The sequence below is a fragment of the Treponema sp. OMZ 840 genome (assembly GCF_050937815.1).
Lineage (GTDB): Bacteria > Spirochaetota > Spirochaetia > Treponematales > Treponemataceae > Treponema_C.
In genome coordinates this window covers 1-56,708 of record NZ_JACDIJ010000010.1, presented here as the reverse complement: position 1 = coordinate 56,708, position 56,708 = coordinate 1, and the positions used below count along the sequence as shown (strand labels likewise).

66 protein-coding genes (1 of these 66 running past the window's edge) are annotated in these 56,708 nt (G+C 42.7%); 41 read left to right on the top strand and 25 right to left on the bottom strand.

Annotated features, from left to right (window positions below; translation table 11 throughout):
* The 5 genes from H0R92_RS11355 to H0R92_RS11335 form a co-directional block, all read left to right on the top strand.
* Positions 1–28, top strand: partial view of an RraA family protein gene (locus tag H0R92_RS11355; protein ID WP_432964786.1) — the end only. 677 nt of this gene lie to the left of the window's left edge; 28 of the gene's 705 nt are visible here — the last part of the coding sequence; the start codon falls outside the window, past its left edge; its stop codon occupies positions 26–28.
* Between the two features lie 80 nt (positions 29–108).
* Entirely contained in the window at positions 109–900 is a 792-nt protein-coding gene (locus H0R92_RS11350) for an HpcH/HpaI aldolase family protein (protein WP_432964783.1), read from the top strand.
* Between the two features lie 112 nt (positions 901–1,012).
* Complete coding sequence (locus H0R92_RS11345) at positions 1,013–1,972, top strand: D-2-hydroxyacid dehydrogenase (protein ID WP_432964780.1); 960 nt, start codon at positions 1,013–1,015, stop codon at positions 1,970–1,972.
* An 81-nt stretch (positions 1,973–2,053) separates the two neighbouring features.
* Positions 2,054–2,926, top strand: coding sequence for an NAD(P)-dependent oxidoreductase (locus H0R92_RS11340; RefSeq protein WP_432964777.1), 873 nt, complete (start codon positions 2,054–2,056; stop codon positions 2,924–2,926).
* Positions 2,927–2,949: 23 nt separating this feature from the next.
* Positions 2,950–3,630, top strand: coding sequence for a non-canonical purine NTP pyrophosphatase (locus tag H0R92_RS11335; protein ID WP_432964774.1), 681 nt, complete (start codon positions 2,950–2,952; stop codon positions 3,628–3,630).
* Here the strand turns inward: H0R92_RS11335 and H0R92_RS11330 are convergent.
* Positions 3,588–4,358 (bottom strand): class I SAM-dependent methyltransferase, encoded by a 771-nt coding sequence (locus H0R92_RS11330; protein ID WP_432964771.1) that lies wholly within the window; start codon positions 4,356–4,358, stop codon positions 3,588–3,590. The genes H0R92_RS11335 and H0R92_RS11330 overlap by 43 nt on opposite strands.
* 225 nt (positions 4,359–4,583) lie before the next feature.
* On the opposite strand from H0R92_RS11330, the gene H0R92_RS11325 reads away from it, so the two are divergent.
* The 9 genes from H0R92_RS11325 to tsaB all read left to right on the top strand — a co-directional run bounded on the left by H0R92_RS11325 (position 4,584) and on the right by tsaB (position 12,370).
* Positions 4,584–5,444: a flagellin gene (locus H0R92_RS11325; protein ID WP_432964768.1), complete on the top strand. Its 861-nt coding sequence runs from the start codon at positions 4,584–4,586 to the stop codon at positions 5,442–5,444.
* Positions 5,445–5,818: 374 nt separating this feature from the next.
* The gene (locus tag H0R92_RS11320; RefSeq protein WP_432964765.1) at positions 5,819–6,676 is read left to right on the top strand and encodes a flagellin; all 858 of its coding nucleotides are present in this window, start codon (positions 5,819–5,821) and stop codon (positions 6,674–6,676) included.
* A gap of 152 nt (positions 6,677–6,828) precedes the next feature.
* A complete protein-coding gene (locus tag H0R92_RS11315) occupies positions 6,829–7,167 on the top strand; it encodes a flagellar protein FlaG (RefSeq protein ID WP_432964762.1) in 339 nt (112 codons plus the stop codon).
* 27 nt (positions 7,168–7,194) lie between these two features.
* Positions 7,195–9,210 carry a flagellar filament capping protein FliD gene (gene fliD, locus H0R92_RS11310; RefSeq protein WP_432964759.1) on the top strand — a complete coding sequence of 672 codons (2,016 nt, stop codon included), beginning with the start codon at positions 7,195–7,197 and terminating at the stop codon, positions 9,208–9,210.
* An 11-nt stretch (positions 9,211–9,221) separates the two neighbouring features.
* Positions 9,222–9,827: a hypothetical protein gene (locus H0R92_RS11305; protein ID WP_432964756.1), complete on the top strand. Its 606-nt coding sequence runs from the start codon at positions 9,222–9,224 to the stop codon at positions 9,825–9,827.
* A complete protein-coding gene (locus H0R92_RS11300; protein ID WP_432964753.1) occupies positions 9,821–10,924 on the top strand; it encodes a PilZ domain-containing protein in 1,104 nt (367 codons plus the stop codon). The genes H0R92_RS11305 and H0R92_RS11300 overlap by 7 nt, the downstream gene beginning before the upstream one ends.
* A 35-nt stretch (positions 10,925–10,959) precedes the next feature.
* Positions 10,960–11,223, top strand: coding sequence for a hypothetical protein (locus H0R92_RS11295; RefSeq protein ID WP_432964750.1), 264 nt, complete (start codon positions 10,960–10,962; stop codon positions 11,221–11,223).
* Positions 11,217–11,648 (top strand): tRNA (adenosine(37)-N6)-threonylcarbamoyltransferase complex ATPase subunit type 1 TsaE, encoded by a 432-nt coding sequence (gene tsaE / locus H0R92_RS11290; protein WP_432964867.1) that lies wholly within the window; start codon positions 11,217–11,219, stop codon positions 11,646–11,648. Before H0R92_RS11295 ends, tsaE begins: the two co-directional genes overlap by 7 nt.
* Positions 11,648–12,370, top strand: a complete 723-nt coding sequence (gene tsaB / locus H0R92_RS11285; protein ID WP_432964747.1) for a tRNA (adenosine(37)-N6)-threonylcarbamoyltransferase complex dimerization subunit type 1 TsaB — start codon at positions 11,648–11,650, stop codon at positions 12,368–12,370. The genes tsaE and tsaB overlap by 1 nt, the downstream gene beginning before the upstream one ends.
* On the opposite strand, the gene csrA is transcribed toward tsaB, so the two are convergent.
* From csrA to H0R92_RS11215, 14 genes are all read right to left on the bottom strand, one after another.
* A complete protein-coding gene (csrA, locus tag H0R92_RS11280; protein ID WP_432964745.1) occupies positions 12,338–12,574 on the bottom strand; it encodes a carbon storage regulator CsrA in 237 nt (78 codons plus the stop codon). The genes tsaB and csrA overlap by 33 nt on opposite strands.
* Positions 12,568–13,014, bottom strand: coding sequence for a flagellar assembly protein FliW (gene fliW, locus H0R92_RS11275; RefSeq protein WP_432964743.1), 447 nt, complete (start codon positions 13,012–13,014; stop codon positions 12,568–12,570). The genes csrA and fliW overlap by 7 nt, the downstream gene beginning before the upstream one ends.
* 8 nt (positions 13,015–13,022) lie before the next feature.
* On the bottom strand, positions 13,023–14,267 hold the full coding sequence (locus tag H0R92_RS11270) for a flagellar hook-associated protein 3 (protein ID WP_432964740.1): 1,245 nt from the start codon (positions 14,265–14,267) through the stop codon (positions 13,023–13,025).
* A gap of 12 nt (positions 14,268–14,279) precedes the next feature.
* The gene (gene flgK, locus H0R92_RS11265; protein WP_432964737.1) at positions 14,280–16,199 is read right to left on the bottom strand and encodes a flagellar hook-associated protein FlgK; all 1,920 of its coding nucleotides are present in this window, start codon (positions 16,197–16,199) and stop codon (positions 14,280–14,282) included.
* Between the two features lie 16 nt (positions 16,200–16,215).
* Entirely contained in the window at positions 16,216–16,710 is a 495-nt protein-coding gene (locus tag H0R92_RS11260; RefSeq protein WP_432964734.1) for a hypothetical protein, read from the bottom strand.
* A gap of 80 nt (positions 16,711–16,790) precedes the next feature.
* The gene (locus tag H0R92_RS11255) at positions 16,791–17,723 is read right to left on the bottom strand and encodes a 1-phosphofructokinase family hexose kinase (RefSeq protein WP_432964731.1); all 933 of its coding nucleotides are present in this window, start codon (positions 17,721–17,723) and stop codon (positions 16,791–16,793) included.
* 78 nt (positions 17,724–17,801) lie between these two features.
* Positions 17,802–18,659, bottom strand: coding sequence for a class II fructose-bisphosphate aldolase (locus H0R92_RS11250; RefSeq protein ID WP_432964728.1), 858 nt, complete (start codon positions 18,657–18,659; stop codon positions 17,802–17,804).
* Between the two features lie 51 nt (positions 18,660–18,710).
* Positions 18,711–19,280 carry an AAA family ATPase gene (locus tag H0R92_RS11245; protein ID WP_432964725.1) on the bottom strand — a complete coding sequence of 190 codons (570 nt, stop codon included), beginning with the start codon at positions 19,278–19,280 and terminating at the stop codon, positions 18,711–18,713.
* The gene (locus H0R92_RS11240) at positions 19,277–20,215 is read right to left on the bottom strand and encodes a 1-phosphofructokinase family hexose kinase (RefSeq protein ID WP_432964722.1); all 939 of its coding nucleotides are present in this window, start codon (positions 20,213–20,215) and stop codon (positions 19,277–19,279) included. Before H0R92_RS11240 ends, H0R92_RS11245 begins: the two co-directional genes overlap by 4 nt.
* 8 nt (positions 20,216–20,223) lie before the next feature.
* The gene (locus H0R92_RS11235; RefSeq protein ID WP_432964719.1) at positions 20,224–21,162 is read right to left on the bottom strand and encodes a sugar-binding domain-containing protein; all 939 of its coding nucleotides are present in this window, start codon (positions 21,160–21,162) and stop codon (positions 20,224–20,226) included.
* Positions 21,159–21,998: a carbohydrate ABC transporter permease gene (locus H0R92_RS11230; protein ID WP_432964716.1), complete on the bottom strand. Its 840-nt coding sequence runs from the start codon at positions 21,996–21,998 to the stop codon at positions 21,159–21,161. The genes H0R92_RS11235 and H0R92_RS11230 overlap by 4 nt, the downstream gene beginning before the upstream one ends.
* Positions 21,995–22,879: a carbohydrate ABC transporter permease gene (locus H0R92_RS11225; protein ID WP_432964713.1), complete on the bottom strand. Its 885-nt coding sequence runs from the start codon at positions 22,877–22,879 to the stop codon at positions 21,995–21,997. The genes H0R92_RS11230 and H0R92_RS11225 overlap by 4 nt, the downstream gene beginning before the upstream one ends.
* A 63-nt stretch (positions 22,880–22,942) precedes the next feature.
* Entirely contained in the window at positions 22,943–24,208 is a 1,266-nt protein-coding gene (locus tag H0R92_RS11220) for an ABC transporter substrate-binding protein (RefSeq protein WP_432964710.1), read from the bottom strand.
* A 123-nt stretch (positions 24,209–24,331) separates the two neighbouring features.
* Entirely contained in the window at positions 24,332–26,473 is a 2,142-nt protein-coding gene (locus H0R92_RS11215) for a DUF4954 family protein (RefSeq protein WP_432964707.1), read from the bottom strand.
* A 93-nt stretch (positions 26,474–26,566) separates the two neighbouring features.
* On the opposite strand from H0R92_RS11215, the gene H0R92_RS11210 reads away from it, so the two are divergent.
* Positions 26,567–27,211 (top strand): MarC family protein, encoded by a 645-nt coding sequence (locus H0R92_RS11210; RefSeq protein WP_432964704.1) that lies wholly within the window; start codon positions 26,567–26,569, stop codon positions 27,209–27,211.
* A 1-nt stretch (position 27,212) separates the two neighbouring features.
* Here H0R92_RS11210 and H0R92_RS11205 read toward each other — a convergent pair whose 3' ends face one another.
* Both H0R92_RS11205 and H0R92_RS11200 read right to left on the bottom strand, forming a co-directional pair.
* Entirely contained in the window at positions 27,213–28,049 is an 837-nt protein-coding gene (locus H0R92_RS11205; RefSeq protein ID WP_432964701.1) for an inositol monophosphatase family protein, read from the bottom strand.
* 101 nt (positions 28,050–28,150) lie between these two features.
* Positions 28,151–28,669: an AAA family ATPase gene (locus tag H0R92_RS11200; RefSeq protein ID WP_432964698.1), complete on the bottom strand. Its 519-nt coding sequence runs from the start codon at positions 28,667–28,669 to the stop codon at positions 28,151–28,153.
* Between the two features lie 235 nt (positions 28,670–28,904).
* Between H0R92_RS11200 and H0R92_RS11195 the strand changes: the two genes are divergently transcribed.
* From H0R92_RS11195 to H0R92_RS11185, 3 genes are all read left to right on the top strand, one after another.
* Positions 28,905–30,329 carry a hypothetical protein gene (locus tag H0R92_RS11195; RefSeq protein WP_432964695.1) on the top strand — a complete coding sequence of 475 codons (1,425 nt, stop codon included), beginning with the start codon at positions 28,905–28,907 and terminating at the stop codon, positions 30,327–30,329.
* A gap of 163 nt (positions 30,330–30,492) precedes the next feature.
* Positions 30,493–32,367 (top strand): ABC transporter permease, encoded by a 1,875-nt coding sequence (locus H0R92_RS11190; protein WP_432964693.1) that lies wholly within the window; start codon positions 30,493–30,495, stop codon positions 32,365–32,367.
* Between the two features lie 2 nt (positions 32,368–32,369).
* Positions 32,370–33,482, top strand: a complete 1,113-nt coding sequence (locus H0R92_RS11185; protein ID WP_432964690.1) for an ABC transporter ATP-binding protein — start codon at positions 32,370–32,372, stop codon at positions 33,480–33,482.
* Between the two features lie 26 nt (positions 33,483–33,508).
* Here H0R92_RS11185 and H0R92_RS11180 read toward each other — a convergent pair whose 3' ends face one another.
* The 5 genes from H0R92_RS11180 to H0R92_RS11160 all read right to left on the bottom strand — a co-directional run bounded on the left by H0R92_RS11180 (position 33,509) and on the right by H0R92_RS11160 (position 37,871).
* Complete coding sequence (locus tag H0R92_RS11180) at positions 33,509–34,363, bottom strand: DUF4300 family protein (protein ID WP_432964687.1); 855 nt, start codon at positions 34,361–34,363, stop codon at positions 33,509–33,511.
* 58 nt (positions 34,364–34,421) lie between these two features.
* Positions 34,422–35,777, bottom strand: a complete 1,356-nt coding sequence (locus H0R92_RS11175; RefSeq protein WP_432964684.1) for an ATP-binding protein — start codon at positions 35,775–35,777, stop codon at positions 34,422–34,424.
* Positions 35,778–35,988: 211 nt separating this feature from the next.
* Positions 35,989–36,858 (bottom strand): DUF4097 family beta strand repeat-containing protein, encoded by an 870-nt coding sequence (locus H0R92_RS11170; protein ID WP_432964681.1) that lies wholly within the window; start codon positions 36,856–36,858, stop codon positions 35,989–35,991.
* 15 nt (positions 36,859–36,873) lie between these two features.
* Positions 36,874–37,542 carry a permease prefix domain 1-containing protein gene (locus H0R92_RS11165; RefSeq protein ID WP_432964678.1) on the bottom strand — a complete coding sequence of 223 codons (669 nt, stop codon included), beginning with the start codon at positions 37,540–37,542 and terminating at the stop codon, positions 36,874–36,876.
* Complete coding sequence (locus H0R92_RS11160; RefSeq protein WP_428769846.1) at positions 37,539–37,871, bottom strand: PadR family transcriptional regulator; 333 nt, start codon at positions 37,869–37,871, stop codon at positions 37,539–37,541. The genes H0R92_RS11165 and H0R92_RS11160 overlap by 4 nt, the downstream gene beginning before the upstream one ends.
* Positions 37,872–38,069: 198 nt before the next feature.
* Between H0R92_RS11160 and H0R92_RS11155 the strand changes: the two genes are divergently transcribed.
* The 5 genes from H0R92_RS11155 (at position 38,070) to H0R92_RS11135 (ending at position 41,127) form a co-directional block, all read left to right on the top strand.
* Entirely contained in the window at positions 38,070–39,023 is a 954-nt protein-coding gene (locus H0R92_RS11155) for a hypothetical protein (RefSeq protein WP_432964675.1), read from the top strand.
* 193 nt (positions 39,024–39,216) lie between these two features.
* Positions 39,217–39,447 carry an antitoxin gene (locus H0R92_RS11150; protein ID WP_432964672.1) on the top strand — a complete coding sequence of 77 codons (231 nt, stop codon included), beginning with the start codon at positions 39,217–39,219 and terminating at the stop codon, positions 39,445–39,447.
* 163 nt (positions 39,448–39,610) lie between these two features.
* Positions 39,611–40,387, top strand: coding sequence for an alpha/beta fold hydrolase (locus tag H0R92_RS11145; RefSeq protein ID WP_432964669.1), 777 nt, complete (start codon positions 39,611–39,613; stop codon positions 40,385–40,387).
* 132 nt (positions 40,388–40,519) lie between these two features.
* A complete protein-coding gene (locus tag H0R92_RS11140) occupies positions 40,520–40,732 on the top strand; it encodes a hypothetical protein (protein ID WP_432964666.1) in 213 nt (70 codons plus the stop codon).
* On the top strand, positions 40,729–41,127 hold the full coding sequence (locus H0R92_RS11135; protein ID WP_432964663.1) for a PIN domain-containing protein: 399 nt from the start codon (positions 40,729–40,731) through the stop codon (positions 41,125–41,127). Before H0R92_RS11140 ends, H0R92_RS11135 begins: the two co-directional genes overlap by 4 nt.
* A gap of 17 nt (positions 41,128–41,144) precedes the next feature.
* On the opposite strand, the gene H0R92_RS11130 is transcribed toward H0R92_RS11135, so the two are convergent.
* Positions 41,145–41,639, bottom strand: coding sequence for a hypothetical protein (locus H0R92_RS11130; protein WP_432964660.1), 495 nt, complete (start codon positions 41,637–41,639; stop codon positions 41,145–41,147).
* A 90-nt stretch (positions 41,640–41,729) separates the two neighbouring features.
* On the opposite strand from H0R92_RS11130, the gene H0R92_RS11125 reads away from it, so the two are divergent.
* From H0R92_RS11125 to H0R92_RS11040, 18 genes are all read left to right on the top strand, one after another.
* Positions 41,730–41,900 carry a type II toxin-antitoxin system HicA family toxin gene (locus H0R92_RS11125; RefSeq protein ID WP_432964657.1) on the top strand — a complete coding sequence of 57 codons (171 nt, stop codon included), beginning with the start codon at positions 41,730–41,732 and terminating at the stop codon, positions 41,898–41,900.
* Between the two features lie 41 nt (positions 41,901–41,941).
* Entirely contained in the window at positions 41,942–42,352 is a 411-nt protein-coding gene (locus H0R92_RS11120; RefSeq protein ID WP_432964654.1) for a type II toxin-antitoxin system HicB family antitoxin, read from the top strand.
* Between the two features lie 107 nt (positions 42,353–42,459).
* Positions 42,460–42,840, top strand: a complete 381-nt coding sequence (gene secG / locus H0R92_RS11115; RefSeq protein WP_432964651.1) for a preprotein translocase subunit SecG — start codon at positions 42,460–42,462, stop codon at positions 42,838–42,840.
* Positions 42,840–43,304: a PTS sugar transporter subunit IIA gene (locus H0R92_RS11110; protein ID WP_432964648.1), complete on the top strand. Its 465-nt coding sequence runs from the start codon at positions 42,840–42,842 to the stop codon at positions 43,302–43,304. The genes secG and H0R92_RS11110 overlap by 1 nt, the downstream gene beginning before the upstream one ends.
* 5 nt (positions 43,305–43,309) lie before the next feature.
* Complete coding sequence (locus tag H0R92_RS11105) at positions 43,310–43,612, top strand: hypothetical protein (RefSeq protein ID WP_432964645.1); 303 nt, start codon at positions 43,310–43,312, stop codon at positions 43,610–43,612.
* Between the two features lies 1 nt (position 43,613).
* On the top strand, positions 43,614–44,603 hold the full coding sequence (locus tag H0R92_RS11100) for a V0D/AC39 family V-type ATPase subunit (protein ID WP_432964642.1): 990 nt from the start codon (positions 43,614–43,616) through the stop codon (positions 44,601–44,603).
* Positions 44,604–44,633: 30 nt separating this feature from the next.
* Positions 44,634–46,601: a V-type ATP synthase subunit I gene (locus tag H0R92_RS11095; protein WP_432964639.1), complete on the top strand. Its 1,968-nt coding sequence runs from the start codon at positions 44,634–44,636 to the stop codon at positions 46,599–46,601.
* A gap of 17 nt (positions 46,602–46,618) precedes the next feature.
* A complete protein-coding gene (locus tag H0R92_RS11090) occupies positions 46,619–46,921 on the top strand; it encodes an ATP synthase subunit C (RefSeq protein ID WP_432964636.1) in 303 nt (100 codons plus the stop codon).
* Positions 46,922–46,925: 4 nt separating this feature from the next.
* Positions 46,926–47,264 carry a V-type ATP synthase subunit F gene (locus H0R92_RS11085; protein ID WP_432964633.1) on the top strand — a complete coding sequence of 113 codons (339 nt, stop codon included), beginning with the start codon at positions 46,926–46,928 and terminating at the stop codon, positions 47,262–47,264.
* Between the two features lie 17 nt (positions 47,265–47,281).
* Positions 47,282–47,920, top strand: coding sequence for a hypothetical protein (locus tag H0R92_RS11080; RefSeq protein WP_432964630.1), 639 nt, complete (start codon positions 47,282–47,284; stop codon positions 47,918–47,920).
* A complete protein-coding gene (locus H0R92_RS11075; RefSeq protein ID WP_432964627.1) occupies positions 47,917–49,683 on the top strand; it encodes a V-type ATP synthase subunit A in 1,767 nt (588 codons plus the stop codon). The genes H0R92_RS11080 and H0R92_RS11075 overlap by 4 nt, the downstream gene beginning before the upstream one ends.
* Complete coding sequence (locus H0R92_RS11070) at positions 49,680–51,056, top strand: V-type ATP synthase subunit B (RefSeq protein WP_428769884.1); 1,377 nt, start codon at positions 49,680–49,682, stop codon at positions 51,054–51,056. The genes H0R92_RS11075 and H0R92_RS11070 overlap by 4 nt, the downstream gene beginning before the upstream one ends.
* On the top strand, positions 51,053–51,682 hold the full coding sequence (locus H0R92_RS11065) for a V-type ATP synthase subunit D (RefSeq protein ID WP_432964623.1): 630 nt from the start codon (positions 51,053–51,055) through the stop codon (positions 51,680–51,682). The genes H0R92_RS11070 and H0R92_RS11065 overlap by 4 nt, the downstream gene beginning before the upstream one ends.
* Positions 51,679–52,164 carry a universal stress protein gene (locus H0R92_RS11060; RefSeq protein WP_432964620.1) on the top strand — a complete coding sequence of 162 codons (486 nt, stop codon included), beginning with the start codon at positions 51,679–51,681 and terminating at the stop codon, positions 52,162–52,164. The genes H0R92_RS11065 and H0R92_RS11060 overlap by 4 nt, the downstream gene beginning before the upstream one ends.
* A 15-nt stretch (positions 52,165–52,179) precedes the next feature.
* A complete protein-coding gene (locus tag H0R92_RS11055; RefSeq protein ID WP_432964617.1) occupies positions 52,180–52,587 on the top strand; it encodes a hypothetical protein in 408 nt (135 codons plus the stop codon).
* Between the two features lie 14 nt (positions 52,588–52,601).
* A complete protein-coding gene (locus H0R92_RS11050; RefSeq protein ID WP_432964614.1) occupies positions 52,602–53,393 on the top strand; it encodes a J domain-containing protein in 792 nt (263 codons plus the stop codon).
* Positions 53,394–53,426: 33 nt separating this feature from the next.
* A complete protein-coding gene (map, locus tag H0R92_RS11045) occupies positions 53,427–54,176 on the top strand; it encodes a type I methionyl aminopeptidase (protein ID WP_432964611.1) in 750 nt (249 codons plus the stop codon).
* Between the two features lie 132 nt (positions 54,177–54,308).
* Positions 54,309–55,781: a Do family serine endopeptidase gene (locus H0R92_RS11040; protein WP_432964608.1), complete on the top strand. Its 1,473-nt coding sequence runs from the start codon at positions 54,309–54,311 to the stop codon at positions 55,779–55,781.
* Positions 55,782–56,117: 336 nt separating this feature from the next.
* Here H0R92_RS11040 and H0R92_RS11035 read toward each other — a convergent pair whose 3' ends face one another.
* Together H0R92_RS11035 and H0R92_RS11030 are read right to left on the bottom strand one after the other, a co-directional pair.
* Positions 56,118–56,384, bottom strand: a complete 267-nt coding sequence (locus tag H0R92_RS11035; RefSeq protein WP_432964605.1) for a hypothetical protein — start codon at positions 56,382–56,384, stop codon at positions 56,118–56,120.
* Between the two features lie 98 nt (positions 56,385–56,482).
* A partial coding sequence (locus H0R92_RS11030; protein ID WP_432964602.1) for a DUF4469 domain-containing protein occupies positions 56,483–56,708 on the bottom strand: 226 nt, incomplete at its 5' end.

Genomic DNA, 56,708 nt, shown 5'->3' with positions numbered 1-56,708 from the left:
GGAAATCCTCAAAGGCGTATATGATTAAACAGGGAAAACAAAAAAATCTTCGGTTCTCAAACGAGGACTGCGAATTAATTCTTTACAAAACTTTTATAGGAGACGGTTATGAAAAACAATCGGTTACGAGATGCCATTCGTTCGGGAGAAAAAACATTAGGCACACGAATGTCTACAACATGGCCTTTTTTAGTTGAATTGGTAGGAAACAGCGGTAATTTTGATTATATCGAATATGTTGCCGAATATTCCCCCTTTACGCAATACGATTTGGAAAACATTGCACGAGCGGCAGAACTTTCCAATATGGGAACAATGATAAAGGTAGACTTTCAAAATGCCGGATATGTTGCACAAAAGGCGGCGGCTTCGGGATTTCAAGCTATTTTGTTTACGGATGTACATACCGCCGATGAAGTTCGGGAAGCCGTTAAAATTATGAAAGGAGATTCCGTCGTTTCAGGCGGCCGCTTCGGATATCCGAACCGAAGATTTATCGGTTACCAGCCCTTCCTTAAACAAATGGATCATTTGGAACGGGTAAACGATATTGTTTTAGCCTTTATGATTGAAAAAAAAGAAGCTATGGACAATATTGAAGAAATCTGTTCCGTAAAAGGTGTGGATATGGTTCAATTCGGACCTTCCGATTTTTCTATGAGCAACGGATACAATGTTGCCGACTTTAAGGAAGAATGCAAGGCTGCAGAGCGTAAAATGATTGAAACCGCACTAAAACACGGAGTGCGGCCGCGCTGTGAAATTTACGGAAAAATTGAGGACGTGCAATATTATCTTGATTTAGGCGTAAAAGATATTTGTTTCGGAGACCAAATAAAGGTGTATAATAATTTTATAAACCAACAAGGGGCGGCAATGAAGGAGTTTTTATCAAAGTAAAAATTATTTTTACTTAAAAAAGGGGCTGACGAACAGCTCAGAGACTTTCGAAACAGCCCCTTCCCTCCTTTATCGAAAAATAAAAATCTGTATACTGTTTTGAGGAAAAAAAATGGAAAAAATTGTTGTATTGGACGGATATACCGAAAATCCGGGAGATTTATCTTGGGACGAATTAGGACAGCTTGGAGATTTAACCGTCTACGACCGAACCCCTGCCGATAAAATAATTGAACGTATCGGCAACGCCGCTTATGTATATACAAACAAAACACCGATTACAAAACAAACGATACATGCATGTCCGCATTTGAAATTCATCGGTGTGCTCGCAACCGGTTATAATGTCATAGATGTTCAGGCAGCTAAAGAAAAGAATATTATAGTTTCAAATATTCCCACTTACGGAACACAAGCCGTTTCGCAATATGTCTTTGCACTCTTACTGGAAATCTGTCACCATGTTGCACATCATTGCACAGCAGTGTATGAAGGGCGCTGGACTTCCAATCCCGATTGGTGTTTTTGGGACTACCCGCTGATTGAACTTGCCGGTAAAACCTTAGGAGTAATCGGTTTCGGCCGTATCGGACAAAGTACGGCAAAAATAGCGCAAGCACTTGGTATGAATGTTATCGCCTATGATGAATATAAAAGCGATGAGGGGCGAAAATTGGCTTCTTATGTTCCTCTTGAAACACTCTATAAGCAGTCCGATGTAATTTCTCTGCATGTTCCGCTGTTCCCGTCGACCGAGGGAATGATAAACCGACACAGCATAGAAAAAATGAAAAACAATGTCATTATCATTAATACATCACGCGGCCCCTTGGTTAAAGAAGATGATATGGCTGAAGCGCTCAACAGCGGTAAGGTTTATTATTATGCAGCCGATGTCGTTTCAAGTGAACCGATTTTAAAAACAAATCCGCTTTTAAAAGCAAAAAATTGTATTATCACACCGCATATCGCTTGGGCACCGAAAGAGTCACGGCAGCGTTTAATGAATATTGCCGTTGATAACTTAAAGCATTTTTTAAAAGGGACTCCGGTCAATATTGTAAATTCTTAATAAAAAAGATAATCTAAGAGAACAGTGCGGCTCGAAATTCAAAATCGAGTATGCACTGAAGTTCAGTTTTTGGAGCAGGATATGAATATAGCATGGATAGGAGCCGGCGTTATGGGCTCTTCAATGGCGCGTCATCTGGCACAGGCGGGACACAAGGTAAAAATATACAACCGCAGCCCGGCAAAATGTGAAGCCTTAAAGCAGTACGGTATAGAACCCGCCGCAACAATAGCCGAATGCGTACAAGGGGCGCAGGCGGTGTTTACGATTGTCGGTTATCCTTCCGATGTCGAACAAGTATATTTGGGAGAAAAAGGCATTTTCCGCCATGCCGGAACGGGAGCTTTTTTAGTCGATATGACCACATCCTCCCCCGTTTTGGCAAAGCGCTTGTACGATACCGCACATTCTGCAGAATTTGCGCATAAAAAATTCCGCGTTGCCGATGCCCCCGTTTCCGGAGGTGACACGGGAGCGCAAAATGCAACCCTTTCGATAATGGTCGGTGCCGATAAAGAAGACTTTGCGGAACTGTTGCCCCTCTTCCAAATTATGGGAAAAACAATTACTCATATAGGACCTGCCGGAAGCGGTCAGCATTGTAAGGCATGCAATCAAATAGCTATAGCCGGGACGATTGCAGGTTGTGCCGAAGCAGCGGCTTATGCATTGCAAAACAACTTGAATGCGGAAATTATTTTACAAGCCATTGCAAAAGGAGCGGCGGGAAGTTGGCAAATGGATTACAATGTGCCCAAAATGCTTCAAAACGATTTTGCACCCGGTTTTTTTATCAAACACTTTATAAAAGATATGAAAATCGGACAAAGCGTTATGAGCGAACAAAACAAAAAATTACCGGTTTTGGATACCGTTTTGAAACTGTACGAAGAACTTGAAAACCGAGGCTTTGCCGAAAGCGGCACACAGCGGATTATAGACTGGTATAAATAGAAAAAAAACGCTATACTTTTTTTATGACTCTGTATCTTGCAACGGGCAACCTGCACAAAAAAAAGGAAATGCAGGAAATTTGCCGCGGCCATACAATTTTAATTCCTTCGGATAAGGGAATCGACTTTAACCCGATTGAAAACGGAAACGGTTTTTTTGAAAACGCCTTGATAAAAGCGCGCGCCCTGTGGGAAATTGTCAAAGAACCGGTACTTGCCGACGATTCGGGCATTTGCGTCGACATTCTCGGCGGCGCACCCGGTATCTATTCGGCACGCTATGCCGGAAGCGCCTTTCCGAAAGGAAGGCCCGACGGAACGAAGATTCCGCAGGAAGAGCAAAACCGTCTGCTTTTACAAGCCGTTGATGAAGCGGTATGCGCAGCCGTGCAAACGGCCGAAAAAACCGCACAGCCGCTTGCAGCGCATAAAGCGCCGCTCTCAGCCGATAAAGCGCGCCGATGCCGCTATGTATGCGCAATGGTGTTATATTTGGGAAAAGAGCGTTTTTATTGCGTTCAGGAAACATTTGAAGGCACCCTGATAGAAAACATCGAACAAAGCCGCGGTCAAGGCGGTTTCGGTTACGACCCTATCGTGTTTTTAAGCGAATACGGAAAAACGGTTGCCGAGCTGTCCGACGAAGAAAAAAACAAAATGTCTCACCGCGGAAAGGCGGCGCGTAAAATACTGCAATTACTATAAGTACCGCAATATTCAAAGCCCGCACGCTTTGCGCACAACTCAAGTGCTTTTTGTGTATAAAAACTTACGTGGGTTGGATCTTCTTTATACCACCAGCTTTTAAAATCGTCAACGTTATCGGGCGCAAAGAGCGTGTGCACTGCAAGAATGCCTCCGGCTTTGCATGCACGCGCAAGGCCTGCAAAGCCCTCGTGCGGGCTTTCAAAATGTTCGGCGACTTCAAGACAAAGCACCGCATCCGCGCCGCCGGGAAAAAACTGTACGCCGGGGGCAAAAAAAGGATCCCAGCCGCGAATCTCGGTATCTTCGGGCAAAAGCCCGCTGCGCGTATAAGAGGCTAAAAGTTCAACTAAGGCGCCGTTTCCGCAGCCGTAATCGAAAACGGTGTGCGGCGGCCGGCCAAGCAGTTTTTTTATGTAAAACAGTGCGGTATCCGCAAAATCGGCTAAAAACGAACGATACCCTTTATCGGCAAGACTGTTATTATGCAAAAGATAGCGTTTTTTTTGCGCTTCCGCAGATATAAAACAATCGGGATGAACAAAAATACCGCCGCAGCCCCTTTTTTTGCCCCCGCTGCACGTATCGGAACTGCATATATCGGCAGGCTGTTCATCGTCATGACAGCGAAAAAACCGGCGGCATCCTTCCTTGCTCCTTTTAAAAGAAAAAATAAGTTCTTGCGCCCCTTTTTTTCCGCAAAAAGGACAGTAAACGGTTTTGTACATATAAAAAGTATATCATTTTTCAAATAAAAACTAAAGTTTTTTATACCGTATGCCGATGAAATATGTGTAGAGAACCATAATTGTAATCCTTCGTTGAAGAAAAACAATTAGGAAGCTCTTGCTGTGTAAAAGCCGTGACTGTAGCCTTGTAATTACTTCATGGCCGTTTACACAAAAAAAAGACAGCAAGGATGCTGTCTTTATATATCTTCATGGAGGAATCTCATGATTATCAATCACAACATGTCGGCAATGTACTCGAACCGTGTCTTGGGTGTTACAAACCTGGCACAGGCTAAAGACATGGAAAAATTGTCTTCCGGTATGAAAATCAACCGTGCCGGTGACGACGCTTCCGGTTTGGCTGTGTCGGAAAAAATGCGCTCACAAATCCGCGGCTTAAACCAAGCTTCACGCAACGCGCAAAACGGTATCAGTTTTATACAGGTAAGCGAAGGCTACCTGCAGGAAACCACCGATATTATGCACCGTATTCGTGAACTTGCAGTACAGTCATCCAACGGTATCTACAGCGACGAAGACCGCATGCAGATTCAAGTTGAAGTTTCTCAGCTTGTAGCCGAAGTAGACCGCATTGCAAGTCATGCCCAGTTTAACGGTATGAACATGCTGACAGGACGTTTTGCCCGCGCTACCGGTGAAAATACCGTTACCGCTTCTATGTGGCTCCATATCGGTGCAAACATGGATCAGCGCATGCAGGTATTTATCGGTACGATGACCGCTATGGCCGTAGGCGTACGCGAAATCGGTTCCGAAAAAGTTATGTCTATTGCAGCTCCGGATGACGCAAACCGCGCTATCGGAACCATTGACGAAGGCTTGAAAAAAATCAACAAACAGCGTGCCGACCTCGGTGCCTACCAAAACAGGCTCGAAATGACAGTCAAGGGAATCGACGTTGCCGCAGAAAACCTGCAGGCTGCCGAATCCACTATCCGCGATACCGATATGGCAAAGCAGATGGTTGACTTCACGAAGAACCGGATTTTGGCGCAAGCCGGTACCGCAATGCTGGCTCAAGCCAACGTTACGACTCAAAACGTCTTGACACTGCTTCAATAGTACTGTATAAGGGCTTGTGGGAACACAGAAGATGTGCTATACTATTAGCGGAGGCTTCTGTGCCCGCAGCTTGAGCGGTTTTTACTTCCATTGTTTTTCGAAAATTCCCCAAGCTGTTATATGAATGCTTTTTTAGAGGCGTGCGTTTTACACCGCGGCAAAAGCCGCAGTGTAAAACAAGAGATCTTTGACAGCACCTTTCAGTGATTACGTAGCGACAGAGACGGTTACAGCTGTATGACACAGCCGTAACGGTTCCTGTTGTACGGGTCTAAAACGAGATAAAGAAGGCGCAAAAGTCTTTATCTTGCCCGAAACGTAAAACAGGCCTTAAAGCATGATGCTTTACAGGTTTATCACATGGAGGGTAACATATGATTATTAATCACAACATGAGTTCAATGTATGCAAACCGTACTCTCGGTATCAATACCGATCAAGTACAGGGCAACATTGAAAAACTCAGTTCCGGTCAGCGGATAAACAGAGCCGGTGACGATGCTTCGGGACTTGCCGTATCCGAAAAGATGCGTATGCAAATCCGCGGTCTTAACCAAGCTCAAAAGAATATCCAAAACGGCGTTTCCTTTATTCAGGCAACCGAAGGTTATTTGCAGGAAACAACGGATATTCTCGGCCGTATCCGCGAACTTTCGATTCAATCGGCAAACGGTATTTACAGCGATGAAGACCGTATGCAAATTCAAGTCGAAGTTTCCCAGCTCATAGATGAAGTAGACCGCATCGCAAGTTCTGCCCAATTCAACGGCATGAATATGCTTACCGGTGCATTTGCAACCGATTCCGTTTCAGGACGGATTATGCAGCTTCATGTAGGAGCAAACGTAGACCAGAACGCACGTGTATACATCGGTACAATGACCGCACAGTCATTAGGATTGGTAGGTACACAAGGCGATGCTTCTGCAAAGCTTTCCATTGCGAGTCCGGAATCGGCCAATATGGCGATTGCAACCTTGGATTCCGCCCTTACTTCTGTAAATAAGCAGCGCGCTGACCTTGGTGCATATCAAAACCGTTTTGAAATGGCTGCAAAAGGTATCGGAATTGCCGCGGAAAACCTGCAAGCTGCCGAATCAATAATCAGAGATACCGATATGGCATCCGAGATTGTTGAGTACACCAAAAATCAGATACTGACACAGTCAAGCGTAGCGATGTTGGCTCAGGCAAATACGCAAGCACAAAACGTATTGCCCTTATTGAGCTAAAAGCACACATGTTCATTAAAGAGAAAACTGGATGTCGTCTTTTTGATGAACGATTAGGAAGTACGGAAGAGGTGCGCCCCTCTTTCGTACTTTTCTTTAAAATCAGATTGCACCCAGCGTTATATATAACGCCGTTTCAAGGAGGAAACGCCATGAGTATAACTACAAATGGAATTGGGAATAATCCGGCTATGGACAGCCGCACGGCATATGATTATGCAGCCGCAGTACGAGGTGTGCAAACAACCATAACTAATGCGGAAGCCGGAGTTAATAAACCGCCCGTGAAAAAAACGGAACCGAAGCCTGTCCAAAATTTTTCGGCAAAAGAATTGCGCTATAATATGAATGAACAGCTGGATCAGGTTGTCGTTACCGTTGTGGACCCGTCTACCGATAAAATCATTAAGGAGATTCCGTCCGCAGAAGTGCAGGAAATGAAAATTCGCGTTAAAAATGCAATAGGCAGTTTTATTGACGAAACGCGCTGATAACGCGGACAATAGACTACACAGTGCATGGCCGATATAAGTATACCCGGTGTAACCGATAAATATAAAACAAACGATCTCATTAAAAACCTTATGGAAACCGAACGAGTTCCCTTAAAACAGGAACAAAATCGGCTCGAGTCATATAAAACCGAACAAAATGCATGGCGCAACGTCAACGCTCATATGCGCTCTTTGCGCGAAACGGTCAGGTCCCTCTATTCTTTCGATAATCCCTTTAATTCCAAATTGGCATCGTCTACGGACGAATACGCAGTAACTGCCGAGCCGAAACGGGATGCCGCTTTGGAATCATTTAAAATTGAAGTTCTTGAAACGGCAAAAGCTGACCGTTTTTTATCGGCCGAATTGGACAGTAAAATGCAGGTACCTGCCGGCACATACGAATACACGGTAAACGAAAAAACGATAAGTTTTAACTGGAAGGGCGGAAAATTATCGGATTTTGCCGCCGCATTAAACAGACGCTCCGCAAATACCGTAAAAGCGTCTCTTATCGGCATTACCAAAAATACGCAGGCTCTTTTAATCGAGTCTTTGATTACGGGAAGCGAAAACCGCTTGGTGTTTTCAAAGGCGGCAAAGGATTTTGCCCTGCAAACGGGCATGATCGGTAAAGCACCGGCTGCAGCGCACAATTCGTTTACGATAAAACGCACTGAAATTCAAAATGCGGGTACCTTAAACTCAAAAACCGTACAATTTGCCCCGGATGCCCTTACCCTCCCCCCCCGCTCCGGCTTTGAAAGTGCAATTTCTTCCAAAATAGCGGCGGAAAAAGGCAACAGCATACGATTTACCGTCCGTGCAGTCGATTTGCCTGCCGAAGAGATTTTACCCGACGGCCCCGACCTTCCGGGACCGGGCATCGTTCAATTTAAAGACATTACGCTTTCAAATGAAAATTTGGATACAAAACTGCCCGAAAAAACCGAAGTCCTTCCCGCCGAACCGATTGAAGATTATACAGCGGTTTTTATAAAAACAAAAGCCGGAGGCGAAATCCCTTTAACTGCGCTTAAACAAAACGGAGAAAATACCGCATATGCCGTTAATATATCGGATTACCCCGATATACAATCGCTTGTCATAAAAAACAACAATACGCATAAAAAAATCATTATGAGCACTCCGCAAACCGTCAACAATTCCGCTGCGGGAGGATATATTCCCCTTAATCCGGCGGAAACCGCTTCGGATGCAAAAATCAAATATCAGGGAATAACCATTAGCCGGCCTACAAATGAAATAGAAGATGTCGTCCCCAATGTAAAACTCAATATACATGCAAAAACGGAAAAACCGGCTACAATCACTATAGCGCCAGATACAGAAGCGGCAAAAGAATCGTTGATAACATTCGTAGGAAAATACAACCGTCTTGTCGCTGAAATGAATATTTTAACCCAAACAAAACCCGAAATAATTACCGAACTGGAATATTTGAGTACCGAAGAGGCAAAAGAGGCGGAAGAACGCTTGGGAATGCTGCAAACCGAATTTACCCTTATAAACGGGAAACGTTCTTTACAAACGATTATGGCAAACCGTCATCCGTCTACCGACGATGCCGAAATCACTATGCTGTCGCAAATCGGTATTTCTTCAAGCGCAACAACAGGCGGCTTTGCAGGTATTGCTCCGAGCAGATTGCGCGGCTATTTGGAAATAGATGAAAAAAAATTGGATGCCGCTTTACAAAGCAATATGCAGGATATAAAAAACCTGTTCGGTTACGACAGCGACGGCGACTTGCTTGTCGATTCCGGTATCGCCTTTTTATTGGACAAAGATTTGCAATCGTTTACGCAAATCGGCGGCATCATCGCTTCAAAAACATCGCTGTTAAATACCCGCATAGGTTCTTCGGAACGAAATATCGAAAGTCTTGAAAAAAAATTAAAACAAAAGGAACAGGATTTAAAAAGGAAATACGGGCAAATGGAGGCCGTTTTAAACAGTTTGGAAAAACAATCCGATTCTATAACAAACTTTACCGACAGTCAAAACAGTTCAAGATAGAGAGGGTACATATGAATATATACATCAATTCTGTAAAAGCGGACTTTATACTCGAAGATGAAAAAACACTCGGAGATGTTTTAAAAGCGTTTCAAATCGAATGTGAAAAAAACGAGGCAACTATCGTATCCGTAGAAGTAGACGGTTTTGCACTAAAAGCCGAGCAAATGGATTCTATTTTTGATCGGGCGATTACGAATATACAAAGCATTAAAATTGAAACAATTACTCAAAGCGATATTATGCGCGCCCTGCAGGATACGGGATCAAAGATTTCGGTTTTGAGCAACGAACTGGAACAACTTTCCGTTTTACTGCAAAGCGGAAAAGATGCGAAAGTGTCGGTTATATTAACATCCTTTGCCGATTTGTTCGATATACTGTGCCGCACGGTCAGCTTGTGCAGCTTATTTCCGCACTACTTTGACCGCTTTTTAATAGACGGACAATCTCCCCTTGTTTTTTTACGGGATTTTTCTCCCGTTTTATCCGATTTTGAAAAATCTCTTTCCGATGCGGATACCGTACTCACCGGTGATTTAGCCGAATACGAAATAGTACCTCGTCTGCGTTCTTTTGTAGCGGCCGTTCAATCTTTCGGAGAAAACCGATGTTGATACTGCAAGCAGGCAGTGCAATAGCCGTACGCCAAAACACAAAGCTTATTCCCATTGCCGTTTTGATTCTTGCCGTTATTATGCTTTTTATCATATTAAAATATACGGTAAAAGCTTTTAACGCCTTTTTACGCAATTCCGCAGCAAAAAAACCGAAAAAAGTATTGGATGTGAATCTTTTAAAAGCAACCGGGAAAAAACTCGGCTTGTCAAAAGAAGAAATCGCTTTTTTAATCACTTTATGCAAAAACTATAATATAACGGCTTTGCCTCTTATATCTTCTACCGAGCAATGTATTGCCGGTCCTTTAAAAACAATTTACCGAAATATATGCGCCGAAGAACAACGAGCGGCGCATACGGCCGAAACGGAAGCTAAAAAGTTATTGCTTTTTACGATAATTCATAAAATCGAAAACGGTAAGCGGAATTTAACAATGATAACAAACAGTATTGCGTTTTCGGCAGGGCTTGCAACAACATATACCGATGAAAAAGGTGAAAACTATCCGGTCGCGATTATTGAAAACAACGATACGGAAATGATTATATCAATCGCACAAAAAAAAGACGGCACAAAAATAAAACCGCTTCCCTTATCCAAAATTCTTTTGACCATTCAGTTAAAAAACGGCATAGCATATAAAATTTCCCCCCGTATAATACGCTACCAACGGCGCAAAGACTTTGAAGAAATGGTTGTAACGCATACAAAAAACATTATACCCATGCTTCAGCGCAGATTTAAACGTGTTTCGATTTCGCAGCGTTGTACATTCCGTTCCTTAAAGATTCTTGAAAGCGAAGGGAAAAAACAATATTATCCGCAGGGGCAAGCATATCCGGGTATGATTAACGATATTTCAGCCGGCGGCTGTAAAATGCGGACAATGGTACCGGCCCAAGACGGACAATATATTCAAATTACGATAGACCTTATCGGCAAACAGATAGACAGTATAATAGGTATTGTGGTAAAATCAAAAAAAGACGTAGATATGAAAACAACCGTTTTGCATATGCGCTTTATTCGAATGTCAAAAAAAGCACGAAATACTATTTTTTCGTTAGTGTATAATTACGACGAAATCGTATAAGTGTGTTTGCTGTTTCAGCGATCGGAGTACAACCTATGGAAGTATTGGAATTAAAGATTTTACACAAAGAGGCCGGCTATATTTATTACCGTATTTCGTACGAAGCACAAGCCGTTTTATCTTTTTTAAACAGAACCAAAGAGCTTCCTATAGATTTTACAATAGAAACGAGTGCAAGCGGAGCGAAGGATATAGAGTTAAAATTAAAAGATGATGTGGATTATCCTCTTTTGCCCGTTATACGGGCAATAAAAGAAAAAATACTGGAAATGGATAAAAAAGGATTACTGCCCTGTTAACCGTATATACAAAATCAGCCGACGAAACAATTTTGTTGGGCGAAAAAATAGGTTTATTTTTACAAAGGGGCGATGTTATAGCCCTTCAAGGCACTTTGGCTGCGGGAAAAACCACTATTACAAAGGGTATCGCCCGTTCGCTCGGTGTAACGGAAGAAATTACCAGCCCGACTTTTACTCTTATCAGCGTATATGAGGGCAACCTACCGCTGTACCATATGGATGTATACCGGCTTGCAGGAATTGAGGATTTTTCGGATTTAGGTCCGGAAGAAATGTTGTACGGCGACGGTGTTTGTATTATCGAATGGAGTGAAAAGGTTATGAGCGAATTGCCTAAAAATTCCATCATTATAACGCTTAGCGCCGAAAACGAAAAACGTACCATTACAATTGAAAATTGGCCATACGGAGATTTACAATAATGAAAGCTCTTGCAATAGACAGCAGTACATCAGCCCTCTGCTTTGCAGCATGTAACGGCGAAAAAAAAGCTCTTTTAAGCCTTGATATAGGAATGCGGCAATCGGAAAAGCTTTTAGACGGTGTAGAATGTGTGTTATCCCATTGCGATCTAAAATCCGAAAATCTTGACTATACGGCATTGTGCAGCGGACCGGGCACTTTTACCGGTTTGCGCCTCGCTTTTTCGGCACTCAAAGCCCTTAGCTTTGCACAAAATATTCCCGTATATGCGTTTTCCACCCTCGATATACTTGCCTACCCGTACCGCCAATGGCAGGGCGCCCTTATACCCGCCCTTGATGCAAAAAAGCACAGCTTTTATGCCGCAATATATCGAAACGGAATTTTAAATGACGGACCGTTTGACGCAAGTACCGAAACGATTCTTGCACATACGGATCCGGAAGAAAATCTTCTTATAGTAGGAGCCGATGCGGCATATTTTGCCGAACAGGCACGGTCAATACGCCCTGCCCAAAATATCGTTACCTTTTTGCCCGTAAGCGGCGAAAACGGCATATCCGATGTAAAGGAAGTTCATGCGGTTTTTACACTGTTGGATCTGGCAGCTAAAAAATTCCGTGCACATGAAAAACCCATCGAAGAATACGAGGGGCCGTTTTATATGAGAAAAAGCGAAGCGGAAATGTCACTGGTCGAGCAAACCGGAAAGAACGCTTAAATCGCTTTGAGCGGAAACCGCACTTGCAGCCGCCGCTTTATTTTCATCCTGTATGGCTTGAAACACTTCTTCGCGAAACACTTTTACATGTTTGGGCGCTTCCACTCCTATTTTTACCTGATCTCCGCGGACTTCAATAATCGTCAAAGTAATGTCGCTGCCGATTTTGATTTTTTCGTTTATTTTACGAGATAATATCAGCATGACGAGCTCCGTGAATTTGCGGAGGATAAATCATGCTTAGTCAGCCAACGCGGATCCTGTAAAACAATTTGTTTGCCCGTTTTGTTGTTTTTATTAATTATCAAGGGTCCCTGCAAATTCGCGGTAATATGCGTTTTTTTATCCTTTGCCAAGGTTACAATCGTAATAACCAGCACGTCGGATGCATCTTTTACACCGATATCTTTTACACTTTCATCATCGACATCCAGTTCATAATCGGGGAAAAACATAAAAGGGTCTACAACCAAAAAAGCGAGTTTTTTTTCATGTACCGCTTGAAGCCACATAAACGGACGATACTCCGATTCGGAAAGTTTAAATTCCGTATATTCTTCAAAGCCGTATAAACCTTTAGGAAAATGTAAAACGGATGTATTATCTGAAAAAGAAAAATCCGCTGTTTTAAAGTCGCTGCTCATGAGTTATCCTATTTTATATAGTTAAGTAAAGTACTGTTGTACAATTTTGCCGCAGTACTCAGGGTGGCTTGTTTTACATAATCGAGCATTTTCATATCGGTGATTCCCTTTGTAATGTCCAAATCGCCTTCGCGCGCAATCATAGCGGTTGTATTCAAATTATTTGTTTGCGAGCGGGAAACCGCAACTTGCGCCCGTTCATACTGTGCGCCGATTTCGGCTATACGCCTATTTAAATTCCCTAAGCCGCTGTCCAAACCGCCCAGAACCTTACCGCCTATGGATTCCTGATCGCCGCGCAGCAATGCATCCCGAAAAGCGATAACAGTGTCGAAAAGAGAACCTCCCGTTACTTGCACCGAGGCTCCGAGATTATAGGGCGGGCGCTGGCTTGCATCCTTTATAAGTCCCAAATCGAACAAAGCGCTTCCTTTTTTATCCTGAAGCCATAACTGCCGGGCATCCGTTGTTTTCAAGTTTAAGCCGTTTGTTACCGGATCCAAATGCGCTTTTACAGCAACACCGGCATTGTTTATCTTTGAAATTATCGAATATACGTTATCGCCGGCTTTTAGCTGTATGTCTTTACCGTCGATGCTGATAATACTGTCGGAGCGTACTTGATATGCAGTTGCATCCCGTTCGGCAAAAAGGGTTTGTTCTTCCGCCCAAAAAATACTGTTTCCCGTGCGGTTCAGATTCATGTATGCACGTTCGTCCACTTCTATATCGTTATGTTGAACGGAACCGTTATAACGAACGTCCGTAATAAGAGCGTCACCGGAACCCGGTACGGAACCGAATTCGATTTCAAAGGCCGTATTTTTTGTACGAGTGCCGGCAAAAAGAGCCGTCCCGTCCGGACCGACTGCATTTGCCGATGTGACCAATTCTTTTAAAAGTTCGTCAACTTCCGCTGCCATATTTTTTAAATCGTCTTTTGTATATACACCGTTGGCACCGGTGACGGCAAGTTCTCTTACACGCTGCATAACATCCAAAGAATGCTTTATATATCCTTCGGAAACCGAATATTGGTCGGTAAGGGTTTTTGCGTTTTTTTCAAACTGTTCGACACGGGAAAGGTAGGATTGGTATCGCACAAGATGTCCTGCCGCCAAAGGATCGTCGCGTAAATCCTGAATACGCCGCTGGCTTCCCATTTGGTTGTTCATTTTGTTAGCCTTCGATTCCTGTATACGAAGATTGTACTGTACGTCGTTATTCGCTAAAGAAGTGCTTACTCTTCTCATCTTTTGCTCCTATTAAACACCTAAACGGTTTATAACCGTATCCAAAAGTTCATCCACAACACTGACGAATTTTGCGGCTGCATTGTAGCCGTGCTGGAATTTAATTATATCGGCCAATTCTTCATCGATATTGACGCCGGAAATCGAATCGCGTAAATCGCGTAAATCCGCCATAATTTTATTTTGACTCAACAAATTTGTTTGCGCTTGTTCGCCTTTTAAGCCTACATCGGTAACGCTTTCGGCAAAATAATCGTCAAAGGTACGCGAACGGCCGATCATAACCGGATTGTTCCGCAAAGCCGCGATTTCCACAGCAGAAGAACCGTCGCCCGCTTCTACAACTCCGTTATGTCCCGGCTTTCCCGCGGCGACCGACAAGATATCGTTTTTTACCGCCTTGTTGACATGCATATAACCTGACGGATTTAAAACGGGTGCTACCGCATAGCGGGCCGTGTTGACGGCATTTACGCCGATATCCGCAGAACCTTCACGTACTGCGGCGGCAAGAAAATTCACCGCATCGGCTTGGTTAAAATCGTATGCGTTTTCAGGTCCGCTGCCGGCTAAAAGACCTGCATAACCGGTTAAAAAAAAGCCCGAATCTTCTATATGACGGATAACAAAATCCGGATTATCGGGCGAAGATGCCGTCGTTGCCTTTAAAACAAGGCGGTTTGTCCGGTCAAGGTAGGCCTTTACTTCACCGTTTGAATCGTTTATGCGGTTTATAAGCGTTTCGACGGTATCTGTAGCATAATAAGGAATTTCGACATTTCCCGAAGTGCCCGACAGGGTAATAACGCCGGCAAGTCCCGTTTGTTCTTGGGGATGCAGTTCGTTTGAACCGCTGATACGAAATAAATAAGTCGAATCTTCAATGCCGTCACCGTCGCGGTCATAATTACCCAGTACATTCGCAACAAAAGGCTCTTCTACAAAAAAATCAAGGCCGGTAACGTTATTTGCTCCGACGGAATTACGGTGAATATCATTTACAAGATCCGTAAAATTCATGGCTACCGTATTTAAGTTTTGTATTTCAGTACGGATATCGACATCACGCAATTCAATAAGCGCCCCCAAACTGCCCCCGGCAAAAAAAGCGTCGTTTTGCGTATCTGCCCATACAACTTTTGTATATCCGTTATTATCCGTAAGCGGTACAACTTCATAGCCGCGGGCTTTACCGCCTTGTACTAAAATATGACCGTCGATATGTACCATAAATTCATCGGGGTCGCGGCGGTCGGTAGTAATGTTTATAAGCTTGGACAGTTTTTCCACCATTAAATCGCGGCGGTCATATAAATCGTTCGGGTTGTCGCCCATAGCTTCCGAACGGATTATTTCTTTATTCAGTTCGGCAATTTGCAACGCATAATCGTTTACTTGCCTGACGGTTGCTTCAATATCGCCGTTTAACATAGTTCCGACACCCTGTAAGCCGATAAAACGTTGGCGGACGGAGTTTACCAGCGACTCTCCCCTGCTTACGACAGCTTGGCGTGCCGCAGCGGATTCCGGATATATTGAAAGTTCCTGCCATGCTTCCCAAAATTTATCCATTGTAGTACGGATTGAAATATCGGCCGGTTCGTTATACAGTTTTTCAAGCATACTGTAATACTTATCGCGCGTTTCCCAATACGATTCCAGATTTGCCTGTGCGGTTATGCGGATATCTAAAAGCTCATCCCGTATGCGGGTTATACTTTGAACGTCAATACCCTGACCTACTTGTCCCGGCCGTTCTTCACGAGTTAAATCCGGTCGATACAAGGGATCAAAAGCGCGTAAATTAACTCTTTGACGGGAATAACCTTCGTTATCCGCATTGGAAATATTATGTCCGGCAGTCATGATGGACTGGTTTTGTGCCATTAGACTGCGTTTACCGATTTCTATACCTGCAAAACTTGAAGCCATACAATAACTCCTTTTGTTAAATTACGGTATTTACAACCACCGATTCGGGCTGTGTCTTTACAACCGTTCCCGCCGGCGAGTACAGGGTATTTCTGCGTTGCGGTAATACCGTTTCAAAAACGCCTTGTAAAAAACCCTGCGTAATTCGTATGTATTCGTTTAAAACATCATTTTCTATTTTTGAAACCGCCAATTTTTGGCGTACTTGATGGAATACTTCCATAATAGGACGTTTAAAAACCGAAGACACCGCGCGGGTTACCGCATAAATATCATCCGGATCTTTGGGGCATAACAGCGCAAAAACAGCCGTGCGGTCGTTTTCCAAAGCGGAAAAACGTTCGGAAAGCATATTAACGGTGCTCACCGCCCGTTCAACCTGTTCCCAATTTTTGGCCATTACACCGGCATGCAATATTTGCTGCTGTGAAATAATATCTGCAAGCACTTCATTTTGATTAAGCAAGGTTTGGTATAAACGTTGTGTCATACTTTGCGCTTCTTCTTTCATAGGGACTACACCTCATTTAAATATCGGCGTTAGAAAAAAAAGGATTAGCGTTAAAATTGAATTTTGATGAATTCGAAGCTTTAGGATTTGTCTTTTTTCAGTCCGTGATACAGTTTTTGTGCATTTTGCGCGGCACAATCCATTCCGAAAATAACCGCTTTTTTCAGGTCGCCTTCATCAAGTAAACTGAGCGTAAGACCTGCGGTCAATGCATCTCCGCAGCCGATTGTGTTGACAACGGGAACATCTATATTCGGCATTTCATAAAAGGAATGTCCGTCATATACCCACAGCGGAAATTTCCCTCTGCTTATTATGCTTTTTGTTCCGTAACGTGCATACAGGTTTTCGGTAAGAGCGCATACTTTATCCCGTAAACCTTCGGTATCCTGATTTTCCAAAACACGACAGCCGTTTTCAAACGTAAACATAAATTCCGACAAATTGGGTTTTATAATATCGGGTTTAAATGGAAGAGAATCGATAAGATCTGTACCGCAAATGTCTAAAACTACCAATTTTCCCGCATTTTTCGCTTCTTTAACCATTTTCGGGTACAAATCATCCGCATAACCGGCTGTTTTTGTTCCGGTTATCACAACGGCGTCGAATTTATTAAGTAATGAAATATATAAGTCAAAAGCTTGTTTACTTGCATGAATATCAACAGGCAAGGACTCTTCAACCAGCTTTGTACTTGTTCTTTTTCGATTATGTATAATATTGATACAAGAACGGATAGGGCTGTCAACAATAAAATATTCGAGTTTTATCGATTCTTGTCCGCATAATTGCAAAAATTCATCGGTCCGGCTTCCTCCCAAATGGGTAAATGCGGCAGCTTCAAAACCGTGCCGCTTTATTTCGCGGGCGACGTTTATACCTTTTCCTGCCGGCAAAAGAAAATAGTCGGCCGTACGATTTACTTCATTTTCATAAAAAGAATCGAACACCAGTGTTTTTTCAAATGTCGGGTTAAGACAAACCGTTAAAATCGATTTTGCATGTTTCATATACTATCCGTTACTGGCCGTATTTTAACCTTTGATTACAAGCTTTACTTACAAGCCTATAATCAAAGGTTTTCGGGTTTAGCCGGCTTTGTTTGCGCTGCCCATTACATCGATTTTTTCTTCAACAATTGAAGCACATTTAGCGATAACAAGTTTGGAAACGGAGCGCGGATCATCTCCGGGTTGGGCATACCCTTGTTTTGAAACATCAAAAACCCCGTGAACCTTCAATTCGGTTCCTATGTTTATTTTTCTTACCCCGCCGGCAATCGCTTTACGAAAATCGTCGTCGGGAACGCCCGTACCGCCGTGAAGAACAAGCGGCATATGGGGCAATAATTCATGTATTTTTTCTATACGGGGAAAATCGAGTTTGGGTTCGCTTTTATAAAAACCGTGAACCGTACCGACGGCAACGGCAAGCGCATCTACTCCGGTATCGTTTACAAAACGCAGCGCGTCTTCAGGAACGGTAAAAAGCGCTTCGCGTTCCGAAACGACAATGTCGTCTTCTTTTCCGCCGACATGACCGAGTTCGGCCTCTACGGATACTCCGTATTTTGAAGCGTATTCAACCACACGTGCCGTCAGTTCGACATTTTCTTCGTAGCTAAGCTTTGAAGCATCAATCATTACGGAAGTAAAACCGTTGTCAACGGCTCTGCAAATCATATCGTAGTCGGTACAATGGTCAAGGTGCAGAATCATATCGATGCCGAAATCCGATGCAACACCTTCGCACATGCGTACGGTCGTATGTTCGCCCATAATTTTCATTGCGCCGACCGAAGCCATTGCAATGACGGGGCTTTTTTTATTCGCCGCCCCCTGTGCAATACCGATCAGATTATCTAAAGTGAAAAAGTTAAATGCCGGTACCGCATACCGTCCTTTTTCAGCTTTACTCATTTCATACTTCATTGTTACCAATGCCATAGTTGTACCTCCAATACATTAGTGTATAAATTTATTTTACCGTTTATTTTTTTAAGCTTGCTCCATATCGCGTATCTTTTGTAATATTCTTTGCATATTGGTATTCATGTCGCCTACATCAAGATACAAAACAAGTTCTTCATTCCACAGCGGTTTTTCGGCCCGATACTGTGTCGCAAACAATGTTTTGTCTTGCATCAGATCCGAATCTCTTTCGGAAGAGCGTTTTAAAATTCTGTCATAGTGAATATCCGCAGGCGGAGCCATATAACAAAGCAATAATCTAAAAGCGTTCTTTGTTTTTTTGCCTAATTCTTCGGGAAAAGAAGCGTTAAGTATTTCTTTCGAAAGAGGGGCCGATAATACGACATTACATCCCAAGTCGATATTTTCAAAAACAGCGTTCCACAGTGTTTTGTAACTTGCCGAACGCCACGTTTGATAAAAATGATTTCTACCCTCGCTTCCTATGCCGTATTTTTCTTCAATGGTCTTTAAAAACGGCTGAATCAAGGTATCATAATCAAAATAAGGAAAATGCAGTTGTTTGGATAAGGCTCGTGCAAGAGTCGTTTTACCGGTTCCCGCTTTACCCGCCAATATAATCATCAAAGGCTTCATTTTTTTACTTCCTCTACTGTAAGCTTGTCGTAAAAAGAACGACAGTCTTCGGGAAGACACATTTGGGTGCCCTCACGAATCAGGGTAGCATGAGCCATCGCACAACCTAAACGCAACATTTCAGATGTGTGTGCATTTTTTTTATATGCAGCACAAATGCCGGCAACAACGGAATCGCCGGCTCCTTGTGTACATCGAAGGGGAATGTCCAAGGAGCGGCATACAAAGGCGCTTTCTTTATCGACAAGCATCGCACCGTCTTTACCGAGTGTAATGCAGATATATTGTACGTATCCGGAATGTATCAATTCGTGAGATTTTTGTATAATACTTTTTTCAGAGTCGTCCGAAGGGGAAAAGGCTGTCATAAATTCATATTTATTGGGTTTGATAAGCAAGGGGTGTGCCTGCAATCCTTTAAGTAAACATTCACCTTCGGCATCAAGGATGCAGGGAATATTTTTTTTATGAGCTTGCTCAATAAGTATTTTATAAAAACCCGTATCCACCCCTTTCGGCAAACTGCCGGATAAAACCGTAAGCGATAAATTGTCGATAAAATCGGAAAAAAACGTCAAAAATTGTTTTTGATACGTTTCGGCAACAAATTTACCCGATTGATTTACTTCGGTAGTTATATTGCTGTCGGTATCCCATATTTTGATGTTTTCCCTGACGGTTCCCGGCACTTCTATACCTTCATAGGTAATACCCCTATCCTTCAGCGCTTTAAGGAAAAACTCTTTGTCATCCGCATATATAAAGCCGCATGTTTTAGTATCTATGCCGTTTTGCAATAAGGCTGCCGATACGTTTATCCCTTTGCCGGAAACATCTTTGCGCTCCGTAATAACACGGTTCATACCGCCGTATGTAAATTTATTGATTTCGAGTGTAACATCAATACACGGGTTTAAGGTTAAAGTACCAATCATAATTAATCCTATTTTAAATAATCAATAACATTATGAGCCGTTTGAACATCCGTTACCAATGTATGCACTAATCCCGTGCGCAATGCACCGATAATACTTTCAACCTTAGGAAAACCGCAGGCAACCGCAATAACCCAAGGTATTTGTTCTATGGTTTCCTTGGGAATAAGAATTTCTCCGCTGCTGACACCGTACAGATTGCCGTCAATATCATAAAAGTTGTGTAAAATATCTCCGACAAGATTTTTTGTATTAATCTTTTTGAATACGGAATCCGAAAACATTTCCGCCCGCTGTGAAGGAAAACGGCTGGTTGCACAACCGAGGCCGCAAATAAGAACATGCAATCTGTGCCATTCCTCCGTATCGTGCGAGTCGCAATTATCGTGCAGCGCCAATTTTTGGTTTATAAGCAATTTGTCTATAAAAGCTTTATCGGTTTTTCCTCCCCAATGTGCAGCAAGGTTTTCCACAAGCCGCACCGTATCAAAATAAGGATTTTCGCCTTTTTCAGGCAGCAAACATACCGGATAATATATCCAATTGCTTTTTTTACCGCCTTCGTTTTTGAGCAAACTCAAATCATACATTGTTTTGCCCCAGCCGATGCCTATATGGGAAATATTATTCGGAAAAGTTTCTAAAATGTGCGAAGCGGCTTTTTTTACAACCCACTTCAAAGACTTATCGGAATTATTACTTCCTTGCACCAGCACCAGCTGTTTTATACCGAAGATATTTTTAAATAAGCCGTTCAAACTGTCCGTTTCATTTTTATTAACCGGCAAATTAACGGAGATGGTTACAATACCTCGGCGCTGAGCTTCTTTAAGATAGTTACCGATTTGTACATGAGAAACACCGTATGCTTGCGCTATTGTATTTTGCGTTTTATGGCGGATATAATAGTCTATGGCAACCTCAAGAAGCTTATCGTCCGAAATCATTCTTTTACACTTCCTGCAATTTTATTAATAAAAAAGTCCTGCGCTAAATTAAATAAAATCAATGCGGGAACGGCAATAATAACACTGGTTGCCATAAGAGCTCCCCAATCGGTCATTTCATCGCCGCGAAATGTCGTAAGTCCTACCGTTAAGGTAAAGCGCGATCGGCTTGTTATAAAAGATGACGCTATTAAAAATTCCTGCCATACTTGAATAAAGGTATACACGCTTGTCGCAACAACACCGGGAGTGACCAAAGGGAAAAAAACATGCCATAAAACTTGGAATGTATTGCAGCCGTCTAAAGTTGCGGCATCTTCAAGCGCTTTCGGAACATCACGGTAATAACTCGATTGCAAAATGATTGAAACGGGCAGCTGCAAAGCGACATAGGGAATAACGAGTGACGGAAGCGTATTGTACAGATGAAATTTATTACAAAGCATAAAAAGAGGAACCAACAATACTACAACCGGAAACATTTGGGTTGTCCCTAAAAACCTGCGTATTAAAGCATTACCTTTAAATTCCAAACGGGTTAAGGCAAAGGCGGCCGAACTTGCAAAAAGTGTGGTAAACACTACTGTTGCCAAGGTTACCCGTAAACTGTTAAGAAAATAACTGTTGACATTATACTGAGTAAAAGAGCGAATATAATTATCGAAATCAAAATATTTCGGAAACAATCGCGGCGGTAATTCGTAAATCGCAAGCGTTTCTTTAAAAGAAGTTACTAAAATCCAATAAAAAGGAAACAATACGATTATAAAGACAATAGCGGCCAACATATAAATAAGCATATTTGAAAGTTCCGAACGCCGTTTAACATGCTTCATTTTTTATCTCCAAAAATCTTTTTTAATACATTTGCAAAACCGATAACACAGAGCATTATACAAAACATATATACGCTCATTGTTGCCGCATTACTCAAAGAAAAATAAAAAAACGCTTCTCTTTGAATTAACAAAGACATGGTTGTAGTTAATTCCGCCGGCCCTCCGTTGGTCATAACTTTCATAATATCATAAGCATTGAATGTCCAAATAAAGCATAAAAAAATACAGGCAAGTAAAATATCCTGAATAAAAGGAAACAGTACGTAACGAAACAGCACCAAGCCCTGTGCACCTTCAAGATGCGCCGCATCCATTTGGTCGTTGGGGATTGTGCACAATTTTGCATAAATCATCAATGTAAAAAAGGGGAAAGCCCGCCAAATATTCGCCATAATCGCACCGGCCATCGAAAGCGGCCCGGTACTGAAAAAAGAAAAATTCGAGCTTACAATGCCCAGCGCTTTTAAAGACCAGGTTATTATTCCCGCATCTTCGTTAAGCATGAGTGACCAAATATAGCCGGTAACGACTGAAGGAAGAATCCATGGTATTAAAATAAAGGATTTTAAAAGAGCGCTGCCTTTAAAATCCGAAAACATAAGAAATGCCGAACCTACTCCTATAAAGATTGCAAAAAATAAGTTAACGGCAGTCCAAATTCCCGTGCGTCCGACGGCATTCCACAAACGTTTCTCATGGAACATTTCAATATAATTTTTTAATCCGACAAAGGGGCGTTCCAAAGAACTCAAATTATAATCAAAAAAGCTGAGAAATACATTTTTGACCATCGGATATAGCATAAATACCACTATCATCGTTATTGCCGGCGCAATAAGTATATAGGGTATAACTTTTTGTAATTTATTTTGTTTCATATATTACATTCCTAAGCCGGACGACCCCGTTTTTTGCAAAACAGGGGCATCCGTCAGTTAAAATCAGTTGATTGTATTCAATACAGCCTGAACATCCGCTTGACCTTTTTTGCAAGCTTCTTCAGGTGTAATAAGACCCATCATACATTCGCTGTATGTTCTGTTCCATGTTTCAAAAACCTTCGGCAATACGGAGGTTAACGGGCAGGGGTATTCGGCCTTGGGCAATTGTTCTCTGAACATATTGTAGTCGGCTTTGTTAAAAGGAGGATAGTCAAAGGCTCTTGAATCGGCAGGCAAACCGCGTGCGAATTTTCCCTGCATTTCAGGCTGTAATGCATAGCTTAAAAATGCCCATGCGCCTTTGGGGTTTTTAGCCTTTGAACCGATACCCCACATATAGCCGCCCATAGCGGAAGAACGGTATCCTGTAGGACCTACCGGCATAACGGAAAAATCCAAATCTTCTCTGTTTTGGAACTTAGGTATAACACTGGCAATTTGCGAAGGAGTCCACCACATCATGGCAACTTTTCCCTGAGCAAACATACTGCGTGCAACAGTGTTGTCCAAGTTGGCGTCTTTCGGCATACATGCATACATTTGCTGTGCCCAATGCATATAATCGACCGCTTCGGGCGTATCCAAACGGGCAACATATTTACCGTCGGTACCCTGTTCATACACATGGATTCCCCAGTTTAACATAAAACCGCCCAAATCGTACACACAAAAGGTGGTACGGTTTAAACCGCCGGCCATAGCATAATATCCTTTTGCATACGCCGCTTTTGCGATTTTAAGCATATCATCCGTCGTTTTCGGGGGAGTCATGCCGAGTTCTTTTAATATTTTGGTATTATAGGCAAGAATGCGGCAATCGGGGTCAAAAGGAATTCCGTATGTTTTTCCTTTGAATTTACTTGCTTTAACGGCTTTATCGGAATAGTATGAAAAATCGATTTTTCCGTCAGCCAGATATGCATCAAGCGGCGCAACAACACCGCCGTGAACAAACTGAGAAAGCGATGAGTGGTTAATCATAATAACGTCATAGCCGTTTCCGGTCGAATGCGAAAGTAAGATTTGCTTATCAAGACTGTCATAATCAATTTTATCGATTTCCAAGTCATATTGGGGGTATTTTGCTTCAAAATCCGCTTCAATATTGTTGGGGCCGATTTTTTGATCGAAGGTTGAAGACCATACCAAAACACGAATAACACTTTTTTTTGAAGGATCGCCGGCGCTGTCCTTTGAGCCGGCCGCAAAGACCATAAGTGCAGCAAAAAAAGAAATTATTCCCGTTAATACCGCTTTTCTTTTCATAAGAGACTCCTTAGGTTTACAAAAATTTACATTTTTAAGAAAATTTCCTTACTTTTGTAACTATTTATGGATTTTATCATCCTTTTAGGTATTTGTCAAATAAAATCGGCTCGAAAACGGCATTTAAAAGGCATCTTTAAACAACAAAGATATTTTTTGTTTAAATTCGCAGGTATCGGCTTTTATGCGCCGTAAAAAACTGTTGTGTTCCGCTTCTCCCAAAACGGCAGTCATCTCTTCTTTGTTCCGATAGGTCATGGTGCGGAAAAAATCCGTAAAATCTTTTTTTCGGGAGCTGAGCGCGCCTTCATAGATACTGTCGGAAACGGTAATAACATCCGAGCATATATCGGCATATATATCGGCGGTAAAATCGGCGGCCGAACGCGTATATAAGTATTCCAGCAAAAAAAGGGCATAGCGCGCCGCATATAAAATATAGCTGTTTTGACAGCTGTTGTAAAACTCGTGCACTTCATCCCACGTGTTGATTTTGCCCCTTTTTATAAAATCAAATAATTCATACAGTTTTGCTTCGGGCATTATTTGTCCGCCGGCATTAACCCAGTCGGTATACAGCGGCGTTTTTTTTATTTCTTCGATGGTGCAGGCGTTGAATGCCGGAAAGTTCTTTGCTTCACAAAAGGTAAGAACGGTACGGGCGGCAAAATACTTTACGATTTTTCGATACTCCCGATAAGCTTGCACCGCTTTAAATACCTTTGCTCCGAAACGTTTTTGAGCTTGAAAATCCTCAAGTACAAGCGAGGCGTCCTTATGCCGATGTAAAAAGTCTTTTGCGTCTTGATATGAGGCAAGCTTTAGTGTCCGCCCCGTAAGTTCGATAATTCTATCCAAGGCGGCAAGAACTTCCTGCATAGTATCCGGCGCAAGCGGATCCGTTTCTATATGCTGTACTTTAACAACCCGTTTGTCCCGTTCTTTGAATTTGATACTGCTGCGCATAATGGCGTACATATTGTGTAAAAACCAATACGCAGGAATAATATGAACGGCTTGTTCGGTACTGTCTATCGATACAAGAGAAAAAGGATAGCGTATATTCAGTTCGTTTTGATACGACCCCTTTGAAATAAGGGTAAAGGATGCAAATTTACTGTTGTGTTTAAAATCGGAACAAAGCCCCGGCCAAAAACCGCGGCCGGCAATTATTTCTCCGTCGGGGCTGCGCGAATTGTGGTTTGAACCTATAGTTGCACCCGCAGCGATGTTCGACTGTCCCAAAACGGTTGCCGCAATCAAAAAGGAAGTGTTATGGTGCTGCTCATGAAAGGGAAAAATCAAGTTATTCAACAATTCGCAGCAAGACACCGTTGAATTATCCCCGAGTACCGAATTAAGTAAGCGGGCACCGTATTTAAGCTGACAGTTTTTGCCTATGACAAACCGTACGGCAACGGCTTGATAAAAAACCTTACTGCCGTAACCCATAATTCCGTTTACCATTTCCGTCCCCTCGCCTATTTGCGAAGGTTCCGCTTCGGAAGAGCAAATCGTTATATTTTTTAATTTAAAAGCGCCTTTTATATAAGCATGTGAACCGATTTTTGCATCTTTAATCAACACGGTGTTTTTGATAACCGTATTGCCGTACACAATACCGTAAGTCGGCTTTTCTTTATCGTTACCGTATTCGGTTAATTCGACAAAACGCTTCATCAATTCGGTATCTTCACGATATCGCGACCATATATACGCATCGGCACAAATCATGTTTTCAAACGGAAGGACTGCGCGCATATTGTTTTCGTTTGCAACGCCTAAACATATGCGGATATCTTCGGTTTCGCCCTTTTTTAAAATACCGTTGCCGAATTTGGAATGGCGCGTACAGCTCATTTCCTGTATGTTAAATAAAATAACGCGGGATCCGATGCGGTAATTTGAAAGATACGCTACATTGCGTATACAAACATCATCTTCAATGATACAGTTTTCAAGACGGGAATTATATATTCCGCATTCCAGTTCAAGGTCGTGATATTTTAGAACCCCCGGACGAACAGCGCCCAAAACTATCGTTCCCGAAAATTCGGTATGGTGAATCAATTCGGGGCAAAAAGCGTTTTTTTCTTTTTTTACAAAAATATTTGACCAGGATTTTTCCGCATTGCTGCAGCCGTTTTTTACAAGGACGGCAATTTCACGCGCAAAAAGCCGGCGGGTTTCCGAAAAAAAAGAGTCTTCAAAACAATGTCCTGTATGCATATCGGAGCCGGCAGATAAAAGGCGTAATGTAACCATTGTGATTTTTATAGTATAAAACTTATATTATTTTGTACAGTCCGGGATAAAGCATAACTTGCGAATTCATCATTTTTTTTGTATACTGGTTTTATGATAACTGAGTCGATAAACGAATTCTTTCAGCTTTTTTTTACGGTTTTGATAATTCTCGATCCCATCGGTATCATTCCCCCGTTTTTGGCGGCTTCGGGTCATTTTTCGGCCGAAATACGCAAAATGATGATACGCAGATCTATTATTGTCGCCGCTTTGGTACTTGTTTTTTTTATTTTATTCGGCAGATTGATTTTAAACTTTTTCGGTATATCGCCGGGCGCTTTTTATATATCCGGCGGAATTCTGTTTTTCTTTATATCGTTTGAAATGATATGGAGCAAACCGCGAAGCCGGCAAACACCCGAATCCGCCGTTGACCCTCATCAAGCGCAAATGATTGCGGTATTTCCCCTTGCCATTCCGCTTATCGCCGGACCGGGAATGATTACCACCATTATTTTGAACATGGCAGCTTCATCGACATGGCTGCGTCCGGCGCTTATGCTGAGCGGAGCTATCGGATTGGGACTTATTGCCGACTATATATCGCTGCGCTGCGGAACCCTGCTTGTACGGCTTATCGGTACTACCGGCATGTATGTAGTCGAAAAAATAATGGGATTGATTTTAGCCGGCTTATCCGTGCAGCTTATTTACGACGGGTTGATAAAGCTTAATATAGTCAGCGTTCCCCTATAAACTAGGGATTTAAATGTGCAATTAAAAACTTTCGTCCTTTTTCCGTTCCTACAACCAAGGGTTTGGGAAACTTTTCGCGTTTGAGAAGAAGAAAGTCGTCATATACGAATTCTTCGCCGGTATAATACTGATAATCCAAACCCGCTTTTTTAATTGCGGCATGGGCGGCGGCAATATCCCACACATAACACAGGGGATCCACACAAGCGTCTATGCTGCAAAATAAAACCGTCGATACAATATGCAAAAGCGACGAACCCAACGCTTTGAATTTTAAATTAAACGGAGCCGCCTTTATTTTAGGCAAAACGACCGACATGTCAATTTGTATAAGTATTTCCGAACCGGTAGTAATTTGTCGCGGCTCATCTTTTGCACTCATAATCTCCGGTGCAATAACCAACTTTTGTCCATTCACATAAACGTCCGTGCTGTCCGGTTCGGTCCACAAAAAAAGTTCCTCCGAACATTTCCCGAAATTCGGCGCATATACAATACTGCCGACGGGCTGCCGTTCCTTATTAAGAATGCCGACACCGATACACCAGGTAGGAAGTCCTTGACTGTATGAATCCGTTCCGTCTATCGGGTCAAAAATAAACGTATAGGGGGCATCTTGGTTAAAGCCGAGTCCTTTAGCTTCTTCGTCGATGATATTACAGTCGGGAAACAGCGACCGTATTTTTGCAGTCAGTTTTTTCGATATTTCAAGATCCGTTTCCGTTACAACCGAGTCGTCGGGTTTAAAATGACGTTTTACATCTTTTTGGCGTTCTTTGGCAAAAAGTCCGCAATTTTTTACTTCCGCTTTTAACGATTCGAATAAAGCTTTGTCCATAACAATATATTTTCCTTATAAAAAAAAATTTTCAGTGCATTATCATAGCATATGAGATAAAAAAAAAGCAATAAAAGAAAGCGTCATACACTGTCCTGTTTTTATTTCAGATAGTCTAAAACAGCTTTTACCCTTTCATCGAGTTTTTTTTCATCGTCGGTATTTAAAATCAAATGCGGAACTTCCAAAGGTTCGGCATTTTTTTTCAAACGCATATATAAATCAAAGGTGCGGTTTGCCGCATAATGCTTTCCCTGCTGAGATTCTATACGTGCTTTTGCCGTTTTGTCATTGCACACACACCGTATGAATTTACATTCGGTATTTATGCTTTTTGCCGCCTCCAAAATCATTTGAACGTGATACTTTTTTGAAAACGTTCTTCCGTCTATAAATATTACGGCATCTTTGTTTTTTGCGAGTACATATTCCGCAGCTTGAAAAATTATATGCATACAAAGGTCATCCTGTTCGGCCGTAAAATCGGTCAGTTTTCCCGGAAAAAGCGTTTGACGTACACTGTCCTTATCAAAAAGAACGAATTCTTCATGCATTTTTAATAAGGTACGAGCCAAATAACTTTTACCCGACCCCGGTAAGCCTGCCAAAGCGACAATCATATATTTCCTTCCAAAATAAATGCACCTAACTATAACGTTCGGTAATGAGTACTACTTTACCTTCTTCACAAAATAAATTCAATCCGAAATCTTGACAAGTACTAATATCGGTTCTATACTGTTTTTCTGCCTAATGTTTATTCAGCATAACATAATTGTCTTTATGTCGAATAGCTTAAAATTAGGAAATTGTCGATATGTGTTCAAATTTTAAATTTTTAAGGAGAATTATCGTATGATAAAGAAAAATGTGTTAAAAACGGTTTTACTCGGATTTACGGTATTGGCTATGATTTCTTGCGGACAAAAAAAAGGAAGCACGACGGCCGATATTGTTGCAAAGGCAAGTAAAATGTCAATCGAAAAACTTGAAGCCGCATCGAAGGCCGAAATGGAAGCGTCTACCGATACGTTTAAAGTTATAGGTTTAACTTCGGCATTAAAAACTGCAGTAAAACAATTTGCCGATACCTATGATTGGCTTCACTACGGACAAGAAGGTGTCCAAGACAATGTATATATCAATAACAGCTATAAAGATTATACTTTGTTAACGGCATTGGAAGTTGCAGACAATACGTACTTTGCAGACTATGCACTCATACAGGATGTCAGATCTCTTGCCGATTACGATACGGCAGGCTTGGTACACAATTATGTACCGTCCGATTGGAAGGATATGGGCTTGACCGAAAAAGACATATATCCTTTAAAGGGAATTCACTTTAATAAACTTTTTTATACAAACACTAATTTTGAAAAAGTTACGGGCAAAAAATTGTATAATATTTGGCAATTGGCCGGAACTCCTAATGACCCGGATCATTTGGATAAAATTTCTTTTCAATCTCCCGTTACCGAACAAATAAACATGTCGTTTTTATTAAGCTGTGAAGCTCCGGAAAACCAAGACAGAATTAAAGCAGCGTATAAAAACTATTATAACAAGGAATGGCAAGCCGGCAACAGCGGATTTACTTCGGCAGGCCAGCAGTGGGTAACGGAATTTATCGCAAACGTTTCCAGATGGCATGCCTCAGACGGTACGGCGATGAAAGAAACTCAGTTAAAATACGACTGGGACAGAGGCTATGTGTATTACGGCGCTTTTGCAAAAATGAAAGACGCTTCAACAAAATATTACGGCGGTATTGTAGGGGCGGATAAGTCTTTTTATCAAACGGAAGAAGCTAAAGATAAAAAAGGCAAAGTTGTAGGAAAAGTGGGTACCATTCAAGCAATGAAAACGGTTAAATATAACTGGGAAATAGACGGTTTTAACGGTTTTATGTATACGATGTGTTCTCAAATAGTCAACAATGCCGCCCATCCTTATACAGCCTGTTTATTTGCAAGGTTTTTATTAAGTCAAGAATGTTATGAAGCTATGATTTATAACTCTTTAACTCCGGATGCCGACGGGAAAAAAGCAAACCAATACGGTTATTATTATCCGGGTTCAAACGATATAAAATATGCAAAAGGCGACTGGGATAAAAATACACATATTGCAAAAGAAATCAACGAAGATTATTCGTTTTTGAAAAACATCAAAATTTCTCAAGTCAATAACTTATTAGCCCTTGTAACATCAAACAAAAAAGCAAACACCGTTATGAAACAAGAAGAAGCCGAAGACAAGGCAAAAGATACAAAGTAAAAAACTATTTGGTATTAAACAGTATCGGGCAGGATAAAACCGCAACCGGTTTTATCCTGCCCGGAGGCGTCTAACAAAGTTCGGTTGACACCTTTTTTGATTTTAAACTCGGAAGGCTGTTTTAAAAATGTTTTTAAAACAACCTCGGGTTCGGAGTGTTCAAATGTCTACATCCGCTTTAAATAAACGTATAAACAAAATAAAATATTTTTTTTCAGACGTGCCGAATATAATTATTGTAATTTTCGGTATATTTTTAACTATCGGAGTAATATATCCCTTATTTTCGATGGTGATGGATTCTTTTACCGTTCAAAGTATTTCCGAGGCAAAAAACATCAATGAAATTTGGGACGTATCGGTAAAGCGCGGCGATTTTTCACTGTTGCAATGGCCGTCTTTGCTTTTTAATAAATTGACGCCGCTGTATTCCAAAAATTTCTTTTGGATTCCGCTCTACAGATCCGTATTAATGGCGTTAATCGCTTGTACGGTTTCCGTAACACTCGGCGGCACTTTGGCTTTTTTAATTACACGAACCGATATTCCCTTTAAAAAATTCATTTCGGCGGTTTTCGTTTTTCCGTATATTATGCCTTCCTGGTCCATTGCTATGTTTTGGGAAAATTTTTTCAAAAACACAAATGTAAGCGGCAGTCCGGGTGTAGGTTTGTTGCAAGCATTGACCGGCATATGCGTTCCCCAATGGGCACTGTACGGTTTATTTCCCACTGCCATCGTATTAGGTTTGCACTATGCACCTTTTGCATATATATTGATCGGCGGTATTTTGCGAAATATGGATGCAAATCTTGAAGAAGCGGCGACTATTCTTAAAACATCAAGGTTTAAAATTATCAGACGCATTACGCTGCCCATTGTCGCTCCGGCAATGATTTCGACAATTTTGCTTGTATTTGCAAGTTCGATTTCAAGTTATACCGTTCCGCAATTTTTAAATAAGGACGGTTCTTTTAATTCAATTTCCATTACGCTGCGCTCCGCGCTTATGACCGGTAAAAAAGGCGAAGGTTATGTCATTGCAACCGTTTTATTGGTATTCAGCGTGTTAATTTTAACCTTGAACAATTCAATTACAAAAAGCAGAAGAAGTTTTACAACGGTATCGGGTAAATCCGGGCAAATCAGTAAAATCAATTTAAAAAAAGCAAAATGGCCCATTACCTTTATAATGATTATCCTTGTAACTTTTTTTGCCGTCATTCCCCTTTTTTCGTTTATACTCGAAACCCTTGAAGAAACGTCGGGGGATTTTTCTTCAATAACGCTGAAATATTGGATTTCCAGTACGCCGGCAATAGACGATGCTTTTGTCGGTGCGCGCGATTATTCTTTAAACGGTATTTTTTATAACGATACGATTTTAAAATCCTTTGCCCGCAGTATCGTCGTTGCGGTTATTGTTTCTTTTATTTGCGGAACATGCGGTATTTTAATAGGCTACGCCGTAAGTAAACATAAACGAAGCAAACTTGCCAATTATGTTTCAAGTTTGGCTTTTTTACCCTACTTGATTCCCGCATTAAGTTTCAGCACAATATTTTTCTCGTTGTCCAAAACCAGCACCTTTCACTTTTTGGATGTTGCAACGACACTGAGCGAATGGTCGGCCGTAGCGCTTTGTATTATTGTCGGCGGAATTAAATTCCTGCCCTTCGCTTCACGAAGCGGCACAAATGCCATGTTTCAAGTTTCGGGTGAAATTGAAGAAGCGGCAATTATAACCGGTTGTCCGTGGTGGAAGCGAATGACTAAAATCCTGTTTCCGATTCAAAAATCAAGTTTTATAAGCGGCTACCTTTTGCCGTTTATTTCGTGTATGCGCGAATATACGTTGTTTGCTTTAATTACATCAAGCGTTACATTGGCAACGAACGTTCTCGAATACTATACAAGAAACGGCGTCGATCAGCTGGCAAACGGAATAAACTTACTTCTTGTCGTCTTTGTTATTGCCGTAAATCTGATGGTCAATAAATTAACAGGTGCATCTATCGATAAAGGAATTGGAGGATAATAATGCCCAGAATAGAATTACATAACGTTTCAAAAAAATGGGGCAGCTTTGTTGCCGTAAATAAATTAGATATGGTCATCGAAGACCGAGAATTTATTACACTGCTCGGACCTTCCGGATGCGGAAAAACCACAACATTAAGAATGATTGCCGGTCTTGAAACTCCTACGGAAGGAAAAATCGTTATAGGCGATACCGTCGTGTTTGATTCCGAGAGGGGAATAAATATTTCTCCGGCTAAAAGGGATATAGGCTTTTTATTTCAAAACTATGCACTGTGGCCGCACATGACCGTTTATAAAAACATTGCCTTCGGTCTTGAAAACTTAAAGTGGTCAAAGGACAAAATCGATGAGAGGGTTACGGAAGTTTTAAAAACCCTTAAAATCGAAGAATTCAGCGGTCGCTATCCGGCGGAATTATCCGGCGGGCAGCAGCAGCGCGTTGCTATCGCCAGAACCTTGGCACCGAAACCCCAAGTGTTGTTTATGGACGAACCCCTGTCGAACTTGGATGCAAAACTCCGCAGCGAAATGCGCACCGAATTAAAACGTTTGCATTCGGATACCAATTCAACCTTTGTGTACGTTACCCATGACCAACTGGAAGCTATGACACTTGCAACAAGAATATGCTTAATTGAAAAAGGAGATCTGCAGCAATACGATCCGCCGCTAACGGTTTATAACAATCCGGCAAATTTGTTTGTTGCCGACTTTATCGGAAACCCGACAATGAATTTTATTCCGGCAACGGCAAAACAAACGGAAAAAAACAAACTTTGTGTCGATTTTTTCGGCATAAATGCCGAATTTACCGGCGAAAAAGAATTGCAGCTTGAAAACGAGTCGATTACACTCGGTATAAGACCCGAATTTTTGCCCATCAGCGATAAGGGGCTTATTGAAGGACTTGCATATTCAACCCTGCCTTCCGGTATGGAAACAATCGTAAAAATTAATTTACGGGGCAATATTTTGTCATCGGTCGTATTCGGTGCAATCGATTATAAAGTTGACCAAAAAATTCATTTTGATATTGCCGGCAATAATATTATCGTTTTTGATAATACCAGCAAAAAAAACATAGGCTTGGGTTCTTTAAAAATTACCTGAACACAGCGCTCTCGGGAATAATTTTTTTATTCCCGAGGGTACAGCTCTAATTCTATTAAATCGCCGTTTTCCATAATAAAAGGATAGGCCGTTGTTTCGTCCCGATAGTGCTTATATGTTAAAAATAAGTACTCATAGCAGTCTTGCTTTGTCCTAAACCGTACCGCTTGAAAGGGCTCTGCAAAAGAAAGTTTTTCCAAAAATAAAAAACCTTCCGCGTCTTCCAAAAGCACGCCCGTATGGCCTATAAAAAGATAATCGCCGTCAAAATTGTCATGCAGCACCACCGACAGCATTTTTGCCTTTTGCGAAAAATCGATATTCGAAAAATGCTCCTTCATTTTTTCGGCATGGATATGAATGTCCTTTGTGTTTTCGGTTTGTACCCGCGAAAACAACTGCATAAACCGCCGCTTATCCCCCTCGTTAAAAATACGTTCCGTATCGATTGCATCCTTATCCAAAAATAAAAGGGCGTCGTCAACGGGGCCTTGTTTAATCTTAAGCGTATCTTTTAAAAGCGTAAATGCGGTGATTCTGCAATTTGTTCCGAGAAAGTCTCCTTTTTTTGCCGACCACAGTTCATGTATTTTGTCCGAATCGTAAACGGGCACCCGTTCTTCAAAGGCTCCGGTTAAACCGGTCTTTTCTATAGTGTTGTTATAATCCTTCACAGCCTTTATAAAATCATCGGCATCTTTTCCGGCTACCGATTTTTTCAAAACGGCACGCACTGTTTCGATACTGCCTTCGCTGCTCATATTTGAAACCGTAATTTTACTTTTATGTTTACTTGCCGCGTCTTTATCCGTATGGCCGTTTTTTTGGCAGGATACACACAAAATAAGCACCGTTAAAAAAAATATTATTCCTCTTTTCATAAGCGCCTCTCTTTTTATTGGAAACCTCTGAAAATCTAACCGAGTTTTTAGAGAGTCCCTATTGCAATAACTTCAAATCGATTTTATACACCGTATCCGCAGGTAAATCGTTTTTTTGTACAAACATAAGCATATATATCGGATAATACGTGATTTTTCCCTTAGATTCGACATTCTTTCCGTGAAACACGTAGGCATTTTCAATACCGAAGCTCTCGTTCGCAAGTACATTGTTCAGGGCGGAGTGACTTTTATATTTTTTGCCGGATTTTATTTCAATCGGAATAACTTTCCCGTCGGACTCAATGACAAAATCAAGTTCACCCGTTTTTTTACCGTTAAAATAGTATAACATAAACCCCTGCGCTTTTAACTCCTGTGCCGCAGCATTTTCATAAATCGCACCGAAATTAATATCGCTGTCCCGTTTTAATATTTTTAACTGAATGCCGTTACCGTACATCGAGGCCAAAAGACCGATATCCGATAAAAAGAGCTTAAACAGGTTTGTCGATTTTGAAAGCAGTAAGGGATTCTTCGGTTCGGCAACACAAAAAACCGGAAGAGCAACCCCGGCATCTTTAAGCCAAATAAAACTGTTTTTGTACCGCGAGAATTTAAAATATTCATTCAGATTTTTCATGATAAAGCGCTTATTTTTCGCGTTCAGTTCGCTCGGAATCAAATCGAAAATATCCTCAAGATACAGTTTGTTATCGGGGTCATATTTTGCTATGTCTTTTTTGTACAAAGAAACTATCGACCTTTGAATTTGAAGGACTTCAAACAAATTATTTGTTTCCAGATATTTGTTAACCGCTTCCGGCATCCCGCCTACTATTAAATATAGATGAAAAAGTTCCATCATCTTGGCATGTACTATTTCATCAACTTCGGTCTTTGTTTTAAATGCCGTCCGCAAACTATCGATAACGGCAGGCGAAACCGAATTGGCGATTGCAAATTCTTCAAGGCTCAAGGGAAACATTTCCATAACATCCATATAGCCGACCGGAATTGAACGGATATCTTTTAAATCAACACCTAAAAGAGAACCGCTTAAAATATATCTGTAACTTCCTTCATCTACTAAAAATTTAATTGCCGTTACTATTTCTTTGCATTCTTGTACTTCATCAAAAAAAATCAAAGTTTTTCCGGGCATCAGAGGAGAATCCGCCACGGCCGATATTCGTAAGAGCAGTTCCTTGCTGTCCGAAGCTCCGATAATAATATCCCGTGCCGCGATGTTTTCTACGAAATTTATCTTTACAAAGGACTGATAGTTTTCCGCCCCGTATTTTTCAATGATGTAGGTTTTTCCGACCTGACGCGCACCCGTTATCAGCAGGGCTTTTTTCTTTTCGCAGACAAAAAAATCCCGGATATACGTTTCAATTTTCCGATAAAGCATACTTCCTCCAAAGCATCGAGAGTAGAGCTTTAAAACCGGCCGTCTTGTTAGACACCCCCGCTTCCTTTTAAGACACTGTGATTATACTCTATCTTGTCCGTTTTTCCAACCCTTTTAAAGCCGTTTTTGTCCGTTTTTCCAGCCTTTTTTAAACTGTTTTTGTCCGCTTTTCCAACTTTTTCACACAAAAATAATAATCCGCCGTATAGTTTTACAACCTTCCCACAACTACATCCGCTTTTACGGAATTGATTAAAACTTCGGCGGCCTCTTCGCCGGAAACGGCTTCAATGCTTTTGTCCAAAAATTCAAGTTTGTCGGCAACGGCTGTATTATGCACATGTACTTTTTGCCCGTCCGGAACAAAGAGCCGTATATCCGAATTGACGCTTTGCACCGCAAGACGTTTTAAACCGCCCCGGGATTTTATTTCCGCATCGCCGTTTACGGTATTGATATCTATGTTTTCGGCAAAGCCGAGTATGCGCATATCGGCATTGACTGAAGACAGATGAACGGACCGCGCCCGTATTTCCGAAAGCCGTATATCGCCGCTTGCCGAAGAAACGCTTATGCTCCGTAATGTATAATCGGAGGGCAGCACAACTTCAATATCGCAGCCGGAATTATCTCCAATATCGGTAAATCGGGAACGGCGCTTACCGCGCTTGTCAATGACACGCAGTACATTGGCGGACTTTTTGTATAAGATATTCGTACCGCCGTTTTTTACCTCCGCATACGGTGCCGATACATCGGCGGCAAAACGTACACGTACATCGCCCTTTTGCCAGTCTATATTGATGTATTCGAGAGAGCCGTCGATTTCGATGCGGCGGTTAAGAATATGAAAATCGGAAAGATCGCGATGCTTGACAAAATCTTCGCCGTCTATCAAACGTTCCGATGATATAGTGCGTACCGATCGCCCCGGCCGGAGAAAAGCCCGCCCCCGCATAAAACTGCCGAGTCCCATACCGGTAATCAGCAAAACAATAAACAATTTGATAAAAAAAATCAATAAAATGCCTAAAACCGCCATGTATACCGTTTTCAATACCGTATATTGTTTATTTTTCATATTCGAATCCTCCTTTTAATCTTCATCCATTCCGATGTCAAGTATGGAAACGCCGATACCTGAGATAATAAAGATAATCCAGGTAATATCCCAGCGTCCTGTTAAAAAACTGATTATAAGATACAAGAGGATTGTACACGACCATATAAGCGATTTGGTTTTGCGGAAAAGACGGCGTTTAGGTTTATAGTGATTTTTATATTCGGCAAAGGAGCGGCCTATATCGTCTTGGCTCTGCCGAGTTTTAAACAAAGATGAAAAAATCAGTATGCCCGTACCGCAGGCTATAAACACAAACATCCATACTACTCCGATTTCATCCGAAAGCATAATAACCGGAACGGGACATAAGACAAACAACATAATCGCCGCCGCTTCAAGCAGTACACGGATCATCTTTTTTTCTTTTTTTTGCCGATTTTCGCTTTCAGCTGCCGGGAACTCTTTTACGGCCGAAGATTCTTGTGCTGCCGAGCGTTTTAATTCATCAAGCAATTCATCGATATTTCCGATACTCGCAATCGCCTTGGAAAAAGCCTGTTCTTCGTCCAACCCGCCGGCAACCAGTTTGTCGTATTTGTCCGACACATTGTTTTCGATTTCTTCTTTTAATTCCATCGCTTCGCGCGTATTGGGCGCATTCCTGAAAATAAAGTTTACATATTCCGCTATTTTTTTGCTCATTTTATTCCTCCGATAATCGAATCGATTATTTTTTTTCCGTTTTCCCATTCTTCTTTTAGAAAGCCCAAAGCCGCCTTTCCCAAAGGGGTAATCGCATAATACTTTCTGCGCGCTCCGCTGGTTTCGTCTCCCCAATACGAGGTAATCGAACCCTGCTGTTCCAAGCGTTTAAAGGCGGTATAGAGAGTCGCTTCTTTTAATTCCAACAAGCCGCCGCTTCTGAGAACTATTTGATTGTTTAACTCGTAGCCGTAGTTATCGCCTTCGGCAAGCAGGGAAAGAATGATGGTTTCGGTATTGCCGCGCAATAAATCCGATGCAATAGACATGGCACCTCCGCTTCGACAGTATCATAGCACAAAGTACCTCGCCTGTCAATGTAATTCACAAAAATATGTATCTCAAATAAAAGATAGTGCCGAATATGTGAAAGTGTGATATAATACAAACGAGATATTTATGATTGAGTAAAAAGAGCATCCAATTCGGATATTAATGCCGGAATTGAGCAGTAAAAGAACAAAGCTATGAAAAGATTATTTTGTTTAATGCTGATAAGTTTTGTATATGTGCAAAGTATCAATTGTAAATCACAACTGATTCAAATTATAAGGAAATTTCAAAGCAACGGCATTCCGCTTACAACTTACGAAGATTACGAAAGTGAATTAAACATACATACAGTCGAAAGATCCTCCGGCCCATACACATACGGATATAGACGGTTTGAAGAAGATTCTTTATATTTTACAAAAAAAGAAAATGCGTATTGTAAAGAAATCTTCATCGAAAACATAAAAACCAAATTGATCGCAATGATGCAAATTTCCGGAAGCGGAAGATTTCCTTATTTGACGATTTACTCATTCAATAATGAAAAAAATCTCTATGAAATATATGCAGAATTTGAATATAGATACTTAATTCCCATCGAAATAGACGGCGTTACCAAGTTTTTAGAAATTGAAGATAACTTTGATATAAAGACCACAGAAGGATATAAATTATTGGAATTAAAAAACAAAAAGCTGTATTTAATAGATGCCGCGAAAGTTGAATATGAATATCAACTGTCTACCGATGATAAAAAATGGATTTCGGCAAATAGACTAAAAAAAATGGCCGCATTCGATTATTCCATGCTCGGCTATAAAGAAGATCATCCGGAAACAATAAACATCAATAGGGTTGGGAAAGAGATTATCGGAGAACTCTACTATACATCGGTAGGCTATCTCCCTTCAAACTACTCTATCAGAATTCTTGAAAGCGGAACCCTGTTAAAAGAAATCGAAAGTGTTTGGGGTTTTACTATTGCGAAAAAAGAAAATAAAGAATACTTGGTCTATATCGGCATGGGGGAAGAACCCGGCGATATGAGGTATGCAACGTTTGAGGAATTCTATTTAATTGTTATAGATTTGGAAAGTATGAAAAAAATATATAAGAGCTATATTACTTCAAAGATGAAAATCAAATAAATGAGCAGGATTTATAGAATAGCAGTTAACTAAATCCAAATAATTCGGTGTAGAATTTACTACGGTGAAAATAGCTGCTGTTTAATTATTTACAAAATTTCATGTTTGTACAACCGACAATTTACCACAAAGCTCGAATAGCATCTTGATTAATATAAGTACAATTGTATATACTTTAATCGGAGGAACCGATATGCTTGCAACAAGAGTATTTACAAGCGGCAACAGTCAAGCCGTCAGAATTCCGAAAGAATATCAACTGGATGAAACCGAATTGTACATAAAGAGAATCGGCTCAACTATTATTTTATACCCTAAAACAAACCGTTGGGCCAATCTTGAGCGGAGTTTTACGGAGTTTTCCGATGATTTTATGCAGGACGGAAGAAATCAGCCCGGAATACAGATAAGAGAAGATTTTTAATGTATTTATTGGATACCAATATTTGTATTTTTCTTATCAAAAATAAATATCCGGCTCTCAGAAAGCGCATCAGACAATGCAATCCGCACGAAGTATTTTTATCATCTATCAGTGTTGCCGAAATGGAGCACGGGGCTGCAAAAAGTGCATATCACGTAAAAAAATGACAATCCATGAATTCGGAACGGAGCATAACGATACCATACTCATGTTTCACCCTCTGGGCGTATGGTGGGATATTTTTGAATACGTCATACCGACTCTTGAAAAAGAATATCATCTTGTAATTCCCGCAATGCCCGGTCTTGACCCCGACCGGCCGGAAAGCACGTACACAAGCGTCGAAGATATTGCTTCCGAAGCCGCAAAGCTGCTTATAGAACGCGGGCAAAAACGCATTGCCTGCCTGTTCGGCTGTTCGATGGGCGGAGGCGTTGTCACCCGGATGCTTGCGGAACAAAAAATTGAAGCGGACTGCGCAGTCATTGACGGCGGCATCACACCCTATCAGCTGCCCAAACCGCTGACCTATCTTATCGGCGTTCGCGACTGGTGTATGCTTATGATAGGAAAGCATGCAAGCCTTAAAGCACTGCGGAGGATGGTTGACCCCGAAAAGTTCTCGGATGATGATGTCGCATATATTCGAAAAGTGTTTGCGTCCATGAGTTCTAAAACAATATGGCGCTCGTTTTATTCCTGCAATAATTACTCTATGCCAAACCCCGTACCTCAGCCGTCATGCCCCGTACAATACCGTTACGGCGAAGCCGAAAAAAAAGCACGCGCATGGGATATCGCCTATATTAAAAAAATCTTCCCCAAAACCGAATTCGTTGAAGTTCCCGGTCAAGGTCATGGCGAGTCTTTTACCCTTCACTCCGAACAATTTTGCAAAGACTTAACCGCCTTTATTAAAAAGAGTAGGGGTGTAAAATAAGGCGAGTAAAGTAAACGCCTGAAACAGCGCCGCTTAGTTTAATGCGCAAATCATAAATTTTCTCTCAATAAATTTTAAAATTAATGTTAAATTTCTGAAAATATGCTATAGTATAGGGAGACGGAGGTATGAATGTCTTACGAAGTTTTGGAAAAACAAATCAGGGCTTTACCGGAAGCGGCATTGGAAGAAGTTTCCGTATATCTGAATAAAATCGGCAGCATTTATCAGTCTAAAAAATCCGTTGATTTTGCCTTTGTCGATAACATATTCGGTACTCTGTCGGATTCGGAAGCGGATGAACTGCGTTCCTGCTGCGGACTCAAATTCAGGGAACACGCATGACCTACTTCCTTGATACAAATGTAATCATTGATTTATTGAACGGTCATTCAAGCGTACTTGCAGCATTTAAAAACGCATATACTTTCGAGTCTGTCAGAATTCCCGATTTGGTTTATTATGAAGTGCTTCGCGGATTTGAATATACGGATCCTAAAAAACAAAAAAACGGATTTGAATTCTTCGCTCAAACCTGCGGTATTGAATATATGGATTTACAAAGTCTCAGAGAATCCGCAAAACAATATGCATTCTTGAAAAAGCAAGGAAATCTAATTGATGATGACGATATTCTTATAGGCTGCCTTGCTATTCGAAAAAATGCAATACTTGTTACAAATAATACAAAACACTTTTCTCATCTAAAAGATGTCCGGCTTGTAAATTGGGTCGAATAACCAAGGAGATTCAGCTTTCAAAGCACAACACCCGTTCCGAATCTCCGATTTACGAATTTTTTCCATCGGCGATACCGATAATAAAAAAAGCAGCGTGCAAATAAAACAACGGGAAGAGTCAACAGTCCCGCATCTATATCAATGCAGTCCGAATACAGGGCCTGTGCTTCTCCCGCCTCTTGAATCCGGATAAGATGATGCCACTTCGGAATCAGCTTGCTGTGTCCCCTGTCATGCACACTCATATTCGCTTTATCAAGCTGAATATCTATATATTGAGAGCCTAAAGGCAAAAAGCCCAAAAAGTACATATTCATTAGATAGGCTCCGTCTTTCCAAACCGTACCGACCGTACAATCGCGCGGCACAAAGCGTACCAAGTGCCTTGTTACATAAAAGAAGTTTTCCGTCTTTTGAACTTCTTCAAACAGATTCCGTGCCGAACAATTAAATACGTTTTGAATATAAACGTTCATTTTTTCCCCTTTTTGCAAATTATTGATTTTTATCATATCACATTTGCCGAATTTTATCAGTTAATCACATTGTATATTCGTTTTTACGATTTGACAGAATGCGCATAAAATGTGTATACTGTTATTGTGAAGCGGAAAGACTTGATAAAAAAGCTTGAAGCAAAAGGATTCATTTTTTATCGACACGGCGGTAAGCATGACATTTACAAATGCGGCAATGATGAAGAACAGATACCGCGGCATACGGAAATAAACGAACTTTTGGCAAAAAAAATTATCAAGAAATGGGCACTTTAATTCCGCTTTTTTCAAAAAAAGACATTTTCAAAGAGGGTTTTATGACTGTTGTATATCCTGCAATTTTTACGCAAACCGGTGACAAAAAAGATACATATTTAGTGAGCATCCCCGACTTGGATGGGGCAACGGAAGGACACGGGCTTGCCGATGCAATCGGTATGGCTAAAGATTACGTGGGTAACGCATTGTACGACAAATCGGTATTGCCTCCTGCACGCGCAATCAAAGATATCGATGTGCAAAGCAGTGAATTTGCACAAGCCGGACCCTCATTTGTGTCGCTTATCGATGTTGATTTGGAAGCTTTTAGGAGAATAGAGAAAAGCCGCAATGTCCGCCGCAACATCACCCTTCCCGAATGGCTTGACGATATGGCAACGGCGGCAAAAATAAATGTTTCGGCAGTTGCACAATCCGCCCTTAAAGACCGCTTGGGCGTATCACGCTAAAAAGCTGACAGCGCAATAACCCCTTGCATAAAAGGTACATATCAGATATTATAAGTATACTTTTTATACTAATATCTGCACAAAACGTTTCTTTTTTGGAGAGTTTCATGGGTGTTATCGGAATTATTTTACTGATTGCTTTTGTTATTATTTGTATTTTACTTGTAGGAATAGTCCTTATTCAAAGCGAAGCCGGCGACGGACTCGGCGGTTTATTTGGAAGCGGTAATTCGGCTGCTTTCGGTTCGCGTTCTCAAACGGTTATCACCAAAACCACTTACGTACTGGTAACCCTGTTTTTTGTCACCAGTTTTGTCGTAGCTTTTTTAAACAAAGCGCCGGCTGTAGGCGACTTGGATGCAGCGGCACAGCAAATTCAAACGGCGGAAAGCAGCGAAAAAGACGGTGTATTTTGGCTCGATAAAGAAGAGTCGGAGCAAAAACTTCCAGACCCCGCACAGGCAGCTCCGGTACAGGACGGTCAATAATGCTTTTAAGCAAGGTATTTAGTCCAAAATCTATAAACATCGATCTTCAAAGTGAAGATAAAGATGAAGTTTTTGAAGAACTTATTGAAGAATTGGTCAATGCCTGCCCCTCCCTCGACCGCGCAGCCGCATTGGATGCCGTCCGGGAGCGTGAGTCGAAGATGAGCACCGGTATTATGAAAGGGATCGCCCTTCCGCACGGAAAAACAAACGCCGTTAAAGACGTGCGCGGTGCGATAGGAATTTCCCGTACGGGAATCGATTACGATGCCTTGGACGGTAATCCCGTATATATTGTGTTTTTATTGCTATCGGCAGCCGATTGTTCCGAACTTCACTTGCGGGTTTTGAAGCGGCTTTCAAAACTTTTGGGAAATCCCAAATTTTATACGGCACTTATGGAACAAAAAACCCCCGAAGCCTTGTATGATTTGGTGTGTAAATACGAAAAAGAGCTGAACTAGAAATTATGGAAACGGATACCCTCACTCATTTAATTGAAATAGAACACAAAGCCGCTTCAATGCTTATGGACGCGCAAACCGAAGCCGACCGGCGCACCGCCGAAGCCCGTATGCAGGCGGATTCGGATTATAAGCGGCAATACGAGGATCTTGTTTCTCAAATGGAAACCGACACTGAAACATCTATCAGTGAGTTAAAAGAAAAATACAGTGCCGGCTTTTCCGCCTATAAAAACGAGCTGGCAGCTTGTCCGCAAGATACGGCAGCTTTCAATGGTTTGTTAAAAAAATTATTTTTCGGGACCTGATATGGACAGCTCAAGTGCGGCGGCTTATGTATATGCAAAAGCGTGCGGAATGCTTTCCAAATCATTTATCGGAGCGCGGGCGGATAAACTCTTTGCCGCACGCAGCCTAAGCGATTTATGGACGCTTTTATTTAAAACGGAAGTACCTTTAATACCCGAAGCTTTGCTTGCAAAGCAAATCGAAGAAAAAGCCGAACAAACTTTTATTTCCGATTTTATCATTCTTTTGGATTCTTACGACAGGCCGGATCCCGTTTTAATTCAATTATTGCGTTTTTACGACTACAATAATATAAAAGATATCGCCGCAGCCCTCTGTGAAGGGAAAAAAGAACCGCCGGCGCTTTCCGATATAGGAAAATACTCGGCGTTGCATTGCAAAGCATGGCCCGACATTGCCGCAATTACCAAAGATTCGCCGATAGCATGGTATGATACCGTTCCTACATGGGAAACCCAGCACGAAATGGACAGACGGCTTGACCTTCAATATATCCGCGAATTATGGGAATCGGTGCATCTTCTGCCTAAAAAAGAACGCGAACCGGTGGAACGTTTAATCGGCGAGTATATAGTTCTTGAAAACTGCATTTGGGCAATACGTCTTGCCGTGTATTACGGAATGAATAAAGAAGAAATCATAGGACGCTTGGCCGGAGAAAACGACAATCCCGACAAACACGACCGTTTGGCAGGTGAAGCGGTACGCATTTTGGATAAAGCGGTCGACACGTGGCAGGATTGGGCCGATTGGAAGTATGCAGCTCTTATCAATTCGGGTGAAGAAGGTACGGTATGGAATTTGGACCCGCGGCGTATTCAGCAATCGGCATCGGTATATTTAAACCGTAAAGCTCTTAATTCGTTTCACCGTTATCCGTTTACCGCAAACGTATTGGTAACGTGGTTTAAAATAAAAGAACATGAACTTAACTGTATACGCACCGCCGCCGAAGGGATGCGTTTAAATACAGAGGTTTTGATAAAATAGTACGGAAGGGTGTACAGCCCCGGAGGATGTATGGCAAAGACAACGGCAATGCGGCTTCTTGAACTTATGATTTTAAAAGAAGACATAAGCCGCGTTATCGAATATTTGGGAAAAAACGGCAACTTCGAATTTCAAACGGGAACGACGGACAGTCAAAACCACGTTCAAAACACTTTTCGGGATTTATTTGAAAAACTGCAAACGTTTCGTTCATACCTGAATATCGAAGATGCCCATGATTATGATCCTTTATCACGTTTGCCCGAACAGGAAGACATCGATTCCGCCCTTACTATGAGCAGTGCCGTTGAAGATTTGCGGCAAAGAGAATTGGCTGTTTCCGAATCGAAAAAACGGGTTGACGATGCATATAAAGAAGCGCTTGCTTTTTCGAATTTAAAGGTCGCTTATGCGGAATTGGAACACTTATCGTTTTTATCGCTGCGTATCGGAAAAATAGATCCTGCCGTTTTGGACGACCTTATATTTAACGTCGGGCAGCGCGCCGTTATTATGCCGCTGGGAGAAGATAAAACCCGCATTCTTGCCGCTTCTTCAAAAAAAGGCCGCTTTGCCCTCGATTCCGAGTTGCGGCGCTACGGTTTTGTTCCGCTTGAAATCCCTAAGGATTTTAAAGGTATTCCCGACGACGTTCTTGAAGGTATGAAAGAGCAAACCCAAGAAGAACGGAAAAAACTCGAAGAAGTAATACAAGAGCGCAGAAACTACGCGCACACACATAAAGCCGAATTACTGCGCCTTTTGCGTTGTTTTTCGATCGGTGCACAAGTACAAGAAGTGCAATCAAAACTTGAATCTACACAGCTTGTATACAGAATAACCGGCTGGGTTCCCGCCCCGATGAGTTCTTCCATTATGAAGGATTTGGACAATTTAACCGAAGGCCGCATCGCCCTGCGTCAATATAATCCGGGTGAAGTTCCCTCGGTAACGTCGGGGCGCGAAAAAGTTCCCGTAAAATTAACCCACGGTAAATTGGTCGGCAACTTTGAACGCCTTATTTTCAGCTACGGCGCGCCCCTGTACGGCACCATAGACCCCACCCCCTTTGTCGCCTTCTTTTTTACGCTTTTATTCGGTATTATGTTCGGCGATGCGGGGCAAGGGCTTGTCTTTATCCTCATCGGTATTTTAATGCTGAAAGGGGTTATAAAAAAATTCCCCGTTTCGCCGCAATTCGGTCCCATCTTTGTAGCAATAGGCTGCAGCAGCACGGTAATGGGTATTTTAACGGGCGAATTTTTTGCAAACGGCGAACTTTTAATTCCCGTCAGCCGTTTTTTAACCGGCTTATTCGGCGAACCGCACGACCATATCCTGCACCTTATGCCCTCGGCAAGCGCTATAGATAAGCTTTTTATGTTCTTTTTGTTTACCATCGGCGTAGGCTTTATCATCAACTCAATCGGCTTGATTATCAATATTGCGAATAATTTTATGCTTGGGAAACGCGCTCATGCCCTCTTCGGTAAAACAGGCTTGTCGGGAGCCCTCTTTTTTTGGTATGTCGTATCCATGGCAGTACGCATCGGAGCTTTCGGAAGCTCTCCGAAGATTTACGATTGGATTGCTATCGGCATTACGCTTTTCGGCGTCTTTTTCGCCCATCCCTTAGGCGCCTTGGTTGAAGGACACCGCCCGATTTTCCCGAACGGTATCGGAAGCGCCTTTATTGAAGGCGTCGTCGAAATCCTCGAAATCGTATCAAGCTATTTATCCAATTCGGTCAGTTTTTTACGTGTCGGCGCCTTTGCCCTTGCACACGCGGTTTTGGGTTTTATCATTTTTACGATGACCGAACTTATAGGAGGAGCCGGAGGCCTTTTAGTGCAAATATTGGGAAATGCGGTAGTCATTGTACTTGAAGGCATGATTGTAGCCATTCAAGTTATCCGATTGCAGTACTATGAGTTCTTTTCCAAATTTTTTACGGAAACCGGACGGGAATTTACGCCGTTCCGATTTAAATATAAATAAATATAGAGGAGTATCGTATGAATCGAAAATCAATTGCAATTGCGGCATTGATGCTTTTAACCGTAACGGTTTCGGTGTTTGCACAAGGCAAAGCCGATGCCGCCGCAACAGTCGGTATCGCAAAATATATTGCAGCCGCTTTGGCAGTAGGTTTTGCCTGTATAGCCGGCGGCATGGCTGTAGGTAAAATCGGAGCGGCCGCTATGGGAGCTATGAGCGAAAACGCCGAACTTTCCGGTAAAGCCCTTCCCTTCGTCGGTTTGGCCGAAGGTATTTGTTTGTGGGGCTTCCTTGTAGCCTTGCTTATTATCATTTTATAAGATTGTGAAATACTTTGTAATCGGTGAGCGGGAATTGGTACTTGCCTTCGCCCTTGTCGGCGTACAAGGCAGCGCCGCCGTTACCCGCAGCGAAGCTTTGGATTCTTTTTTCCGCGTTACCGGAAGGGGGACGGCCATTACCGGCGCCCCCGCGGAAGAAGAGCGCCCGAAAGTACTTATCATCACCGAACAAGTCGCGGATATGCTTGCCGATGAAGTGATTAACTGGCAAATGCGCGGAGATTATCCTCTTATTGTGGAAATACCGGGCATTCAAGGACATCTTGCAGGCCGAAAAACCATGACGGATGCCATCCGCGAAGCAATCGGTATTCATGTATAAAACAGGTAGGATGTATTATGGAAGAACTCCGTTCAACCGAAATTCTTGATAAAGAAATACTCGAGGATACCCGAAAAAAAGCGGAACGCATTTTAGTCAATTCGGAATCCGAATGTAAAAAAATATTGGCGGACGTTCAAAACCGCGTTGAAAGCATACGCAAAGAAAAAAAAGCTTTTTATGAGGGAAAAACCGCCGCTTTTGCAAAGGATATGGAAGCGGCATTCCCGCTTGAAAAACAAAGATACCGCGTTTCTTTTGAACATACGGCCGTTGCTTCGGCTATTACGGCCTTTTTAAAAAGCTTACCGGAAAGCGAAAAAACAGATTTAATCGGCCGGCTATTAAAACGTTATGCACCCGCACTGAGCGGACAGTCGATACGTATACAAGTATGCGGATTTCCGCTTACAGATATGAAAAAAACGGCTGAAAAAACTTTAAGCGGGGTTAAAATCCTTGAATGTACGGAAATGAATCCTGAAACGGCAAGCTTTTTAAAATCCGAATACGGCTGTGCCGACGGAATGCTTATAGAAACGGAAGATAAAACAAAAAAATGCCGTGTTACAATCGGCGAACTGACAGCCGAAATACGCGATATGCACAGCGAAGAGCTTGCGAATACGCTTTTCGGCGGGAGATTGCCTGAATGATAGAAGGAAAGATAACCCGTATTTCGGGACCGATAGTATATGCGGAAGGCTTGGACGGCTGCGGTTTATACGATGTCGTCGATGTCGGAGAAGCCAAACTTATAGGCGAAATTATCCGTCTAAAACAGGGAAAAGCCACGATTCAAGTATATGAAGACGATACCGGTATGCACGTAGGCGAAAAAGTGGTATCGAATCAACGCCCTCTGTCGGTACGTTTGGGGCCGGGATTGGTCGGTACTATTTACGACGGAATCCAGCGCCCCCTAAAAAGTATGTACGACGAAGCGGGAGCTTTTTTGCTTCCCGGCTTGCGAACCGAACCGCTCGACTGTGAAAAAAAATGGAAGTTTACCCCGACTTTAAAAGCGGGCGATCCCATCGCCCCCGGCATTGTATTGGGCGAGGTTCCCGAAACCTCTTCGGTTAAGCATAAAATCATGGTGCCGCCCTATATACGCGGGCGTTCTTTGGTAAAAATCGCCGAAGCCGGCTCCTATACGATAGAAGAAGTAATCGCCGAAACCGATTTGGGCGAAAAAATAACTTTGGCACAGTATTGGCCCGTGCGAAAGCCCCGCCCCTATGCGCAAAAAATGACCGTCAGCCAGCCCCTTGTTACCGGACAGCGCGTTATAGACGTGTTTTTCCCCCTTTCCAAGGGCGGAACGGCGGCTATTCCCGGCGGGTTCGGAACCGGTAAAACAATGACCCAGCACGCCGTTGCAAAATGGTGCGATGCGGACTTAATCGTATATATCGGCTGCGGCGAGCGCGGAAACGAAATGACCGACGTTTTAACCGAGTTTCCCTCGCTTATAGACCCGCGTACCGGACGTTCCCTTATGGAACGCACGATTTTAATTGCAAATACATCGAATATGCCCGTTGCAGCGCGCGAAGTATCGCTGTATTCGGGCATAACCTTAGCCGAATATTACCGCGACATGGGTATGGCGGTCGCCATTATGGCCGACTCCACCAGCCGCTGGGCGGAAGCTTTACGCGAATTGTCCGGCCGTATGGAAGAAATGCCCGCCGAAGAAGGCTTTCCCGCCTATCTTCCCACCCGCCTTGCCGAATTTTACGAGCGGGCGGGACGTGTTTCATCTTTGTGCGGAAAAGAAGGCTCGGTTTCGATTATCGGAGCGGTATCTCCTCCCGGAGGAGACTTTTCCGAGCCGGTTACCCAGCACACAAAGCGCTTTATACGCTGCTTTTGGGCACTCGACCGCGAATTGGCAAACGCCCGCCACTATCCGGCTATCGGCTGGATAGATTCCTATTCCGAATACGCCGAAGAAGTAAAAGAATGGTGGGATAAACTCGACCCGCGCTGGGCGTCAATCCGCCTTGAAGCCTTGGACTTGTTAAAACGCGAGCAGCGCCTTGAGCAGATAGTCCGCCTTATCGGGCCGGACGCCCTGCCCGATACCGACCGCTTGGTTTTGGTTGTTGCCGAAATGATTAAAAACGGCTTTTTACAGCAAAACGCCTTCGATGAAATCGATGTATACTCGGTACCGGAAAAACAGATTTTAATTTTACAGCTTATGATGAGTTTTTATAAAAAATCCTTGGCGGTTATACGGCAGGGCGCCCCGCTTATAAAGCTGACGGGACTTGCCGTCCGCGAAGAATTGGTTCGTATAAAAACATCGATTGCAAACGATAAGATCGGAGAAATCGCCGCGATTGCAAAACGCATGGACGACGAGTTTGCTTCGGTTGAGCGCTTATACAGGAAGGTTGAAACGGCATGAGAGGAATGGAGCACAGGGGTATCGTATCCGTAGACGGCCCCGTTATTATCGTAAAGCGCAGCGAAAACAGTTTTTACGGCGAAATAGTTGCCGTTCGCGACCGTTTTGCCGAAAAAAGAATCGGACGGGTTATAGACTTATCCGAAGAATACGCGGTTGTACAGATTTTCGGTTCCACATCGGGCATCGATTTAAACGAATCGACAACCGAGTTTTTGGATACACCGATGGAATTGCGCGTCGGCGAGGGCTTACTCGGCCGCGTATTTAACGGTTTGGGAGAACCCGCGGACGGCTACCCCGAAATCGTATCGTCGAAAAAGGTAAACGTAAACGGCTATCCTATAAACCCCTACGCGCGCGTCTATCCGAAAGACTTTATCCAAACAGGTATTTCGTCTATAGACGGCATGAACACCCTTATCCGCGGCCAAAAACTGCCGATTTTTTCGGGCGACGGTTTACCGCACAACCGTTTGGCGGCGCAAATCGTACGCCAGGCAAAGATATTGAGCGCGGACGAAGACTTTGTTATGGTTTTCGGCGGTATGGGTATTAAATACGATATAGCACGCTTTTTCATTAACACATTTGAAGAGTCCGGCGTTTTATCGAAGGTTGTTATGTTCCAATCGCTTGCAGACTCCCCGTCCATCGAGCGCATTATTACGCCGCGCTGCGCTTTAACCGCCGCCGAATACCTTGCATACGAAAAGGGAATGCACGTATTGGTTGTGTTGACCGATATGACAAACTATTGCGAAGCCCTGCGTGAAATATCGACTACACGCGGCGAAGTTCCCGGCCGTAAAGGATATCCGGGCTACCTGTATTCGGACTTGGCCGAATTGTACGAGCGCGCGGGAAAAATCAAGGGCTCGAAGGGTTCAATCACCCAAATCCCGATTTTAACCATGCCCAACGACGATATTTCCCACCCCATACCCGACCTTACCGGTTACATTACCGAAGGACAAATCGTATTGGACCGCGAATTATCGCAAAAAGGTATGTATCCGCCGGTGGCGGGCTTACCGAGCCTTTCGCGCCTTATGAAAGACGGTATCGGAAAAGGTATGACGCGCGAAGACCACAAGGACGTTTCAAGCCAGCTGTTTGCGGCCTATTCAAAGGTAAAAAGCATCCGAAACCTTGCCGCCATTATCGGCGAAGAAGAACTTTCGCCTGCGGACAAGCAGTATTTGCGCTTCGGCGAGCGTTTGGAAAAAGAGTTTTTAACGCAGGGCGAATACGAAAACCGCACGATAGAGGAAACCTTAACCATAGGCTGGAATATTTTGCGCGAACTGCCCAAAGAGGACTTGTACCGCATCAATCCCGACTTTATTAAAAAGTACATGGAAGAGCAATGACAAAACTCAATATGGCGCCTACCAAGTCGAATCTTCTCAAAGTAAAAGAGCAGTTAAGCATATCCATGGACGGCTACGAATTGCTTGAACAAAAGCGCGAAATTCTGGTTATGGAACTTATGCACATGGTTGAACAAATCAAACTGCTGGAACGGGAAATCGATAAATTGATTGATTCGGCCTACCCTGCTTTAAAAAGTATGCTTATGACTGTAGGCGGCGACCGGGTGGAGCGCATAGCACACGCGGTAAGTTACGATTTTAATATTACCGAAAAATCCGTTATAAAAGCCGGAATGACCTTTTCGACCATCGAAATGGAATTGCCCAAACGCCGACTTTTTTATTCGTTTATGGATTCCTTTGCCGATACCGACAAGGTTATGGCCGACTTTTTCGATTTTTTGAAATTGCTTACGCAAATGGCGTCAATCAGAACCATCGTATGGCGTCTTGCCATGGAAGTAAAAAAAACGCAGCGAAGGGTAAACGCCCTCGATAAAATGATTATTCCGCAGGCAAAAGCTACCAAAAAATATATCGAAAGCGTTCTTGAAGAGCGGGAACGCGAAAACGTATTTGTACTTAAATCCTTAAAAGGTAAAAAAGGAGGTACCGAAATATGATAAAACCCATTTTTCAAAAGGTTTTAATTTTGATAAACGGATCCGAATCCTCAATCCACGCTGCACAATACGGTATATTGATGGCAAAGCTGTATCACTGTACTTTAAAAGCCGTATATGTAGTCGATACCGCCACCTTAAAACAGCTGACGCTCAGTAAAATCTTCGTAGCGGAAGAAAGCTCGGAATACGAGTCAAGCTTAACCGCCGACGGCAACCGCTATCTCAGCTATGTCAGCGAATTGGCCGCAGCAAAAGGAATAAAAATGGAAACCCAATTACTGCACGGCGGTATTTGGTCGGAAACGGTTCAAGCTGCGGACGAATTTGAAGCAAACCTTATTTTACTCGGCGGCGTCGAAAAAGGTTCTTCCGGAGATGAAACTTTGCGCGATTCTCATAAATTGATTTTGGAAAATGCCGGCTGTTCCGTTTTGTGTGTTAATGAGCAGCAAATAGAACAGCTGTACAAACTCGTATAAGATAGCGGGGGAAAAATGAAAATACTCTTACTGCATTTTTTATCCATGCAAAATCAAAAGCATGCAGCCGTTTTAAAAAAACTTCAACAAACCGTAAATGCAGCCGGACATGAAGCTGTCCTTTGCAGCGAAAAAGATTCGGTAAACTTGCATATGGGAATGTACGAATATATCGCAGTTATCGTACCGGCATCTCCCCTTTTCGGTGCAAAGCTGCCCGAAAAATTGCCGGAAATACTTTCCACACACGGGTCGGTAAGCGGTAAAAAGGGCTGCGTTTTGGTAGTAAAATCGGGCTTTTCGTCCGGTAAAATGTGCCGCATTACCATGCGTGCGTTGGAAAAAGAAGGAATGGTCGTCGATTACTTTGATATAATCGAAAGTGCCGATCATGCAGCCTATACGGGCAAAAAAATAGGATAAACAAAACGCAGATAATGCACAATTACTACGCCGTTTTAGGACTTTCTCCCGATGCAACCACCGCCGAAATAAAACGCGCTTACAGAAAAAAAGCAAAAAAACTGCATCCGGACATTTCGGGAAAAGATGCCGAACAGTTTCATATATTAAATACAGCTTATCAAATAATTTGCGATGCACGCCGTAATTTTTTATTCGATAAAGATTCAACCCTGTGGGATAAAGAGCTTCGGAAAAAAAAGGAAAAGGAATCTTTTAATTATCGGGCGTGGCTTTTAAAACGCAGCGATGACGAAAGCCGCTCAAAGCTCATATTTTGGGATCTCATGCATAATCGCGAAGATGACGCGGTCGATTTATTTAAAACACTAAACCGCGAAAAAGCCGATTTCAAATTATCAAATTGGTTTACGCGCGAAGACTTTATGGATTACGGTTTTATTTTAGCCGAAGAATTGGTATTCCGTTCCGAATTTTATGATGCCGTGCTTTTATTGGAACAAATCATCCTTATGGAACAACGCCGCCCCTATTTTAAACATTTTTTTCCGGAAGTTACCGCATTGGCACGTAGAATTCTCTTATTTCATACAGAAGGAACCGTTAATATCGAATTGGCTTTGGATTTATGGGAACGCGCACTTGAATGGGGTTTTTCAAAAAAAGACGAAGCCGCGTTTTTAATAAAAATGGCCGCCGCATACGAAAAAATAAAAGACAGAGCGACAGCCTGTGTATGCCTTAATGAAGCCAGACGTCTACATGCTTCATCGAAAATTCCGGCATCCTTAAAGCATTTAACATAATAATACGGCACAAAAAAACTGAAAGGAAATAAAATGATACGCTTAAAAAACGAAACACAAATCAACGGAATCCGCGAATCCTGTAAACTCCTTGCGCGGCTTTTTGAAGAACTCCTGCCTAAAGTAAAAGAAGGCATGAGTACAAAGGCTATAGACGACATTTGCGTCGCTTTTATAAAAAAACACGGGGGCAAGCCCGCATGGTACCGCGAAAATTTTCCCGGAGCCGCTTGTATTTCCGTAAACGATGAAGTTATTCACGGTATTCCGTCCAAAAAGCGGATTTTAGAGGAAGGGGATATCGTTTCCATAGACATCGGTATCGATTATAAGGGCTATATAAGCGACGCGTCGCGTACCGTCGGGGTCGGCAAGGTAAGTAAAGAAGCACAACAGCTTATGGATATAACGGAGCAATGCTTTAATGCAGGGGCTGCCGCCTGTATAGCCGGCAACCGCATACACGATATCGGTAAAGCCGTGTCCGATATAGCCGACAAAGCCGGTTACGGCGTTGTATATGAATACTGCGGCCACGGTGTGGGCTTGGACGTACACGAAGACCCGTCTATTCCGAACATTCCCAAAGGCGGCGCAAACCCTCGCATTCAAGCGGGCATGGTACTCGCCGTTGAACCGATGATTAACCTCGGTACCGCCGACACCGAAACGGCAGAAGACGGCTGGACGGTACTCACGGCCGACGGAAAACTTTCGTCGCACCACGAAAATACCCTTGCCGTATTTGCAGACCACACCGAAATTTTGACCGTTTTGCCCTGACAACTGCCGGCCGGCAACAATCAAAAAAAGTCACAAAAAACTGTAACACTCTGCCCCGAAAATGTATTATATTTATAACATAAGTTTTGATACAATTTTCGATAGATGAAATGTAAGGAAGGTTATACGAATATGAAAACAAAACGGATTATTTTTATCGGTGTCGGACTCTTTGCAGGAGCCTTGCTTTTTTTAGGTCTTATGTCCTTTTCACGCGGAGAACAGCCGGGCGTAAAACCCGTTTTTGCCGACAACAGCCCTGCCGTCCGGCTTCCCGAAGGCGGCTTGGCGGTTGCCGAAGCATTGCAGGATGCGTTCCGCTCGGTATCGGATGCGGTACTTCCCGCAGTGGTTGAAATCGACGTTGTTGAAACCAAAACGATAGAAGCAAGTCCTTTTGACTCCCTGCCCTTTTTCTTTTTCGGCACCCCCAAGCAGGAAGAGCGCAAACGCGAGTTTTCCCAGCAAGGATTGGGGTCGGGCGTTATCGTGCGCCGTACGGACAATACCTATTACGTATTGACGAACGACCACGTTGCCGGAAGTGCAACCGAAATATCGGTTAAACTTTATGACGGCCGCGAGTTTAAAGGAAAGCTTGTCGGCACGGACCAACGAAGAGATATAGCCCTTGTTTCATTCGAAAGCAAAGACACCATAAGCGTTGCAAAACTCGGCGACTCGGATAAGGTGCGAACGGGCGATATTGTGATTGCGATGGGAACGCCGCTGGGCTATTTTGCATCGGTTACGCAGGGTATAGTCAGTGCAACCGGACGCTCGGGCAACGGCATACGCAATATCAACGATTTTATCCAAACGGACGCGGCAATCAATCAGGGAAATTCCGGAGGCCCCCTCGTAAACATTTACGGAGAAGTGATCGGTATAAACACATGGATTGCCTCGCAGTCGGGCGGGTCACAAGGTTTGGGCTTTGCAATTCCGGTCAACAACGTTAAAAAAGCCATAGACGATTTTATTACAAAGGGAAAGGTTTCTTACGGCTGGATGGGCGTATCGCTTGTTGAAATACAGGAAGAATACCGCCGCGAACTTTCTGTGGGCGGCAAAAAAGGCGCCTTTGTTTCGCAGATTTTCCTCGATTCTCCCGCCGCAAAATCGGGTATACAGGCAGGCGATTATATAACGGCTTTAAACGGAAAGACGGTAATGAATGTAGACCAGCTTGTACGCGAGGTGGGCGACTTACGCGCCGGCGAAAATGCGGACTTTGAACTTATCCGCGGCGGAAAATCGATAAAGGTAACGGTAAAAATAGAAGCACGTAGCGAAAAAACAACATCCGATAACAGTAAACTGTGGCCCGGTTTTATTGCCGTGCCTTTAAGCACCGATGTACGCAAAGAATTAAAGATAGAGGACAAAAAAGTTCAGGGTGTTGTTGTAACAAACATTTATGCAAAATCGCCCGCTGCCGCCCTTCGCTTACAGTCGGGAGATATCATCACCTCCGTAAACGATAAAAAGGTTTCAAACCTTGCCGAATTCTACAGCGCACTGAATACGCAAAACAACAAGTCGATTTGGTTCGAAGTGTACAGCGACGGACACTTTATCTCGACCGGGAAATATAAGTTCTAAGAGTTAGGGGGAGAGAGCACCTGCTTAAAAGCATACGTCCTGTATGCTTTTAAGCTCGAGTTTTTTGCAAGCAAAAAACTCGCCGAACGTACACGGGCGGACATCCTGTCCGCAGTTCCTCTCTCCCCTCATTCGCAGTCCCGAACAGGATGTTCGGGAAAGCTTTATATCGGCATAAAATCTCACACGACGTGAGTTTTTATGCAACTGTATATCCAATGCTATCTTTAAGTGTGAGCAATTCTTCAGAATTGCGAACCTAAAGCTGTTTTTATGCGAGTTTTGCTTCGCAAAACTCGACGTTAAAAACGGGGCAGGATGTCCCGTTTTTAAACCCTAAAACGTGCTGAACTTTGCTTTTTTAGTTTCGTGGTCATCACCGGGAACTTTCATTTTATCAAGAGCTGCCGGGGCGGTGTATGCTGCGAAATATTCGGATTTTACCTTTATGCCGCCTTCTTCCAAGGCGGTGCAGCCTCTAAAGGCTCCCTTAAACTTCTCCCCCGTACTGTTATAATTATAGAGAAGCTTTACCCCTTTTAAAGCGGAACAATCTGCAAAACATCTTTCAATATTTGTAACGTTTGCAGGACGCTCCCGCATTATGCTGCAGGACGCTCCCGCATTATGTTGCAGGGCATCCCCGCATTATGCTGCGGGGCACCCCCGCATTATGCTGCGGGAGTATCCCTCACACTCTTTTAAACCACCGCTTTTAACGCCTTGTTGTAGTACCCCTTTTTCAGCGTTTTTGACGGGCGATTTCCTTTACCGTCCAGCTTCGTTCTTACCTCAAGGGTAAACTCCCCTGCCGGGACTGCCGCATCCAAGATGACGATGAGCCGTGCGGGTTTGTTTTCCACTACCGATGAACAGCGCACCGTCTTTGTGTCCGTTAGGGCAAATACGCCCTGTTCAGCGTCTTTG

Coding starts and splice junctions, on each gene's coding strand:
- H0R92_RS11080 (WP_432964630.1), top strand. CDS start 47,282: ATGGAAGAACTCCGTTCAACCGAAATTCTTGATAAAGAAATACTCGAG.
- H0R92_RS11165 (WP_432964678.1), bottom strand. CDS start 37,542: ATGAGCAAAAAAATAGCGGAATATGTAAACTTTATTTTCAGGAATGCG.
- H0R92_RS11190 (WP_432964693.1), top strand. CDS start 30,493: ATGTCTACATCCGCTTTAAATAAACGTATAAACAAAATAAAATATTTT.
- H0R92_RS11270 (WP_432964740.1), bottom strand. CDS start 14,267: ATGAGAAGAGTAAGCACTTCTTTAGCGAATAACGACGTACAGTACAAT.
- H0R92_RS11315 (WP_432964762.1), top strand. CDS start 6,829: ATGAGTATAACTACAAATGGAATTGGGAATAATCCGGCTATGGACAGC.
- H0R92_RS11320 (WP_432964765.1), top strand. CDS start 5,819: ATGATTATTAATCACAACATGAGTTCAATGTATGCAAACCGTACTCTC.
- H0R92_RS11350 (WP_432964783.1), top strand. CDS start 109: ATGAAAAACAATCGGTTACGAGATGCCATTCGTTCGGGAGAAAAAACA.
- H0R92_RS11130 (WP_432964660.1), bottom strand. CDS start 41,639: ATGATAAAAATCAATAATTTGCAAAAAGGGGAAAAAATGAACGTTTAT.
- H0R92_RS11180 (WP_432964687.1), bottom strand. CDS start 34,363: ATGAAAAGAGGAATAATATTTTTTTTAACGGTGCTTATTTTGTGTGTA.
- H0R92_RS11150 (WP_432964672.1), top strand. CDS start 39,217: ATGCTTGCAACAAGAGTATTTACAAGCGGCAACAGTCAAGCCGTCAGA.
- H0R92_RS11240 (WP_432964722.1), bottom strand. CDS start 20,215: ATGATTGGTACTTTAACCTTAAACCCGTGTATTGATGTTACACTCGAA.
- H0R92_RS11325 (WP_432964768.1), top strand. CDS start 4,584: ATGATTATCAATCACAACATGTCGGCAATGTACTCGAACCGTGTCTTG.
- H0R92_RS11205 (WP_432964701.1), bottom strand. CDS start 28,049: ATGGACAAAGCTTTATTCGAATCGTTAAAAGCGGAAGTAAAAAATTGC.
- H0R92_RS11075 (WP_432964627.1), top strand. CDS start 47,917: ATGATAGAAGGAAAGATAACCCGTATTTCGGGACCGATAGTATATGCG.
- tsaB (WP_432964747.1), top strand. CDS start 11,648: ATGAAAGCTCTTGCAATAGACAGCAGTACATCAGCCCTCTGCTTTGCA.
- H0R92_RS11110 (WP_432964648.1), top strand. CDS start 42,840: ATGCTTTTAAGCAAGGTATTTAGTCCAAAATCTATAAACATCGATCTT.
- H0R92_RS11140 (WP_432964666.1), top strand. CDS start 40,520: ATGTCTTACGAAGTTTTGGAAAAACAAATCAGGGCTTTACCGGAAGCG.
- csrA (WP_432964745.1), bottom strand. CDS start 12,574: ATGCTGATATTATCTCGTAAAATAAACGAAAAAATCAAAATCGGCAGC.
- H0R92_RS11160 (WP_428769846.1), bottom strand. CDS start 37,871: ATGTCTATTGCATCGGATTTATTGCGCGGCAATACCGAAACCATCATT.
- H0R92_RS11095 (WP_432964639.1), top strand. CDS start 44,634: ATGGCAAAGACAACGGCAATGCGGCTTCTTGAACTTATGATTTTAAAA.
- H0R92_RS11145 (WP_432964669.1), top strand. CDS start 39,611: ATGACAATCCATGAATTCGGAACGGAGCATAACGATACCATACTCATG.
- H0R92_RS11035 (WP_432964605.1), bottom strand. CDS start 56,384: ATGCGGGAGCGTCCTGCAAACGTTACAAATATTGAAAGATGTTTTGCA.
- H0R92_RS11305 (WP_432964756.1), top strand. CDS start 9,222: ATGAATATATACATCAATTCTGTAAAAGCGGACTTTATACTCGAAGAT.
- H0R92_RS11155 (WP_432964675.1), top strand. CDS start 38,070: ATGAAAAGATTATTTTGTTTAATGCTGATAAGTTTTGTATATGTGCAA.
- H0R92_RS11255 (WP_432964731.1), bottom strand. CDS start 17,723: ATGAAACATGCAAAATCGATTTTAACGGTTTGTCTTAACCCGACATTT.
- H0R92_RS11345 (WP_432964780.1), top strand. CDS start 1,013: ATGGAAAAAATTGTTGTATTGGACGGATATACCGAAAATCCGGGAGAT.
- H0R92_RS11330 (WP_432964771.1), bottom strand. CDS start 4,358: ATGTACAAAACCGTTTACTGTCCTTTTTGCGGAAAAAAAGGGGCGCAA.
- H0R92_RS11090 (WP_432964636.1), top strand. CDS start 46,619: ATGAATCGAAAATCAATTGCAATTGCGGCATTGATGCTTTTAACCGTA.
- fliD (WP_432964759.1), top strand. CDS start 7,195: ATGGCCGATATAAGTATACCCGGTGTAACCGATAAATATAAAACAAAC.
- H0R92_RS11105 (WP_432964645.1), top strand. CDS start 43,310: ATGGAAACGGATACCCTCACTCATTTAATTGAAATAGAACACAAAGCC.
- H0R92_RS11120 (WP_432964654.1), top strand. CDS start 41,942: ATGACTGTTGTATATCCTGCAATTTTTACGCAAACCGGTGACAAAAAA.
- H0R92_RS11050 (WP_432964614.1), top strand. CDS start 52,602: ATGCACAATTACTACGCCGTTTTAGGACTTTCTCCCGATGCAACCACC.
- H0R92_RS11335 (WP_432964774.1), top strand. CDS start 2,950: ATGACTCTGTATCTTGCAACGGGCAACCTGCACAAAAAAAAGGAAATG.
- H0R92_RS11135 (WP_432964663.1), top strand. CDS start 40,729: ATGACCTACTTCCTTGATACAAATGTAATCATTGATTTATTGAACGGT.
- H0R92_RS11175 (WP_432964684.1), bottom strand. CDS start 35,777: ATGCTTTATCGGAAAATTGAAACGTATATCCGGGATTTTTTTGTCTGC.
- H0R92_RS11220 (WP_432964710.1), bottom strand. CDS start 24,208: ATGAAAAGAAAAGCGGTATTAACGGGAATAATTTCTTTTTTTGCTGCA.
- H0R92_RS11340 (WP_432964777.1), top strand. CDS start 2,054: ATGAATATAGCATGGATAGGAGCCGGCGTTATGGGCTCTTCAATGGCG.
- H0R92_RS11225 (WP_432964713.1), bottom strand. CDS start 22,879: ATGAAACAAAATAAATTACAAAAAGTTATACCCTATATACTTATTGCG.
- H0R92_RS11260 (WP_432964734.1), bottom strand. CDS start 16,710: ATGAAAGAAGAAGCGCAAAGTATGACACAACGTTTATACCAAACCTTG.
- H0R92_RS11250 (WP_432964728.1), bottom strand. CDS start 18,659: ATGGCATTGGTAACAATGAAGTATGAAATGAGTAAAGCTGAAAAAGGA.
- H0R92_RS11245 (WP_432964725.1), bottom strand. CDS start 19,280: ATGAAGCCTTTGATGATTATATTGGCGGGTAAAGCGGGAACCGGTAAA.
- H0R92_RS11195 (WP_432964695.1), top strand. CDS start 28,905: ATGATAAAGAAAAATGTGTTAAAAACGGTTTTACTCGGATTTACGGTA.
- H0R92_RS11100 (WP_432964642.1), top strand. CDS start 43,614: ATGGACAGCTCAAGTGCGGCGGCTTATGTATATGCAAAAGCGTGCGGA.
- map (WP_432964611.1), top strand. CDS start 53,427: ATGATACGCTTAAAAAACGAAACACAAATCAACGGAATCCGCGAATCC.
- fliW (WP_432964743.1), bottom strand. CDS start 13,014: ATGAGCAGCGACTTTAAAACAGCGGATTTTTCTTTTTCAGATAATACA.
- H0R92_RS11065 (WP_432964623.1), top strand. CDS start 51,053: ATGACAAAACTCAATATGGCGCCTACCAAGTCGAATCTTCTCAAAGTA.
- H0R92_RS11040 (WP_432964608.1), top strand. CDS start 54,309: ATGAAAACAAAACGGATTATTTTTATCGGTGTCGGACTCTTTGCAGGA.
- H0R92_RS11055 (WP_432964617.1), top strand. CDS start 52,180: ATGAAAATACTCTTACTGCATTTTTTATCCATGCAAAATCAAAAGCAT.
- flgK (WP_432964737.1), bottom strand. CDS start 16,199: ATGGCTTCAAGTTTTGCAGGTATAGAAATCGGTAAACGCAGTCTAATG.
- H0R92_RS11215 (WP_432964707.1), bottom strand. CDS start 26,473: ATGGTTACATTACGCCTTTTATCTGCCGGCTCCGATATGCATACAGGA.
- secG (WP_432964651.1), top strand. CDS start 42,460: ATGGGTGTTATCGGAATTATTTTACTGATTGCTTTTGTTATTATTTGT.
- H0R92_RS11060 (WP_432964620.1), top strand. CDS start 51,679: ATGATAAAACCCATTTTTCAAAAGGTTTTAATTTTGATAAACGGATCC.
- H0R92_RS11230 (WP_432964716.1), bottom strand. CDS start 21,998: ATGAAGCATGTTAAACGGCGTTCGGAACTTTCAAATATGCTTATTTAT.
- H0R92_RS11235 (WP_432964719.1), bottom strand. CDS start 21,162: ATGATTTCGGACGATAAGCTTCTTGAGGTTGCCATAGACTATTATATC.
- H0R92_RS11300 (WP_432964753.1), top strand. CDS start 9,821: ATGTTGATACTGCAAGCAGGCAGTGCAATAGCCGTACGCCAAAACACA.
- H0R92_RS11295 (WP_432964750.1), top strand. CDS start 10,960: ATGGAAGTATTGGAATTAAAGATTTTACACAAAGAGGCCGGCTATATT.
- H0R92_RS11200 (WP_432964698.1), bottom strand. CDS start 28,669: ATGATTGTCGCTTTGGCAGGCTTACCGGGGTCGGGTAAAAGTTATTTG.
- H0R92_RS11210 (WP_432964704.1), top strand. CDS start 26,567: ATGATAACTGAGTCGATAAACGAATTCTTTCAGCTTTTTTTTACGGTT.
- H0R92_RS11170 (WP_432964681.1), bottom strand. CDS start 36,858: ATGAAAAATAAACAATATACGGTATTGAAAACGGTATACATGGCGGTT.
- H0R92_RS11070 (WP_428769884.1), top strand. CDS start 49,680: ATGAGAGGAATGGAGCACAGGGGTATCGTATCCGTAGACGGCCCCGTT.
- H0R92_RS11185 (WP_432964690.1), top strand. CDS start 32,370: ATGCCCAGAATAGAATTACATAACGTTTCAAAAAAATGGGGCAGCTTT.